Raw genomic sequence first — 57671 nt, 5'->3', positions numbered from 1 at the left:
CTTATTCTCCGTTTTGATGGAATTGATACACTGGCAGATATCTATCTCAATGATGAGCATTTGGGGTATACCAATAACATGCATCGTATATGGGAATTCTCCATTGGAGAATCTGTGCAGACAGGTTTGAATGTGCTTACGATAATTCTTCATTCTCCAACCAAATATATTAAAGAAGAAAATGAAAAAATATATACAGGTGGTGTTCAGGAGTCAATGGAAGGATTTCCTCATTTGAGGAAGGCACACTGCATGTTTGGATGGGACTGGGGACCAAGACTTCCTGATGCAGGAATCTGGAGAAATGTAAGTCTGCTTTCAATCAGAACTGCTAGATTTGATTCTGTTTATGTTTCACAAGAGCATTTTGAGAATAGAGTGGAATTAATTTTTGATGTTATTTGTGAGGTTTTTGGAGAAAGTCTGGAACAGGTAACAGAAATCACAGTTACATCACCTGATGGCAAAGTATTTGCACAAAATAATAATGATATCATTGTAATTGAACAACCTAAATTATGGTGGCCTAATGGATATGGAGAGCAGCCTTTATATACAGTGAAAGCAGTTTTGAAAGATATGGAAGGTGAAGTTCTCGATGTTTGGGAGAAAAAAATAGGTCTTAGAACACTTACGATTAATCAGGACAAGGATGAATGGGGTAATTGCTTTGCTCATGAGGTTAATGGTATTAAAGTGTTTGCCATGGGTGCAGACTACATCCCAGAGGACTCTGTTTTGGGACGCTGTACAGAGGAAAGAACTAGAAAATTATTGAAAGACTGCATCAGAGCCAATTACAATTCCATTCGGGTATGGGGTGGGGGCTATTACCCAGATGACTATTTTTATGAAATATGTGATGAAGAAGGATTGCTTGTGTGGCAGGATTTTATGTATGCGTGTGCATCCTATGAATTAGATGAGGAATTTGAGGAAAATATTCGGCAGGAAACAATAGAGAATGTAAGAAGAATCCGCCACCATGCTTCACTGGCATTATGGTGTGGGAATAATGAAATGGAGACGCAGACGCTAGATAAGGTATGGAAGCCATCTATCAAGCAGACTTGTGATTATATAAAAATATTTGAATATATTATTCCGCAGATTTTAAGGGAAGAGGATCCCAATACCTTTTACTGGCCATCGTCACCTTCATCAGGGGGAAATTATGATAATCCATGGGATGAAAATCGTGGAGATGCCCATTACTGGGATGTTTGGCATGGAAATAAGCCATTTTCAGAATTTAGGAAATTTTATTTTAGATATTTGTCAGAATTTGGCTTTCAGTCGTTTCCAGATTTCAAGACAGTTAAAGCATTTACGGAAGAAAGAGATCGAAATATTTTTTCCAGAGTGATGGAAATGCACCAAAGAAACCGGGCTGCCAATGGTAAAATACTAAGTTATCTTTCAGACACTTATTTGTACCCACAGAATTTTGAACTTTTATTATATGCGTCCCAGCTTTTGCAGGCAGATAGTATCCGCTATGGAATTGAACATAACCGGAGAAACAGAGGAAGATGTATGGGGACGGTAGTCTGGCAGTTAAATGATATCTGGCCTGTAGCATCTTGGTCCAGCATTGATTATTATGGCAGATGGAAAGCTTTACACTATGCAGAAAAAAGAGCCTTTGCACCTATTATGATTTCCTGTGAAGAGGTGGGGGAAATGACAGAACGTCCTCACTGCATCATGGAGCCTGGAAAAATTGAAAAATCAGCCCGTCTTAATGTTGCAAATGAAACGAGAGCAGAGGTACAGGGTATTGTAAAATGGGCATTAAGGACTCCAGATAGTACAGTAATCCTATCAGGGGAGATTGCAGTGCAGGTGCCGGCATTGTCTAGTGTATGGCTGGAAAAATTAGATTTTTCATTTATTAATGAATGGGAAACTTACCTAAGCTTTGAATTGATGGTGGAAAATACGGTTGTTTCCCAAGGAACCTGCTTATTTACTATGCCGAAGCATTTCAATTTTTTAGATCCGAAATTAACTTGTGAGAGAAAAGGAAAACAAATTATCGTTTGTGCAGAAAGCTTTGCAAAAGGTGTTGAAATTCAGGCAGTAGATGGAGATTTGATTTTGTCAGACAACTTTTTTGATATGAACAAGGGAGAACGGGTGATCCAAATTGAAGAAGGGGAAGCAAAGGAGATATTGGTAAGGTCAGTGTATCATATAAGATAGCAATGATAGAAATGCGTGTTCTGGTAGGGACACGTATTTCTATTATTAAGAAAATATGGAAAAAAGAATGTTACATAAAAAAATCTATAGCATAATAATTTCATTAGTGATATAATGTAAGAGTTAACGTGGTGGAGATGTACACCGAGACTTCTGAAGAATTCATTGCAGAGCAATGGCTTGTTCAGTTGTTTCGGCATCTCCTGCCAAATAGTATAAATAAGGAGATATAATATGTATAAAAGTTTTTCAATGGAGCTTGCGGGAAGAACTCTGACAGTAGATGTAAACAGAGTTGGTGCCCAGGCAAATGGTGCAGCATTCATGCATTATGGCGATACTGTAGTACTATCTACGGCTACAGCTTCGGATAAGCCAAGAGAAGGAATTGATTTCTTCCCACTTAGTGTGGAATATGAAGAAAAATTGTATGCAGTGGGTAAAATTCCTGGTGGATTTAATAAGAGAGAAGGAAAAGCATCTGAGAATGCAATTCTTACGTCTCGCGTAATTGATCGTCCTATGAGACCGTTGTTTCCAAAAGATTATAGAAATGATGTAACGTTAAACAATATGGTAATGTCTGTTGATCCAGATTGCAGCCCGGAATTGACTGCTATGTTAGGTTCTGCTATTGCAGTGGCAATTTCAGATATTCCATTTGATGGACCTTGTGCAACAACGCAGGTAGGCCTTGTAGATGGGGGATTTGTATTTAATCCAAATGCAGCGCAGAAAGCAGTATCCGATTTACAGCTTACGGTTGCTTCTACAAGAGAAAAAGTAATTATGATTGAAGCTGGTGCAAATGAAGTGCCAGAAGATAAGATGATTGAGGCAATTTTTGCTGCTCATGGTGTTAATCAAGAAGTAATTAAATTTATTGATACTATTGTGGCGGAATGTGGAAAAGAAAAGCATTCCTATGCAAGTTGTGCAGTGCCAGAAGAATTGTTTGCCGCAATAAAAGAAATCGTTCCTCCAGAGCAAATGGAGGAAGCTGTTTTTACAGATGTAAAGCAACAGCGAGAAGAAAATATGAAAAAAATGCGAGAACAGTTAGAAGAAGCATTTGCAGAAAAGGAAGAGTGGCTTGCTGTTCTGGGAGAAGCAATTTATCAGTATGAGAAGAAGACGGTACGTAAAATGATTTTAAAGGATCATAAGCGTCCAGATGGCAGAGCTATAACCGAAATCCGTAAGTTAGCGGCAGAGATTGATTTAATTCCAAGAGTGCATGGTTCTGGTATGTTTACAAGAGGACAGACTCAGATTTGTACGGTAACCACATTAGCACCTCTTTCTGATGCTCAGCGTATTGATGGATTAGATGAAGCAGAAACTTCTAAAAGATATATGCATCACTATAATTTTCCATCCTATTCGGTTGGAGAAACAAAACCATCCAGAGGTCCAGGACGTCGTGAAATTGGACATGGTGCTTTGGCGGAACGTGCTTTGGTACCTGTTCTTCCTTCAGAACAAGAGTTCCCATATGCAATTCGTACTGTTTCAGAAACATTTGAATCCAATGGTTCCACGTCACAGGCATCTGTATGTGCTTCTACTCTTTCGTTGATGGCAGCAGGTGTTCCTATTAAGAAGCCAGTGGCAGGTATTTCCTGTGGATTGGTAACAGGTGAAACAGATGATGATTATATTGTATTAACAGATATCCAGGGACTAGAAGATTTTTTTGGAGATATGGACTTTAAGGTTGCAGGTACTCCAGATGGTATTACAGCAATCCAGATGGATATTAAAATTCATGGGTTAACAAGAGCAATTATTGAAGAAGCAATTCGTAAAACAAGAGAAGCCAGAATGTATATTCTGAATGACATTATGCTGCCTTGTATCAGCGAACCTAGAAAAGAGGTTGGAAAGTTTGCACCAAAGATTGTGCAGGTGAAGATAGATCCAGCTAAAATAGGTGATGTTGTTGGACAAAGAGGTAAGACAATTAATGCAATTATTGAACAGACAGGCGTTAAGATAGATATTTCTGATGAAGGTGCAGTTTCAGTATGTGGTACTGATGCCGCTATGATTCAAGAAGCTGTCCGTATTATTAAAGTAATTACAACAGACTTTGAGGAAGGACAGATCTTTGAAGGAAAAGTCATTTCAATTAAAGATTTTGGTGCTTTTATTGAATTTGCTCCTGGAAAAGAAGGTATGGTTCATATTTCTAAAATATCAAAAGAAAGAGTGAATCACGTAGAGGACGTTCTCACACTTGGAGATAAAGTGAAAGTGGTTTGCCTTGGAAAAGATAAGATGGGAAGAATTAGTTTTAGTATGAAAGATGTAAAGTAAAAGGATTTACTTTGAAATATTAGTAAGCAGGAAAAGTGATGAGCTTTGTAAAATAAAAAGGAAGCCATCGCTTTTCTTATCTGTTTCGGGAAGGATAATTTTTTAGATGGTTCAAATTAAGAAGCTAAGCAATGGAATCCCTGTGTTATTAGAAAGAATGGATTCTTTGAGAAGTGTTTCCCTGGGCATTTATGTTAGGGCTGGATCGGTTTATGAAACAGGAGAGAATAATGGTATTTCTCACGTTATTGAGCATATGATATTTAAAAGTACTAAGAACCGAACTTCAAAGCAGCTTGCAGATGATATGGCAAAGACAGGCGGCAATTTAAATGCATTTACAGAAAAGGAATGTACTTCTTTTTATACAACAACATTAGAGGAACTGCTTCCACAGACAATTGAACTGCTGGGAGATATGTTGTTCAATGGACTCTTTTTGGAAGAAGAGATTGAAAAAGAAAAAGGAGTCATTCTGGAAGAAATCGATATGTATGATGATTCACCAGAAGATTTAGTTCATGAGATGCTGCAAAAGGTAGTATGGAAGGAGCATCCGCTGGGATTTATTATATCTGGCGAAAAGAAGACTGTTAGTAATTTTACGAGAAATGATTTGCTTCAATTTAAGGAAAATACTTATACAAGTGACCAAATGGTAATATCTATAGCTGGTAAATTCCAAATAGAACGAGTTATGGAGGAGTTGGAAAAGCATTTCTCTCATTTTGCAAAAAGCAGACAAAAAATAGAGATTCCAGCTGCTGCATTTTGTCCAGTTACTTTTCAACGTAAAAAGGACATTGAACAGGTATACTTAAATCTTGCGTTTGAAGGCGTATCTTACGAATCCGATGAAAAATATATATTATACCTGCTGAACGTAATATTAGGCGGTAGTGATAACTCCAGGTTATTTCAGCGGTTAAGAGAGGACAAAGGCCTTACGTATTCCATTTATTCATACGAGAGTCTTTATGAATGTGGGGGAATGTTTCATATTGATGCTGTTCTAAATCCAACTAAACTGCCAGTTGTGTTAAACGAGATGGAGATGGTACTTGACAACTTTTGCAAGGAAGGTGTCACGCAGGCAGAGCTTGATCAGGCAAAGCAGCTAATGAAAATTGATTTGATTATTGGAAATGAAAGTACAAAATCTAAGGTATACAATAATGGGAAAACCTATTTACTTAGAAATCAAATTAAAACGGTAGACGAGATATTACAATGTCTGAATCAAGTTACAGAAGAGGATATTCAAAAATTTGCTCAGACGCATTTTATGTGGGATAGGAAAGCAATATCATGCGTGGGAAATATTCCTAAAAAAGAGCAATTTTCTTTTGTATAATTTTACTTTTTTGGCAAAAAGAGCTGGGGAACTAGAAAAAATATAATAATTACAAAAAAGGATACTAGATCAAGAAGGCAGATTAAGGTGATAACCATTATTTGATATATACCGTATAAAATTGTTTCCATATTCTCACCAGTGTTCTTTTTATCAGTATATGCAAAAATCAGAATATTTTTCATGTCATTTGGTATACTAATTCAAGAAGTGCAAGATTATTTTGTAAATGAGAGGTAAGACAATGGCACAAAATGATACTGAAAAGGAAGAACTGGATAATAAAAAGATTAATGAGTATGGACAGATTACTTTAGATGAGAATGGGAAGGATCTAAAAATACACTTAATATCCGTTATTGGAGAAGTTGAAGGACATGAATGTCTTGACCAACAGCGGAAAACGACAAAGTATGAACATATTTTGCCTCAGCTTGCTGCGATTGAAGATAGTAAAGAGGTTCATGGTGTTATGATTCTATTAAATACAGTGGGAGGCGATGTTGAAGCAGGGCTTGCAATTGCTGAAATGATTGCTTCATTAAGTAAACCAACTGTATCTTTAGTACTGGGAGGCAGTCATTCAATTGGAGTTCCGATTGCTGTATCAACAGACTACTCATATATTGTTCCATCTGGTACAATGGTAATTCATCCTGTCCGTATGTCGGGAATGGTAATTGGCGCACCTCAGACCTATGATTACTTTAAACAGATGCAAGACCGGATCATTGGTTTTATATCAAGCCACTGTGAGGCAAAGAAGGAACGGCTGGAAGAGATGATGTTAAATACAGGTCAGCTGACAAAGGATTTGGGAACGATTTTAGTAGGAAAGCAGGCAGTTGAAGAAAACATTATTAATGAAGTCGGCGGAATTAAGGATGCACTAGCTAAATTATACGAACTAATGGAATTAGATGAAGAGAATAAGAAAGATACGTAAAACCTTAATTTAGAGGAAACACAAATAGATTCAAAACGCACAAAGAGAAGCGTTTTTTGAGTCTATTTTTGTTTATACATATGCTGTAAAATAAGAAAATACGAAAGAATGTTCGGATAAATTAAGGTTTCAGTTGCAAATAAAAAGAAATAAAGATATAATAAAATGAATATAGGAGAAACAAAAAGGAACGAAGTATAACTATGGCAAATAAAAAGGGAATGAAAACCAGTAAAAAGAAGAGTGCAGCACAGGGAGATGAGGGATTAAAGCCCTATACAGATGAAATGATATTAATAGGCACTCTGGTTTTTTGTATATTAGTAATTTTAAGCATGTTTAATCTTTGTGGAAAGGTTGGAAATGCAATTAACGGGCTGTTGTTTGGTCTATTTGGAATTATGGCATATATTCTGCCTTTTGCAGGATTTATCGGAACAGCTTTTTATATTTCTAATAAAGGCAGCCGGAAGGCAAGAAGGAAGCTTATTAGCTCTGTTATTCTTATGGTGGTTATTACAACGATTAGTCAACTGGCGTACCAGTCACAGGATATGTCGAGAAAATTGGCTGACTGCTTTCAATTATCCGCTGAGACAAAAAAGGGCGGAGGGGCGGTAGGAGCACTGTTTCGGAATATCTTATGTTACTTTTTTGATGAGGCAGGTGCTTATGTAATTTTACTTGGAATAAGTGCATTTCTTGTTATGCTGATTACAGAGAAATTAATTTTTGCTAATTTAAGTAAGTCCGGTTATAAAAAAATGAAGGAAATGAAAGAAAGGCAGACAATTCGAAAGGAGCAAGCAGAACAAGTTCACAGTGTTCCTGAAAATACTGCTGAAACTAAGAGAAAAGCCAAAACCTTTATTATTTCAAAGGAAGAAGATGAAGTCTGCGGACGTAAGAAAATATTTGAGAAGGAAAAAAAGGGCGGAAAACTTTTAAAAGAGAGAGAAGAACCTGTGGGAATGGAGGAAATTGTTCCAGAGGTTGTAAAGGAAATTAAAAATAAAAAGGGAAGAAAACAGGAAGAACCAGTTATGGAGATGGAACAGGAACCTTTTTATGAGAAGATATTAAATGAAAAGTTTAATCCTGCCAACGCAAGTTGTGAAATTAGTTCAACGGAGAATATTCCTGAATTTCCAATTCACCGGGAGAGAGTGGTTCCAGAGACTGGCGAAATCGAAATGACAGTAGAGGAGCCATCTGTAGAGGAAACTTCTGTGGAAGAAGAAAAACTTACCAAAAAGGAAGAGAACAACACAGTTTACGAAGAAAAAGCTGTGGTGGAACCAATATATAACACGGAAGAACGAAAGCCATATGTATTTCCGCCTATGAATTTATTATCTCTTCCCAAAGGAAATCGTAATAAAACCAGTGACCAGGAATTAAAAGAAACTGCCATGAAGCTCCATAAAACTTTGGAAAGCTTTGGGGTAAAGGTTACGATAAACAATGTGAGCTGTGGACCTACCGTGACACGGTATGAACTTCAGCCGGAGCAAGGGGTAAAGGTTAGTAAAATCACAGGACTGGCAGATGATATTAAACTAAATCTTGCAGCGGCAGATGTGCGGATTGAAGCACCAATCCCAGGAAAAGCGGCAATTGGAATTGAAGTTCCCAATAAGGAAAATTCAGCAGTGCTGCTTCGGGAGCTGATAGAAGCAGAAGAATTTAAAAATCATGGTTCCAACATCGCATTTGCAGTTGGAAAGGACATATCAGGAAAGACGATAGTAACGGATATCGGGAAAATGCCCCACCTTTTGATTGCAGGTGCAACGGGCTCAGGAAAATCCGTTTGCATTAATACATTGATTATGAGCATTCTTTACAAAGCTGATCCAGAGGATGTAAAATTGATTATGGTAGATCCTAAGGTTGTAGAATTAAGTGTATATAATGGAATACCTCATCTGCTGATTCCAGTTGTAACAGAACCGAAAAAAGCATCAGCAGCATTAAATTGGGGCGTAATGGAAATGACAGAACGATATAACAAGTTTGCTGAACTAGGTGTCAGGGATTTGAAAGGCTATAACGCCAAGGTTAAGCAGGTAGAGGATGGAAATGATGAGCGTTTTCGTAAAATGCCGGAAATTGTAATTATTGTGGACGAGCTTGCAGATTTGATGATGGTGGCACCAGGTGAAGTAGAGGAAGCTATATGCCGCCTTGCCCAGCTTGCCAGAGCAGCAGGAATTCATTTAGTGATTGCAACGCAGCGACCATCGGTTAACGTAATTACAGGTGTTATTAAGGCGAATATTCCTTCCAGAATAGCATTTTCTGTTTCTTCTGCGGTAGATTCCAGGACAATTATTGACGGTGCAGGTGCAGAAAAATTACTTGGAAAAGGAGATATGCTCTTTTATCCAGCAGGCTATGCCAAACCAATTCGTGTCCAAGGGGCTTTTGTGTCCGACCAGGAAGTCAGCGCAGTAGTTGAGTTTTTAAAGCAAGACATAGGGCAGCCAGTATATGACTCGGATGTTGCAGAGAAAATTGCAACCACCACCAAAATAGAGGCCGATGGAAAGGTGCAGGGAATAGAGAGAGATGATTATTTTATAGAAGCGGGTAAATTTATAATTGAAAAGGATAAGGCATCGATCGGAATGCTGCAAAGAGTTTATAAAATAGGATTTAACCGGGCTGCCAGGATTATGGATCAGTTATATGAGGCTGGTGTTGTCAGTGAAGAGGAAGGAACAAAGCCGAGAAAAGTAATCATGTCCATGGAAGAATTTGAACAGTATGTGGACGAATCCGTATAGAAGGCTGAAAATGTCAAGGGAGGACGGATAAGAGTGAAAGGTCTGCTTGTAACCAATGGTTTTTTACATTCGGGAAAATTTAGTGAAATCTATGAGTGGCTTTTGAATGCCGCAAAGAAGAAGGGAATTCAGCTGGTACATGTGACCAATAGCCAGCTGCTATTTTGCTTGGGTAATTTAGACAAGGAAGAGGTACTAAAAGACTGTGAGTTTGTATTGTTTTGGGATAAAGATGTAAAATTGGCATATGCTTTGGAAAACAGAGGATTAAAGCTGTTTAATAAACCACAGGCAATAGCTTGCTGTGATGATAAAGCCATGACCCATCTTGTTCTGGAAAAGTATAGGCTGCCAATGCCAAAAACAATAATTGGTCCAATGACCTATGAAAATATTGGATATTCCAACTTGGATTTTCTAGAACAAGTAGAAAACAAGTTGGGATTTCCCGTTGTGGTAAAAGAATGCTTTGGATCATTTGGACAACAGGTTTATTTAGCGGAGTCTCACCAGATGCTTATAGAACTGGTAAAAAAAATAGGTGTAAAGCCAATGCTTTTTCAGGAATTTATTAAGGAGAGTGCGGGAAGAGATGTACGGCTCCAGGTAGTAGGCGGAAACGTTATTACAGCCATGTATCGGTATTCTGTACAGGGAGATTTTCGTGCCAATGTATCTAATGGAGGAAAAATGAAGCCATATGAGCCATCGGAAACAGAAAAAAACCTTGCAATCAGAAGCTGTAAGGCGTTAGGAGTTGATTTTGCCGGCGTAGATTTGCTTTTTGGAAAAGATAATCTTCCTCTAATCTGCGAGATAAATTCCAACGCACACTTTAAGAATATATATGACTGCACTGGTGTCAATACAGCAGATGCTATCATGGATTATATTTATCAGGAGTGCAGATTATAGGAGGGAAAGGGAGAAGAACATGACAGGCTGGCTGCTTTACAAAAAAAGTGATTCGATTCGGAACAAAGGGTATATTGATATGCATGTTGCAGCAGGGAATAGGATAGGCATAAAAATACTCCTGATATTTGTGGAAGATATATCGTTTGGTATAGATAAAAATACATGGTTTCTTTCCTATCAGGGAAAGAAGATAAGAACACCTGATTTTGCTATTATGCGAATGAATTATCCATTGCTTACCAAACAGTTAGAGTTGATAGGTATTACTGTTTTCAATAATTCCATGGTAGCAGAAATCTGCAATGATAAGGCAAGAACCTATCAATATGTTGCACAAGCGGATATCCCAATGGTGCCTACCAGATTTGTAAGAAATGAATTTATGAGTGAGCAGGTAAAACAGATAGCCTTGCCTACTATAATAAAATCAGTATCTGGACATGGTGGGAGCCAGGTTTTTTTATTTCAGAGTGAAAATAGTGAAAAAGAAAAGCAGGAGTATGTGGAAAAGCTATTGTCCGATCATGTGGTTTTTCAACCTTTTGTAGAAGGAAAAAATCAGGACTTAAGAGTATACGTCATAGGAAAAGAAATTATTGCTGCTGTACTAAGGACAGCAAAAGAAGGATTTAAATCGAATTTTTCATTAGGGGGACAGGTCGATAGTTATTCTCTATCAAAAAGTGAAATAGAAACGGTTAAGAAAATAATTGCTCTATTTGAATTCCATTTTGTAGGTATAGACTTTATATTGGGAGAAGACGGAGAACTGATTTTTAATGAAATAGAAGATGTAGTCGGTTCACGAATGCTGTATCAATGTACAGACATCGATGTTGTATCGTTATACTTAGAGTATATTTGGAATTATTTGCACTAATTCTTGTAAATTCTTATTCAATATGTTATTATCTCTTTAGATTTATGAAACTGGAAGCTTTACGTTTCACGGAAAATGAAAATATTATCTTTTTTGGAGGATACGGATAATGAAAACGGACATTCAAATAGCACAAGAGGCGAAAATGAAACATATTAAAGAGGTTGCAGAATGCTTGGGCATTGTGGAAGATGATCTGGAGTTTTATGGAAAGTATAAAGCGAAATTTGCGGATTCCCTCTGGGAAAAGATTGAAAAAAGAGAAAATGGAAAGTTGATTTTAGTAACCGCTATTAATCCTACACCAGCAGGAGAAGGTAAAACAACAACAACGGTAGGTTTAGGGCAGGCATTTGGGAAGCTGGGAAAAAAGTCCGTGATAGCACTTCGGGAGCCTTCGCTAGGACCTTGTTTTGGTGTGAAAGGAGGAGCAGCAGGTGGAGGATATGCCCAGGTTGTACCAATGGAAGATTTGAATCTGCATTTTACAGGTGATTTTCATGCCATTACTTCCGCTAATAATCTGCTGGCTGCTTTGCTGGATAATCATATTCAGCAGGGAAATTTTCTGAATATTGACACAAGACAGATAGTTTGGAAACGTTGTCTGGATATGAATGATCGGGTGCTTCGTAATATTGTGGTAGGATTAGGTAAGAAAACAGACGGAGTGGTTCGGGAAGATCATTTTATTATTACGGTTGCATCTGAGATTATGGCTATATTATGTCTGGCAGAAAATATGCAGGATTTGAAGGAACGCCTTGGACGTATTATTGTTGCGTATGATTATGAGGGAATGCCTGTTACAGCAGAACAACTTAATGCAGTTGGTTCAATGGCAGCTTTACTAAAGGATGCTATCCGTCCGAATTTAATTCAGACATTGGATAATACACCAGCGATTGTGCATGGAGGACCATTTGCTAATATTGCTCACGGCTGTAATAGTGTCCGAGCTACAAAGACAGCTTTAAAGCTTGCTGATTATACAATAACTGAGGCAGGATTTGGTGCCGATTTAGGTGCAGAAAAGTTTTTTGACATTAAGTGCCGCATGGCAGGTCTAAAGCCAGATGCGGTAGTATTGGTTGCGACTGTCAGAGCGTTAAAGTATAATGGTGGTGTTTTAAAAGCAGATTTAGGTGAAGAAAATGTAATGGCACTGAAAAAGGGAATTGTTAACCTTGAAAAGCACATTGAAAATGTACAGAAATATGGGGTACCTTGTGTTGTAACATTAAACCGTTTTGTAACTGACTCAGATGCAGAACTGGAATTTGTGAAAGAATTCTGCGAGGAAAGAGGATGCGAGTTTGCACTTTCTGAAGTTTGGGAAAAGGGTGGCGAAGGTGGAATTGAACTTGCCCAGAAGGTAATTGCCACATTGGAATCAAAGGAAAGCTGTTTTCAGCCAATTTATGAGGATCAGCTATCTATTAAGGAAAAAATTGAGAAAATTTCCAAAGAGATTTATGGAGCAAAAGAAGTCAGCTTTGATACTATGGCAATTCAGGCAATTAGCAAAATTGAAAGTCTGGGATTTGGCAATATGCCTGTCTGTATGGCTAAAAACCAGTATTCGCTATCAGATGATCCAACACTTTTGGGAAGACCAACGGATTTTACCATTCATATCCGAGAAGTGTATGTTTCGGCAGGAGCAGGTTTTGTTGTAGTCATTACAGGTACAATTATGACTATGCCAGGACTTCCTAAGCAGCCAGCTGCGGAGCGGATTGACGTAAACGAAGAAGGTGTTATAACAGGATTATTTTAATTGTCTTTGTGCATATTTTTCAGGAAGCAGGTAACGATATCTGTTGAGAGCCATGTATTCTCAATTGCAAATGGAAGGAGTGAAAATATGCCAAATGATGATACAATAAAATTATTGAAAGAATGCAATGCAGGTGTAAAGATGGCGGTAGCTTCTTTTGACGAAGTGATGGATCATGTACAGAATGCTGATTTCAAAAAGCTTTTGCAGGAAAATTGTGAGGAGCATAAGAAAATTGGTGACCAGACCCACGAACTTTTGTTACGTTACGACGATGAAGATAAGGAGCCTAATCCTGTGGCAAAGGCAATGTCGTGGATGAAAATCAATATGAAGATGCTACAGAATCAATCGGATCAGGAAGTTGCTGAGATTATGATGGATGGCTGTAATATGGGAATTAAATCAATTTACAGATATCTAAACCAATATGCATCTGCTGAACAAGAAGTGAAAAAATTGGTTGATTCTATTGTTAAGGTAGAAGAATCATTAATGAAGGATTTAAGAGTATATCTTTAAAAGTAAAAAAGCAGTAACCATTTCAGAAAATAATGAAATCGTTACTGCTTTTTCAATGCTGTCAAATTAGAGCTTTTTCCTTCCATCTTCCGCTTCGATAGCGTAAATAGGCAATGATAAGACCAATGCTCCAGCCAATGGGAATAGACCACCAAACTGCCTTTTCTTCTATGAAACCAGATAAAATAAAAGCAAGAATGACCCTTGTACTAAAATTGCTAAGTGTACATATCATAAATACATTTACGTCACCAGAGCCTCTTAAAATGCCGTTGGAAACATTCATGAATCCCATTACAATATAGAAAAGAGAAACAACTTTTAAATATTCTGTTCCGGTGTAAAGAGCAAGAACATTCGCTTCTTTCTTATTTAAAAATGCATTAATAAACTGTTCTCCAAATAGAAAAATAATAAAGGTTATGGTCAGACTGATTCCAGCAATCATCCATAATCCGGCATGATAGCCCTTTTTGATTCGTTCCGGTTTTCTGGCACCAATATTCTGAGCCACAAAGGTTGATACAGCATTTCCAACACTGATCATTGGCATAATACAGATAGAATCAATTTTTGTTGCCGCAGTGTATCCAGTCATCACAGAAGAACCATAGCGGTTAATAATAGATTGCACAAGTAAGAATCCAAAGGATACAATAGATTGCTGGATAATGGAGGGAACAGCTACCTTATTCATACGGAATAAAGCTGCAAAGTCAAACAAAACAAATTTTTCTTCTGTAGGAATTCTTTTTAAGCGAAGCATTAAAAAGAAAAAACTAAAGCATGCAGAGATTCCCTGGGAAATCAATGTTGCAAATGCAACCCCTCCAACTCCCATTTTGAGATATATGACAAAGTACAAATCCAGTCCAATATTTAATAAAGAGGAAAGAAAGAGAAAAAACAATGGAAGCCGGGATTCACCCATCGCATTATATATGGAGTTTAGGATGTTATATAAAAAAAGAAAAAACAACCCCCAGAAGTATATATTCAAATATAATACTGCTTCTGTTAATACATTATCTGGCGTTCCCATTAGTTCTAATAGAGGCTGACTGATTACAAGACCAAATATCATTAGTACAAGACTTAAAGCAGAAATAGAAAGAATTGCTGTAAAGATAGCTGTTTTCATTCTTCCGAACTGTTTTGCACCAAAGTATTGTGAAATTACTACAGAACAACCGATTCCTGAACCAGTTGCAATGGCAATAAAAAGTAAGGTAATGGAGAAGGAGGCACCAACTGCTGCCAGTGCATCTCCGCCTACATAATTACCAACTACCATAGAATCAATTAAGTTATATAATTGTTGAAATAAGTTTCCAATAACCATGGGCAGTGCAAAAAGAAATAAGGATTTAGCAGCTCTTCCCTCGATCATATTCTGTTCCATAAAAATCACACTCTAATTCTCTCTAAATTTTTGCTCACAGTAAGCACAACGGTAAATTCCCTTTTCAGGATTTGTTAATTTAAACTTATGAGGCAGTTCCTGTTCAACCGATGTAATACATCTTGGGTTTTTACACTTAATAATATTAGTTACTGTTTGTGGAAGTTGAAGGTGGCGTTTTTTTGTGATTTTTCCATCTTCAATAATGTTGATTGTAATATTATGATCTAAAACGCCCAACATATCCAAATCCATTTCAATACTGCCTTCAATTTTAATAATATCTTTTTTGCCAGTTAGGTTACTTTTGGCGTTTTTTATAATGGCAACAGGGCAATCTAATCTTTCCAGATTCAGATAGTGATAGATTTCCATTGCACCACCAGCTTTAATGTGATCGATTACAATACCATGGCTTAGTCCGCTAATATTTAACATGTTGTATGCACCTCCAAAAGCATCATAATTAATGCCATTCTTACATAAACTCCAAATTCTGCCTGTTTAAAATAGACAGCGCGAGGATCATTATCTACTTCTGTAGAAATTTCATTGACTCTTGGTAAAGGATGCAAAACTAACATATCCTGTTTTGCATATGCCATTTTTTTCATGTCTAAAATATAACTGTCCTTTAAACGAATATAATCTTCCTCATTAAAAAAGCGTTCCTTTTGAACCCTTGTCATATACAACAGATCCAATTCTGGCAACACTTCCTCTAATTTTTGAACTTCTTTATATGGTATTTTATTTTCAATTAATACCTCTTCACGAAGGTATTCTGGTATTCTTAATTCTAAAGGGGATATGAGTACGAATTTCACATTTGGATAACGCACCATGGCATTAATTAGTGAATGTACAGTTCGACCAAATTTCAGATCTCCACAAAATCCAATGGTTAAATGTTCCAATCTGCCTTTTAAAGTTTTAATTGTAAGCAAATCAGTCAGTGTCTGGGTAGGATGATTGTGTCCGCCATCACCAGCATTAATTACAGGTATTGTAGAATACTCAGCGGCAACATAAGGTGCTCCTTCTTTTGGGTGACGCATTGCGCAAATGTCTGCATAGCTGGAGATAACTCGAATTGTATCAGCAACACTTTCTCCTTTTGCCGCAGAACTTGAATCGGCAGAAGAAAAACCAAGAACACTACCCCCAAGATTAAGCATTGCAGCTTCAAAACTTAATCGGGTTCTAGTACTTGGTTCATAAAATAAAGTTGCCAATTTTTTTCCATTACAAACATTACTATACTTTTTGGGTTCCTTAATGATTTCCTGTGCTAATTCTAGTACATCAGAAAGTTCTGCAACAGACAAATCAAGAGGGCTTATTATATGCTTCATAAATACCTCCGTACTCTTATGAAATAATTTCTAATTAGTAATCAGACTAATTATTGTGCATACTAATTGTAATACAAACAATTTTAAAAAACAAGATAATTTTCTACATTGCAAAAGAGGATTTTGAACATTGTGATACGAGTAATTTTTTAGTAAACTGGATGAAAAGAAATATTGAAAGAAGGGAAGGATTCTATGAGTTTTAAAAAAGATTTTATGTGGGGGGCAGCTACTGCTGCATATCAGATAGAAGGGGCGCATTTGGAAGATGGAAAGGGATTATCCGTTTGGGATGTCTGCTCCCATAAGCCAGGTTTTGTAAAGGGAGGTCATACAGGAGATATTGCTTGTGATCATTATCACCGTTATAAAGAAGACGTAGCTTTGATGAAGGAACTTTCTATGCAGGCATACCGTTTTTCTATTAGCTGGCCAAGAGTATTACCAAGTGGAACTGGCAAAATAAATGAGAAAGGACTGGATTTTTACGACCGCCTGGTGGATGAACTTCTTGCACAAGGGATTGAACCATTTGTTACATTGTTCCACTGGGATTACCCAAATGAATTATTTTTAAGGGGAGGATTTTTAAATCCAGACAGTTCAGATTGGTTTCAAGAGTATACGAGAGTTGTAGTGGAACGTTTGTCAGACAGAGTCACTAACTGGATGACTTTAAATGAACCACAATGTTTTTCGGGTTTAGGATATCAAATTGGTGCTCACGCTCCTGGTCTGCAAATGGATAACAGTTATGTTCTGAGAGTGATTCATAATATGCTGCTTTCTCATGGAAAAGCAGTCCAGACTATTCGCAGCTATTCAAAAAAGCAGACCAAGGTAGGATATGCCCCTGTTTTATACTATATTATGCCAGCTTCAAACAAGCCAGAAGATATTGAACTGGCAAAACAACAATTCTTTTCCTGCAAGGAGGACAGCCTCTTTTTTAGTGAGCCGTGGTGGAATGAACCGATTTTTTATGGCAAATATCCAGAGGATGGATTAAAAATTGCAGAAAAGTGGCTGCCTGGAATCGAAAATTTTGATATCAGTATTGCGAAACAGCCCCTTGATTTTTTTGGATTTAATTTCTACAGGAGCGAAACAGTTGCGGGTTATGATTCAGAAGGAAAGCCATTTGTTCATATCCCTCATGCAGTGGGACATCCTCATACAGCTTTCGATTGGGAAATCACTCCAGAAGGCATGTATTATATTCCAAAGGCTTTATACGAAAAGTATCAGCTTCCGTTATTGGTTACAGAAAATGGTTTATCCAATACAGACTGGGTGGATTTGAATGGCGAAGTAAAGGATCCCCAGAGAATTGACTTTTTACATCGGTATTTAAAAGAATTGAAACGTGCCGCTGCGGACGGTGTGGATATTATGGGATACATGCACTGGTCATTTATGGATAATTTTGAGTGGGCAGAAGGATATAACGAACGATTTGGATTAGTACATGTAGATTATGAAACGCAGAAGCGGACACCGAAAAGCTCTGCCTACTGGTATAAAAATATAATACTAACAAATGGAGAACAGCTTTAACAAAATGCCCCAATTAGAAACGAAATCTAGTTGGGGCAAAATTTTGCTTAAAGTGCTTTTTGAAAAAGAAGTTTGATATCTTCGAAAGTGCTTTGTCTTGGATTGACAAGGATATTACCACTTTTCATGGCATCCTTTGCCATATCAGGAATTTTGTCAGCTGTAACACCAACTGCTGATAAATTTTTGGGGATTCCTAAGTCTTCATTCAGCTGACGTATTTCTGAAACAAGTAGAGAAGGTCTGAAAACTTGAACAGGTTCTCTGCTGATTTTAATGCAGTTATAGATTTCTTTGTATTTGCCACTATCAGCTAATGCATTGTATTCTAAAACTACAGGAAGCAAAATGGCATTTGCCACGCCATGAGAAACATTAAAGTAACCACTAACAGGATGTGCCATGGCATGGACATTGCCTAATCGAGACCATGCAAAGGCAATTCCAGCCAGCATACTGCCAGTCAGCATTTCACTAGCGGCCGTTTCATTAGTCCTGTCAGCTACAAAGGCACGAATGTTTTGACCAATCATTTTTAATGCTTTTAGGGCAAGTGCTTCAGTAAAGGGAGAGGCAGCCTTTGATAAGTAAGATTCCAGCGCATGTACTAAAGCATCCATTCCAGTTGCTGCGGCAATCGAAGCAGGGAGAGTTACAATAAGGTCTGGATCTAATAAAGCATAGGCAGGAATTAATTCATAACTAAAAACAGTAAGTTTGTAATTTCTTTGATGATCGGTAATAACAGAAAAAGCAGTAACTTCACTTCCTGTTCCAGCAGTTGTAGGGATAGCAACAATAGTTGGTATTTTGCCAGGAACAAGATGAGCACCTTCATAGTCGTTTATTGTTCCTCCATATTGAGAAATAACACCAACTGCTTTAGCAACATCCATTGGACTTCCGCCACCAAATGCAATAATTGCGTCGGAACCAGATTCCTTATATAGCGTAGCAGCTTTTTCTACCGTTTCAACAGATGGATTAGCTTCAACGTCAATAAATTTTTCGGCAGCAATGGAATGTTCTTGTAATAAGGTCATTATGTTATCTACAGATCCAATTTTGTTTAAGTGTGGTCCAGAAATTACAAGAACTTTACTGACGTTTTCTTTTTGCAGCAGTTCGGGTAATTTTTGAATACATCCTTTTCCAAAAATAATATCTTGAGGTACTTTAAAATTAAAATCGTTCATAGTCAGACTCCTTTTTTGTCCCAGGTAAACACGATGTCAAACGAGAGTACTTCCGTCCCATTATTAGTATAGCTATGAGGCCGGTCTGTACGAAAGCGGATGCCATCGCCCTGTTTAAGTATGTGAAGTTCATCATCGGATACCTTCAGTGTTAGTTCTCCTTCATTTATTATCAGGTATTCAAAGGTCTGCTCACCGTGAGCTTCCGTTTCATATTGTCCGCTTGGATAAATTACAATTTTGTAGATTTCAAAATTTCTGTCATTTTCATAGGGAAAGTAGCTGTATACTTTGTACTGATTCTTCAGTTCACGGGAAGGAGAGAATCCGTCTCCTTTTATAATATACGTTTCATGAGGTGGTGGATTCAGTAAATCCATAAAATCAACACGTAGTCCACTGACGATTTTTCCAAGAACAGCTACGGTGGGATTGGACTGCTCTCTTTCAATCTGTCCCAGCATGCTTTTACTGATTCCAGTCTGCTCTGCAACATCATCCAGGCTCATGTTCTTTGCCTTTCGGATTCTTTTCAAATTAAGGGCAACATTTTGGTTTAATATATCCATAAGGATTCCTCCTTCTCTGCGGCATTCTGTCAGAGCTGATTTATTTAATGGATTCTTCAATGGCTTCTCTTAATATAGAAACAGCTTTGTCGCAATCCTCTTTTGTCAGTATTAGTGGTGGTACCATACGAATAATTTTCGTTCCAATTGCTGTAACAAGAAGCTTTTTATCAAAGCAGGCATGTTTAACATCCAATGCTATAGCATTATCCAGTTCTACACCTACTAGCAGACCCATTCCCCGCACATCTTTGACATTAGGCAGAGTGGTAAGCTGTTCTTTAAAATATTCCCCCATATTCTTAGCATTTTCTGCAAGCTTCCGTTGGAGAAGTTCAGTAATCTGAGCATAGGATGCAGCACAGCATACAGGGTTTCCTCCATAGGTTGTTCCATGAGAACCAGTAGAAAATGCCTTTGCCACCTGCTCTGTTGCACAAATGGCACCAATTGGCATTCCACCTCCCATTGCCTTTGCCATTGAAACAATATCAGGCTTAATATTATAATGCATAAATGCCATAATCTCACCTGTTCTGCACCAGCCAGTCTGTACTTCATCAAGTAAAAGCAAAATTCCTTTTTCGTCACAGAAGGCTCGTAAACCAGTCATAAATTCTATAGTTGCAGGATGAACGCCACCCTCACCCTGAACAGGCTCAATCATAATCCCAATGGTGTTTTCTGTGCAGGCTTCTTTAAAAGAAGAAAGGTCATTAAAATCTGCGTAAGAAAAGCCAGGGAGTATAGGGTTATAACCAATCTGACAGCCATTATCAGGTTGTCCTGTAGCACTCAAGGAACCATAAGTTCTGCCATGAAAACTTTTCTTTGCTGTAACAATATGATATTTGTCTGCACCATAGGTTTCCACACCATATTTACGTGCCATTTTAATCATAGCTTCGTTTGCCTCTGTTCCTGTATTCTGAAAAAAGATTTTATCCATCTGGATGGTTTCACAAATCAAACGGGCTAACAGTACCTGTGGGATGGTGTAGGGATAATTAAAAGTATGCATAATATCACTAACCTGGTCTTTTACGGCTGCAACAACTTTTTCATTACAATTTCCTGCACTATTAACGGCAATTCCAGCATAGAAATCTAAATAAGAATTTCCACTTTCATCAAAAAGCTCCATATCTTTTGCCGTTTCTGCAATAAAATCAAAACGTTCATAAGTATCAATAATATACTTTTCAGAAAGTTCTTTTAGTTCTTCTTTGTTTAATCCAGTATCTTTTAATTTCATTGGTAGAGTCCTCCTTTTTAGAAAAAAATAACAAAGTTGTCTGGCATCAGCCAAAACCTCTTTGTTTGTGATGGTATTGTGAATTGAATTGATCACACTGTAACACTTGTGCGTTATTTTGTCAACATAAAAAATAAAACACTGATTTTTTAACATTTTCACATAATTATAAATAGATAATGTGCGTTATAACATACGGCAAAAAATATTTTTTCTTATTTTCTGTTGACAAAGAATGAAATATGAATTACAATATGCGAAACAAAGACGTTATTGGCGAAGCTGCTGATAGCGTCTTTTTTCATTTATTTTTTATATTAAGCTTAAGCTAAGTAGTCGAACCGTTACAAAATGATTTTTTTACACACAAAAGGAGGAAGCTATTATGAAAAGAAAATTATATGGTATAGTATGTCTTATGGCACTATTGGTAAGTATTATGGTTACAGGATGTTCCGAAAAAAAATCTTCAGATAGCAGCAGTGAAAAAAAGGTATTACGAGTTGGAATGGAATGTGCTTATGCCCCTTTCAATTGGACACAGTCAACAAAGGATTTATCAAATGAAGAAACTGCTGTACCTATTTATGGAACAGGAGATTATGCCTATGGCTATGATGTTATGGTTGCCAAGATGATAGCAGATAAATTAGGATGGGAATTGGAAATTCATAAGGTTGACTGGTCAAGTATTATATTGGGCATGAACAGTGGAGATTATGATGCTATTATTGCAGGCATGGGATATACAGATGAAAGAGATTTGACAGTAGATTTTACTCGTCCTTATTATATCAGAAACAATGTACTATTAGTAAAGGCAGGGAGTGAACTGGCATCAGCAACAAGTCTCAGTGACTTTGATGGCTGCAAGGCAACGACACAAATTGGTACTACATGGGAAAAATACGTGCCACAAATTCCTAATGTGAAGCAGGAAACTTATTTTGAAACAACTTCTGAGATAGTTATGGCAGTTGCAAGTGGTGCAGTAGACTGTGGGATTGTGGATGAGCCAACTGCCATGTCAGCTATTATTGCAAACCCAGATGTAACTTATGTAAAGCTGGAAGAAGGATCTGGATTTACAGTACCAGAAGGACAGTCATTAGACGTATGTATTGCAGTAAAAGAAGGAAATGAAGAATTGCAAAAAGAATTGGATCAATGTTTAGAAGGCTGGACAGAAGATGTAATGAATGAAAAAATGGACTTGGCGATTACGCTTCAGCCATTAAGTAAATAAATGGATAGTAAATCAGGGCGCTGGTGCTTCAAATGAAGACTAGTGCCCTTTGTACTTAGGAGGTGCTTAATATATGGAAAAGAATTTTTTTGAATGGCTTTTATTTTTAGTGAAAGAGTATTATAGGTATTTTCTACAGGGAACTTGGGTTACATTGGTGCTTTCAGTAGTTGGCACTTTATTAGGGTTTTTAATGGGTTTTCTCATTGGAATCATTCAATCAGCTCCTGTGGAATCAGAGAGTTCAGTTACAAAGAAATGTTGTATGAAATGTTTAAAAGGATTAAGTGTTATTTATATCGAAATATTTCGGGGAACACCTATGATTGTTCAGGCGATGGTTATTTATTATGGTTCAAAGCAGGCATTTCAAGGACTAAATATAACCTCCTTTCAGGCAGCAATTATTGTTGTTACCTTAAATACAGGAGCATATATGGCTGAAACCGTCAGAGGCGGAATCCTTTCCATTGATAAGGGACAGGAGGAGGGTGCAAAAGCACTGGGTATGACACATTTTGCCACGATGTTTACCATCATTTTGCCACAGGCATTTCGCAATATTTTTCCTGAAATGGGAAACTTATTTATTACAAATTTAAAAATGACCTCTGTGCTCAATGTAATTGGAGTATCAGAACTTTATTTTATTACAAAAACCGCAGCAAATACTTACTATAAATATTTTGAGTCCTATATGATTACTGGTTTAATTTACTTTGTTCTGGTATTTATTTTTACAAGGCTGCTTCGTTTTGCTGAGAAAAAGATGGAGGGTAAAAATCATTATAAAATTGCAACAGAATTTATAAAGACTGAGTGACAGGGGGAATGAATATGGAAAATACAAGAGAGACTTATGTTCAATTAGAAGAAAATAAGAAAGCATTTTATATAGATTCAGAAAAACTAACACCTATTATTAAGGTAGAGCATTTAAAAAAATCATTTGGTTCTCATGAAGTATTAAAGGATGTTGATTTCAAAACCTATAAGGGTGACGTGGTTTGCATTATTGGTTCTTCGGGCTCAGGTAAGTCAACACTGCTTCGGTGTATTAATTTGCTGGAAACACCTACATCTGGAACCATTCGTTTTAACGGAGAAAAAATATCGGTTCAGCCGAAACAAGTGAACCAGTATCGGTCTAATGTAGGGATGGTATTTCAGTCCTTTAATTTATTTAATAATATGAATGTTTTGCAAAATTGCATGGTGGGTACTACAAAGGTGCTGAGAAAAAATAAGCTGGCAGCAAAACAGCTGGCAATGAAGTATCTTCAAAAGGTAGGAATGGCACCTTATATCTATGCAAAACCTGCACAGCTTTCGGGGGGGCAAAAACAACGAGTTGCTATTGCAAGAGCCTTAACAATGGAGCCAGAAGTTTTGTTGTTTGATGAACCTACAAGTGCACTAGATCCAGAAATGGTTGGAGAAGTGTTAAATGTAATGCAGGAACTGGCAAAAGAGGGGCTGACAATGATTATTGTTACCCATGAAATGGCATTCGCCCGAGATGTTTCCACTAGAACTATTTTTATGGATGGCGGTGTGATTGTAGAAGATAATGCACCAGATGTTTTATTTAATCATCCAGAAAACCAGAGAACAAAAGAATTTTTAAGCAGATTCCGAAATGGATGAGAAAAAATGGAATAATTACTGCTTGTTAGGGATACTTATAAGTTAAGTATTCCTTTTTTAGTTTCATTTCGTATAATTTGTGATATAATATGGAGATGACTTCAATAAATTGCAAGATAGCGAAGGGAGGAAGTAATGAAATATTTTGAAATAGGGTGGCTTTCTACAAGTGATGGGCCAGGCAGTAGAGTGGTGATATTTTTACAGGGGTGCAGCCAAAGGTGTCCATGGTGTCATTCTCCGCATTCATGGGCGGAGAGTTCACCGCTGCTATTTAACTCGTCCAGATGCCAGAACTGTGGAATGTGCGTAGATGCCTGTAATCAGAAAGTACATAGTATTCAAAACGGAAGTCATTTCTTAAATAGAGATAGGTGCATAAACTGCGGAATGTGTGTTGCAGCCTGTCCTAATTCCCAGAATGACTATCTAGGAAGTGCACTTTGCCTGCCCACCAGAACAAAAACAGCTTATGCATTATTTCAATATGTATTACCTCAGTTAGACATTATAAAACAAAGTGGTGGAATTACTCTAAGTGGGGGGGAAGCCCTGCTGCAAGCTGAGGAGGTTGCAGAATTCTTAAAACTATGCAAGGAGAAGAATATTAGTACCTGCATAGAATCCTCGTTTTCACTGCCTGCTTCTCGGTATGAGCTTGTAATGCCATACGTAGATTACTGGCTGGCCGGTCTTAGAGATATTTCATTAGGGAAGAATTCAGATGAAGAGGATAAGAATATTATCAATAAAATTAATTTGGTTTCCAAGTATGCCAAAAAGATTATTGCGAGGTATCCAGTGATTGATGGGTTTACCACTACAGCAAAGCATAAGGAACGTTATTTGAATGTAATGAAGGCATGTCATATAGAAGAAATAGAGTTTATGAAATGTAATGAAAATATGATGCACTATTATACGCTGTCAGGTATTCCTTGTGAAATGAATCTGGACAGGATTATTTTGGAAAACAATCAGATTGAGGAAATAGCAGCATTTTTTCAAAAAGAAGGAATTGTTGTTAGAATAATATAAGGAGGATTTTAAAATATGTATGAATTTACCAATAGTACAGAAAGAGTGACAAGATTAGCAGCAGCATTAAAAGAAAGGAGCATGGGAAACCGTAGTCAGGAATGGTTTAATAAGAAGGAATTGGATGATATAGGGAAAGAAATGCCTAAAGAAACAGTAATTATTAGAAAAGCCCATGCAATTAAAGAAATGCTTGGAAAAATGACAGACGAAACCATAAGCCTTCACACCCATACTTATGAAATTGCGCCAGATGAGTTGATTGTAGGGGTGCTTCCTATGGGATCTAATGGACTGGGGAAGGTTTTCCCAAATTATTTGACAGAAGAAGAAAGAAGAGTTGCATCTTATACGAATCGAACGGAATTATCAATTCTAGGACATAATACGGTTAATTATGAGAAGGTACTGGAAAAAGGATTAGATGGTATCATTCAATATGCAGATAAAAAATTGCAAAAACTATTAAAAGTAGATGATATGATACCAATTGAAAATCCAATTGAAAACCATATTGATTTTTATAGATCTGTAATAATCAGCTGTCAGGCAGTGATTGACTATGCAAACCGTTATGCAGAGCTTGCAGAAAAGATGGCAGAGAAGGAAACAAATACAGAAAGAAAAGAAGAATTAATGGAAATTGCTCGGATTAGCAGAAAGGTTCCAGCGCAAAAGCCTGATACATTTCATGAGGCATTACAGAGCATTTACTTTTTTCATGTTGCGCTTCATGCCAGCCTGAACTTTATTTCTTTTGGACGATTGGATCAGGTATTAAATAAGTACTTAGATGCTGAAATAATGAAAAAAGAAGGGACGGAAGAGTACAAACAGTATTTGAAACAGTGTACCGAGTTATTTGAATGTTTCATTATTAAAGCGGCTGGACGACTGAATATGACGACAGAATATCTTCTTGAGCAGGATCATATGGACAATAATGCAGCACTGGGAGTACATCCATACTACTTAGATCAACGCGCGGGTGTTAACAATTTTCTTCAGAATATTATTGTTGGAGGCCAGACTCCAGAAGGAGAGGATGCAACAAACCTAATGACTTACATGATTTTAAATGCATTTCAAAATGTTGGGTTATCCACTCCTGGAATCTATGTACGACTTGGTAAAAAATCACCTGCTGACTTATATCAGGCAGTGGCAGGTGTTCTCAATAAGACCAAGAATTTGCCAGGAATCTTAAATGATGATGTGTTAATTCCAGCACTTTACAATAGTTTAATTGAGAATGTTAGTCCAGGTGCGGATTTAGAAGAATATCAAAAACTTGCTAACGATTATTGTGTGGACGGCTGCTGGGAACCTATTTTAAATGGTGTTTCAGACTGGACCTTTGGTATGCTGAACTGTATGCCAATCATGCAGTGTGCTATTAACCAGGGAGCAACCATTGATACTAACCCTGGTATGCTTAGAGGAGGAAAGGTTAGTTTTATTTCGGAGAAGGTCACTAATTATGAAGAATTCCAGGAGAATTTTAAAAGATATATGGAATTTTTTATTGACCAGTCAACCTTCAGTTTGTATGAATGCTATATGATGGATGAATTTATTATTCCTTCTCCACTGTTTTCTGCTGTGTTAGGTACGTGCCTGGAACGTGGGCGAGATAAATCATGGGGAGGTGTGGATCACAATATAGGTGGAACGATTTTAATAGGTGTTCCAGATGTGATTAATACGGTAGCAGCAATTAAAAAATGGGTATTTAATAACCGAAAATATAGCTTAGATGAAGTAATTGATGCTATGAGAACGAATTTTACAGCTGAATTTTCATCAGCAATTCAGTTACAGAAACGATATACTCAGATGAAGGTGGATTTTGATACTAACACTGGAAAATTCGGTACAGATGACCCAGAAGTAATTGAAATAGGAAAATTTGTAATGGATACTTTTTGCAATGCCGTTTCCCGATCTAAGGAACTGGCAGATAAGATATTTTTAAAATCTGTTCGGAATTATCCAGCGGATGAGAAAAAGATGATTTATCGGTTAAGAAAAATTGCGGGATATAATGGACCATCACTTCAAACTAAATTTGGTAAACATTTTGATATGAAGTTTACAGCAGGCTGCGGTACATTTGAACAGTATCCATTACAGGGAATGGGAATAGTAGCATCTGCTAACAGAAGTTCCAATGATCCAATGATTGCTAATTTCTCACCTTCACCAGGAACCGTTACAGATGGAGCAGGACGCATATTAGAATCATATTCTCAGCTGCCTATGGAACGCTTGTCTGCTGGTGCTATTACAGATTTATGCATAAATGAAGCGTTATGCCAAGAAGATGTAATCAGTGGGCTCTTGCATAAATTTATAGACAGTAAGGGTAATATGCTTACTTTGACCTTTGGAAATGTTGATTTGTATCAAAATATTTATCGATTATCTTACAATGCGTTAAATTCAGATGATAAGGAAAGTGCCTATAAACAGCTGGAGCAGTACAAAGATGTTGTGGTAAGAGTAGGAGGATGGCAGGCACCATTTATTTCTATGAGTTTGGAACAGCAGAAAAATTATATTCTTAGAATTTTAAACAACTAACATGGTAAATAGGAGAGAGGGAAATGATTAAAAATAATAAATGGCTGCCAGCAGTCATACTTATCTGTCTGGGATCTCTGCTCATAGGATGTAACAATTCGCAAAAAAGTGATGTTTTGTCATCTTGGAGTGAAGATTCAGCAACGAAAAAAGAAATTGTTAATTTTGTTGAAGCGGTAACGGATAAAGATTCTAGTGATTTTGTACCGGTCCAGGATCGAATTGCTACATTTGATATGGATGGGACTATTTTATGTGAAAAGCAGTACTGGATTGAACTGGCAGTTGCTATTTATCATATTCAGAATGATTTACAGGACAATAAGGAATTGAACGAAAAACTGAATACGCTGCTTACTGATTTAAATACGGTGCCTGAACCCGCAGAGACAGGAATACTAATTGAACAGGTAACGGGTGAGGCTTTTGCTGGTGTGTCAGAGGAGGAATTTGTAAACTATGTTTCCAATTTCATGGAATTGCCAAAAGAAGATTTTGAAGATCTTACGTATGGAGATTCGTTTTATAAACCTATGCTGGAATTAATTCAATATCTCAGGGATAATGATTTTCATGTCTATCTAGTGTCTGGATCTGAACGAGGAGTTGTCTGGGGCAGTGCAGAGGGCGTTATTGATTTGGAGCGTGGAAATATGATTGGCTCAGATATGCAGTTAATCCCATCCAATTATGACAGCAGTAATTTAGAATACATATTCCAGCCAGATGATGAACTGGTTCGGGGAAGTACATTTTCTCATACAGATGTGAAGCTAGATAAGGTTTATAACATTTATCATCAAATAGGTAAAAAGCCGATTTTTGCTTGTGGTAACACAGACGGAGATTTTTCTATGCTTAATTTTGCACGTTCTAATTCTTATCGTAATCTCTCAGTTTTGATTTGCCATGATGACAATGAGAGAGAGTATGATTATCATGTAGAAGAAAGGCCAGTGTGGAATAAATATGCAGAGCAGTATGGGTGGAAAATTGTTTCTATGAAAAATGAATTTGAAGCAATCTTTTTAAAAGATGGAAAAAAGGTAAATATTACTCCATAATACAGGAGAAGTCTAGTGTAAGCTGTTTTCACCGCCTTGTATTTCTTAGAAAGAGTTTCCTGTCACATAAAAATATTGCATTATTATTCATTCATTATTATAATAGTAAGGAGTAATGGTGTTCTGGACATGGTAACGGTTCGGAACACAAATGACAGGAGGAAAAAAATGGTTAAATTATACAAGAATGGTGCTTATTTATTAAATGGCAGTGATTTGATTGAAGAGAATGAGGAAGCAGCGGGAAAACTAGAAGAACGTTTTGGCGGACAAATCATTGATAAAAAAGAAGCAAAAAAAGGTACAATGGCATATCGTATTTTAGAAGAACACAATACTTCTGGAAATATGGATAAATTGAAAATTAAGTTTGATAAATTAACTTCCCATGACATTACATTTGTTGGTATTATTCAGACTGCAAGAGCGTCAGGACTAGAAGAGTTTCCAGTTCCCTATGTATTAACGAATTGCCATAATAGTCTTTGTGCAGTTGGTGGTACAATTAATGAAGATGATCATATGTTTGGTCTGAGCTGTGCAAAAAAGTATGGGGGGGTTTATGTTCCACCTCACCAGGCAGTTATTCATCAATTTGCAAGAGAAATGCTTGCAGGCAGTGGCAAAATGATTCTGGGATCTGACAGCCATACACGTTATGGGGCATTGGGAACCATGGCAGTTGGTGAAGGCGGACCTGAAATCGTAAAGCAGTTATTGGATAAGACTTATGATATTAATATGCCAGATGTGGTTGGTGTTTATTTAACAGGTAAACCACAAAAGGGCGTAGGTCCACAGGACGTTGCGTTAGCTATTATTGGTGCTGTATTTGCCAATGGATATGTAAATAACAAGGTTATGGAGTTTATTGGTGACGGTATTGAAAATTTAAGTGTAGATTTTCGTATCGGTGTTGATGTAATGACAACAGAAACAACCTGTTTATCATCTATATGGGCAACGGATGAGAAGGTACAGGAATTTTATGACATTCATAGACGTTCCGATGAGTACAAAAAGCTGGAACCTTCTAGTGTTGCATATTATGATGGAATAATTTATGTCGATTTGGCAGCAGTAAAACCTATGATTGCCATGCCATTCCATCCAAGTAACGTATATACAATTGAAGAATTAAATGCTAATTTGATGGATATTTTAGAGGATGTTGAAAAGAAAGCTCTAATTAGTTTAGATAACAGCAATGTTAAATATTCTTTGAGGGATAAAGTGAAAAATGGTCGTTTCTATGTAGAACAAGGCGTAATTGCTGGTTGTGCAGGCGGTGGATTTGAAAATATATGTGATGCAGCAGATATTTTGCGAGGTAAGTATATTGGAAGTGATGAATTTTCACTTAGTGTATATCCAGCAAGTCAGCCAATTTTCATGGAATTAGTTAAAAATGGAAGGATTGCCGATCTGATGGCGACAGGTGCCACGGTACGTTCAGCATTTTGTGGACCATGCTTTGGTGCAGGCGATGTTCCGGCTAATAATGGATTTAGTATTCGTCATACTACAAGAAACTTTCCAAATAGAGAAGGTTCCAAAATTACAAGCGGACAGGTTGCTTCTGTTGCATTAATGGATGCTCGTTCCATTGCAGCAACAGCAGCTAATAAAGGCTATTTAACAGCAGCAACGGAATTGGATGTTGAATTTACTGGTCCAACCTATTTTTATGATAGTTCTATTTATGAGAACAGAGTATATAATGGTGTTGGGAAAGCAGATAAAAGCGTGGAAATTAAGTTTGGTCCAAATATTACGGACTGGCCACAAATGTCAGAATTAACGGAACACCTTGTGCTGAAGGTTGCGTCTGTAATTCATGATCCTGTTACGACAACAGATGAGTTAATCCCTTCTGGTGAAACATCTTCCTATCGTTCCAATCCACTTGGACTGGCAGAGTTTACATTATCCCGTAAGGATCCTCAATATGTAGGACGTGCCAAAGCAATTCAAGTGGCAGAGAAAGCAAGACTTGCAGGTGAGGACATTTATAAGGACAATAAAGAGTTAGAGGAAGTATTTGCTTCTATTAATAAGAAATTTGAGGTAAATCCAGAAAAAACAGAAATAGGAAGTCTGATTTATGCGGTAAAACCTGGTGATGGTTCTGCTAGAGAACAGGCAGCAAGCTGTCAGAAAGTATTGGGTGGATTGGCAAATATTGCAAAGGAATATGCTACTAAGAGATACCGCTCTAATCTAATTAACTGGGGTATGCTTCCATTCTTATTAAAAGATGAGATTACATTTGAATTGGGAGATTATATTTTCATTAAGGATGTAAGGAAAGCAGTTGCTGAGAAAGATTCCGTAATAAAGGCTTATGTTGTTGGAGCTGAATTAAAGGAATTTGAATTACAGCTTGGCGAGCTTACGGATGATGAGAGAAGTATTATATTAAGCGGTTGTTTAATAAACTATTACAGAGGATAAGACTTTTGAAAAAGATAAGAGTTTGAAAGGGGTAGATAGGATGCCACAGTTTACAAATAACAAGGGACCATTTGAACAAGTAAAGGATGGTTTTGAAAAGACAAGTGATCACACCAGTGAATATGACCCACAAGATATTGAGAAAAATAAAGTGGTTTGCGGTCTATGTTATTTAGGAGTTCTTTTTTTCCTGCCACTGATTGTTTGTCCAGATTCCAAGTTTGGAAGATTTCATGCTAATCAGGCGTTAATCCTGCTGATATTTAGTGTGATTATTTCATTAACAGAATTTGTCTGGATTGTGGGCGGTATTTTCCATGGAGTGCTGGGGCTTATATGCGCAGTGTTTGTCATTGTAGGACTGGTAAATGCGATACAGGGAAAAGCAAAGGATCTTCCAGTTATTGGTTCAATTAAGTTAATTAAATAATTTTATTTTGTATTTGGAAAAAGAGTTTCGCAAGCGAAACTCTTTTTCTTTACTCTTTAATATCGATTGCATCAACTGGACAGCCATCCCGGGCAGATTTTGCTTCTGCTTCTGAACCTGATGGGATGTCATCTTCAATTGCTTCTGCCTTTTCATCTTCGTTAAAATGATATACCTCAGGACAGCCAGAAACACATAAACCACATGAGATACAAGTGTCTTGATCTACAATTGCTTTCATATATTCACCCTACCTTTTCTAATTTTACAGTTGTAATATTTCCAATAATTTATTTTTTATACTAAGAAGGTTGCATATTTCTAAATATTTATTATAATGGAAGTTAGTTGAAATGAAAAAGAGAAAGAGAGGGTGTGCATATGGCATTTATTATTGATGGAAAGAAAATTGCAGCAGAGATGAAAGAAGAATTAAAAACAAAAGTAGAATGGATGAAAAAACAGGGTAAGGAAGTTACGTTAGCGGTGATACAGGTTGGGAAGGATCCAGCTTCCAGTGTCTATGTTGGGAATAAGAAAAAAGCTTGTGAGTATATCGGGATAAAGTCACTGGCTTATGAGCTAGAGGAAGCAACTACAGAGGAAGAGTTACTTAAACTGGTTGAAGAACTCAACGCAAAGGACGAGGTAAATGGGATATTAGTTCAATTGCCTTTACCAGGGCATATTAATGAAAATAAAGTAATTAATACAATTTCTTCAAAAAAGGATGTAGATGGATTTCATCCGGAAAGTGTTGGTGCATTAAGTATTGGACAACCTGGCTTTCTTTCTTGTACACCAGCAGGAATTATTGAATTATTAAAGCGCAGTAATATTGAAATAGAAGGAAAAGAGTGTGTGGTAGTTGGAAGAAGTAATATTGTAGGAAAACCAATGGCGCTTCTTTTATTAAGAGAGAATGGCACAGTTACAGTCTGCCATTCGAAAACAAAGGATTTAAAGGAGATTACAAAGAGAGCAGATATCTTAATTGCTGCAATTGGAAAACCAAAATTTATCACAAAGGAATTTGTAAAAGAAGGTGCTGTTGTGATTGATGTGGGAATTCATAGAGATGAGAACAATAAGCTTTGTGGGGATGTTGACTTTGACCAGGTAGAACCAATTGCAAGTGCTATTACGCCAGTTCCAGGTGGAGTAGGTCCTATGACAATTACAATGCTTATGAATAACTGTGTGGAATCTGTATTATTATAAAATGTAATTGTTGGTAACAAATTAAGAGCTTTAAGTATAGCGATAGCTTTAACGTGTATCTAGCCAAGACTTTATTTTATAAAGAAGATTTTACTGTAGTTGAACTTTTTGAACACAGTAAAATCTTTTTTGTGTTTAAAAAAATTAATTTAGAAATGATTAGAGATTACAAAATTTACAATTGAAATTATATATAATTTGGAGGTGGATGTATGATTGAATTATTAGAAAAATTAAATTTGCATACAGAGGGTATGACAAATATAAAATTATCTATGGGAATTATTGAAGGTAATAAAGTTGAAAAGTATTTTTTTGATGGAAAAAATCTTAAAAGAGAAATTCCTAATTATATATATGAGATTGGTTCTGTTACAAAAACTTTTACAACCGGACTATTATGCAAAGCTATTAATGAGAAAAAAGTTCAATTAAATGACTGTTTATCGAAGTATTTGGGCGATATAGTTGTAGGGAAAAAATATCCCAGTCTTTTGCAGTTAGCGACACATACCAGTGGTTATACAAATGATTTTAATGCGAGGACAGATGAAATATCAAAAAAAATCGAGGAAGAATTAATGTCTGTCTGGTCAGGGAATAATGAAAGGGACAACTTATACCAGTATATTGGTGAAAACTATCTACTTGAGCATATTGCTGCTACTAATTTAGAGGAAAAACCATACGAGTTTTTATATTCTAATATTGGAATGGCCGTTCTAGGATACGCTTTGGGAAGAGCATACGATAAAAGCTATGAAGAGTTGTTAATGGATTTTATTAAAAATGACCTTGGATTATACAGTACATATATAGATAGACCATTGAATGGCTATATAAGTGGTTATAATGCAAACAATGAGAGCTGTGGGAATTGGTTATGGGAAAATAGTGCTATGAAACCAGCGGGCTCCATGTATTCTAATTTGGATGACATGGTGAAATATATACAAATTTATTTGTCTAGCAGCATACCTTATTTAAGTGAAACGCATAATAAAAGTTATGCAATATCCGTGGACAATTGTTTTGAAGTAGGACTTGGTTGGATAAAGAATGGAGAAGTTACTTGGCATAATGGTGGAACGGGATGTTTTCGAAGTTTTGTTGGGTTTAGAGAAGACAAGGAATTTGGAGTAGTGTTATTAGAAAACTATCATGAAAAAAACAAGATTACCATTGACACAATTGGTATGGACATATTAAATATGGTTCTTGAATAGAAAAATGGTGCATTACGTATGTGAGAATACATAAAGCAATTAAGGAAAGAGAATAAATTTAAGGATGTTAATAAGTAGTTGAAAGGCAGGTTTCTAATACAACCTGCCTTTCAGTTCGCCCAGCTTCTGGGCGCATTTACTCTATGATTTCTTCCACAATATTTATATCAGAACCCGCCTGATAAGAAAGTTTTATGGTATCACCAACATTGTAACGGATAATGGATAATTGTTCGGCGACTGTTACGTCAAAAATAGCATTATTACCTGTCAGCATAATATAATAGTGTGAATTACCATCAACTACTCCCTGGGCTATCTTTTCAATGGTACCATAAGCCTGTAGGAAAGAAGAGGCATCTACCGAAGTTATGTTTTTATCTTTTAGCTGAGAAACATAATTTTTCTCACAGGAGGTTATGGTGTCGCCGATAGCCACTATTGTATATTGTTCAATATTTACCATGGCATAACTCTTTACTAATCCAGCGCTATCCTTTAAGGTTAAAACATAAGTTGGCTCGTTTGCAATATTTAATAAAAGAGGAAAGGTTGCGTTGTAACCAAGGTGCTGGACCTTACCTTCTGCTGAACCCATTGCAGAATATTCCTTTGCCCCTGAAATAGCATAGTACTTAGTCTCAGAAGTACGTTGATTCATAAGAACAAAGCCAACCAACGATTCATCACCACCAACACTGGTAACGCCTGTATAAACCCATACGTCATCTTCCAGTGCAATGTAATTGTATCCCTCCGTTGTCTGTAAACAATCCTTTTGGCTGAATAATGTATTCAGATAGCCATGCTGCAAAGAACCATAGAAATTATAATAAGAAGTCAGCAGGCTGGCATCATATACTTGATCTACCCAAGTTGGCACTTCATTTATTTTATAATTAGTATGTTCTCCAGTAACGGCATTTACCAGTACTACATTTTTAATTTTTTCACCGCCAAACAGACCAATAGTAAAATCCTTGGCAGGACAAATCCAGTATGGTGTTCCATTGTCATCAATTTCAAATTTCAAATCATCAAAAATGTAGGTAGGGTAACGGAACCGCAAATAACGGTATATATTTCGTCCAAAATGTTCGGAATCGGTATATTTTATTCCCTCTGATAATTTTACACATTCTACCTCTTGTGTAGCCATGTCAATCATAATATAAGCAGGAATTCCCTGTGAACGGTTTGACAGCCACTTAAACAGACTTCCGTATTCCAGCGGGGTTACACGTACGGGCTGATTTTTGTAATTAATTTGTGTGTAATGACCTGCGACTTCAAATTGAGAAACATATTCAACCATGCTTCCCATTTTACGTGAGCCTAGTAAGGTAGCAGAAGCCCTGTCTAACAATGGAATTTCACTGTAAGATATCTGCTGGATATCTTCCTGAAAATCACCGTTTTCAATCGTAATAAGCTGTCGGTACTTTTTAGCATTCACAATAGGTGAAGATAAAATGGCTCCCACAATAAAAACTATTAGGAAAGCACCTATAATAGTTGCAGAAATAGTAATAAATTTACTTTGTTTAATAAAAGCAGCTGGATTATACTTTAAAAGCTGCTTCTCCTGTTCTTTTAATTTCTTAATCCGCAAAAGACCGATTGCAATGGATATAAAAATTAAACCACCAATCATAAAAAACCAGAAGTTTTTGGAGTGAATGTTAATTGCAGGTAATGTTATATAGTAGTAAATAAAACCTAAAAGGCATAAAACAACGGCAGCAGTTATTATTTTTACTGTTTTTTTCATAAGAACCTCCTTATATTTAACGTATAATTCACATGTTAATCAACTCCCTTCAAAATGTCAATGAATTATAAGAAAAATGTGTATTTTTTCGTAAGTGCAATTTTACTGTTTTCTTTTTGCAAAAAAACTGTTAAAATAAAAAGTAAAGACAAAATTTATGACAAATAGAGAAAGAGGTACAGTGTGAAAATATTATTCATTTCATTGGGTTGTGATAAAAATTTAGTGGATAGTGAAGTGATGCTTGGACTATTAAGGGAAAAAGAATATGAATTGACAGATGACGAGCAGAAAGCGGATATAATTATCATAAATACATGTTGCTTTATACATGATGCAAAGGAAGAAAGTATCAATACGATTCTGGAGGCTGCACAATTAAAACAGACTGGAAATCTAAAGGCGTTATTAGTGACAGGATGTCTGGCACAGCGCTATCATGATGAAATTCAAACAGAAATACCAGAGGTAGATGCTATTATAGGAACAACTGGATACGAAAAAATTGTTTATGCCATTGAAGAAGTGTTGGAAGGGAAGAAAGAACAATATTTTGAGGAACTAACCTACTTGCCCAAAAAAAGCAGTAAAAGAGTGGTTACAACAGGAGGACATTTTTCTTATTTAAAAATTGCAGAGGGTTGCGATAAACATTGTACGTACTGTATTATTCCGAAGATACGTGGAAACTATAGAAGTGTACCGATGGAGGAGTTATTGCAGGAAGCAGAAGAACTGGCAGAAATGGGAGTAGTGGAGCTGATACTGGTTGCCCAGGAAACTACTTTATATGGAGTTGATTTGTATGGGAAAAAAATGCTTCCAGAGTTGTTGAGGCGGCTGTGTGCAATCGATGGGCTGCAGTGGATTCGTATTTTATACTGCTATCCTGAAGAAATAACAGAGGAACTAATCGAGACGATTCGTACGCAGGAGAAAATATGCCATTATCTTGATATTCCGGTGCAGCATGGAAATGACAAGATATTAAAACGGATGGGACGCCGGACCAATAAGCAGGAACTGATAGATATTGTTCAAAAATTGCGAAGTGCAATACCAGATATCACACTTAGGACTACATTGATTACAGGGTTTCCAGGTGAAACACAGGAAGAACATATGGAATTATTAGATTTTGTGGAAAAAATGAAATTTGACCGGCTTGGTGTCTTTACTTATTCTCCAGAAGAAGATACACCTGCTGCCAGTATGGAGGAACAGGTTGCGGATGAGATAAAAGAAATTCGCCGGGACGAGATTATGGAAATACAGCAGGAAATTGCATTTGAAGCAGCGCAAAATGCAATTGCAACGAGACAGAAGGTGCTGATTGAAGGAAAGCTTCCGGAGGAAGGTGTTTTTATAGGAAGAACTTATAAAGATGCACCCAACGTAGATGGTTATATTTTTGTATCTTCCAGCGAAGAACTGATTTCAGGCCAGTTCGTGGAGGTGTTTGTAACAGATGCCAAAGAATATGATTTAATAGGTGAAGTGGTGTGGGAATAAAAGATCGTATGTAAATACGAGGATTGGAGTTAGGAATGAATTTACCAAATAGATTAACAATGTTGAGAGTGATAATGATTCCATTTTTTATTTTCTTTTTGCTATCAGATGCAATTCCAAATGGAAAATATATAGCAGCAGTTATCTTTATACTGGCAAGCCTTACAGATGCCCTGGATGGATATATAGCAAGAAAATATAACTTAGTCACCAATTTCGGGAAATTTATGGATCCACTTGCGGATAAGCTGCTGGTATGCAGCGGTCTTATTTGCTTTACAGCCATGGAGACTGTAAAATTGCCAGCGTGGATCGTAATTGTAATCATTAGCAGAGAATTCATCATAAGCGGGTTCCGTTTAGTAGCTTCGGATAATGGAGTTGTGATTGCAGCAAGCTATTGGGGGAAATTCAAGACAGTTTCCCAGATGATAATGTCAATACTTCTTATCTTAAAGATTGAAAATAAATTATTTTTCTTATTAGAACAGGGATTTATCTACATATCTGTGGTATTAACTGTAGTATCCCTGACAGACTATATCTGGAAGAATAGAGGAGTATTGTTAGAAGGGAGCAGATAAAGATGAACGCTGAGATAATAAGTGTAGGAACTGAGATTTTAATGGGTAATATCGTGAATACAAATGCAACGTATTTAGCCCAAGAGTGCGCGAAATTAGGTTTATTCGTGTACCATCAGGTTGTGGTTGGTGATAACGAAGAAAGACTGACCCAGGTGATGGAGCAGGCATTGTCACGCTCTGATGTAATTCTTCTGACAGGCGGCTTAGGACCAACAGAGGATGATTTGACAAAAGAAGTAGCGGCAAAGGTTGCTGGTAAGCTGCTAAAAAGAGATGAACGTACAAAAGAGAGAATCAAAAGTTACTTTAAAGCAAGAGGCGTAAAGGAAATTACACAGAATAACTGGAAGCAGGCAGAAATTATAGAGGATGCCATCGTACTGGACAATGACAATGGTACAGCACCTGGCTTTATTGTGGAGACAAGCGATAATAAAAGAATTGTATTGTTGCCAGGACCTCCAATGGAAATGAACCCAATGTTCCAGGAAAAAGTTATCCCTTATTTAAAAAAACTACAGCCAGATGTTTTAGTTACTAGAATGGTGAAGATTTGTGGAATGGGTGAAAGTGCTGTAGAAACTAAAATAAAGGATTTAATCCAACAGCAGACTAATCCAACAATTGCAACTTATGCCAAACTAGGTGAGGTACATTTACGTGTGACAGCCAGTGCGAAAAATGAGGACGCAGCAAAAAAACTTTTGAAGCCTGTTGTAAAAGAATTAAAAAATCGGTTTGATAATAAGATTTATACAACAGAAGAAGAAGTATCCCTTGAGTCTTGTGTTTTGAAATTGCTTGTAAAAAATGAATTAAGCTTAGTAACTGCCGAATCGTGTACGGGCGGACTGCTGGCTGGATCAATTGTAAATGTGCCAGGTGCTTCCGAGGCATTTAAGGAAGGATTTATTACGTATTCTAATAAGGCAAAAAGAAAATTTCTTGATGTAAATAAGAGTACTTTGAAAAAATATGGTGCAGTCAGTGAAAAGACAGCAAAGGAAATGGCAAGAGGTGCTGCGATTGGAAGTGATGCAGATATTTCTATCGCCATTACAGGAGTTGCTGGTCCAGATGGGGGAACAGAAGAAAAACCAATTGGTCTGGTGTACATTGGATGCTATATTAAAGAAAAGACAATTGTAAAAGAATATCGTTTCAATGGAAGCCGGGAAAAAATCAGACAACAGGCAGTCATTGCAGCTTTGGATTTACTAAGACGAAGTATTTTGGATGAATATGGAGAAAAATAATACTGTACATGATGAAACTAGTCTTTTTTTTGTTTTACCATAAATTTGACATATCTTTTCATTATGGTATCATTATAAAGAAAGACAGGAGTGATGATATGTTAAAGAATAGATGGAAAAAGATAGTTTTTTCTTGTTTAATCATAGTTACAGTTGTTTTAGTAACAGGATGTAATACGAATAAATCGAAAACCTCTGAGAAACCTCCTGTAATTACAAGTGAGGAAACACCAGATGTTTCAGATGAGCCAGAGGTTTCTGGTGAACCAGAAGTTTCTTCAATAGAAGGTGCTGGAGAAGAAACTAGTGAGGAAGCTATTACAAAAGATAAGGATGATGCCGTATCAGAACTAGTCAGAAATGATCTGATTGAAATCCAGATTTATTCAATTAACAAAGAAACGTTAGAATGTGAGGCGGCTACGGCTTTACTGCCAAGTGATACAGAAATTACACCGGAATTAATTGTTCAGGAGGTTGTTTCTTCTTATGTGGACAGTGGCATAGATATTGGTATTTATTACGTGAAGGAAGAAAAAGATAATGTAGTTGTCAGCTTTGAAAAGGATAAGGCACCTTTGGTTAATGTAGGATCTGGAGTAGAAGCCACAATTTTGAATAGTATTTCCCAAAGTTTGCTTGACAATATTGAGTCCTGCAAAGGTGTTATTTTCCGAATGGAGGATGATGCTTATGAAAGCGGGCATTTTACGTATAAGTATGATGAGTTGTATTTATATTAAGCAATAAAGTATTTTGTCGGAAGGGTTATGTGGGTATAATAGGGTGCAGAGTGATATTATTAGTAAAATTAATAAAGGATATCGGGAATTTAGCAAAGGTCAGAAATTAATTGCAGATTATATTTTAGATAATTATGAGAAAGCAGTTTTTTTTACAGCAGCAAAACTGGGTGAAGTAGTAGGCGTAAGTGAGTCTACTGTTTCCAGATTTGCTGTTTTGCTAGGTTATGAAGGATTTCCTCAATTTCACAGAGCTCTTGAGGAAGTTGTGAAAAATAAGCTAAACACGGTTCAGCGCATGGAAGTTACCAACGACAGAATCAAGCAGGGGGATTTGTTAAAAACGGTTTTACAGTCAGATGCAGATAATATTCGTAAAACAATAGATGGAATTGATCAAGAGGCATTTGATAAAGCAGTTGAAATAATATTGAATGCGAGAACAATTTACATCATTGGAGTTCGGAGCAGTGCACCGTTAGCAAGTTTTCTGGCATTCTATTTAAGTGTTGTGTTTCAACAGGTTAAGCTGGTGGAATCATATAGTATGGGCGAATTGTTTGAGAAAATTATTCATATTGATGAAAAGGATGTTATGATTGGAATCAGCTTTCCCCGCTACTCATTAAGTACGATTCGGGCAGTTGAATTTGCCGAAAAAAGAAAGGCAGATATTATAACGATAACAGACAGTTATGAGTCTCCTTTGACGACTTATTCAAAATGCAATTTAATTGCAGACAATGGACTGGCTTCTGTTGTAGATTCCTTGGTTGCGCCTATGAGTGTAATCAATGCGCTGATTGTAGCTGTATTTTTGAAAAAGCAGGATACAGTTACAGAAACTTTAGCAGCAATGGAAGATATTTGGAGACAATATCAAATATACGGGAGCAGTGATGATTTTGAAAGAATGACGAAATATGAAATGTAATGAAAATGGATAGTAATTGACTATTGGAGGCTGAATGAGTAAAATAATAGTAGTTGGTGGTGGAGCTGCTGGTATGTTCGCGGCTATAACTGCTGCAAAAATGGGACATAATGTTGTATTGATTGAGAAAAATGAAAAATTAGGAAAGAAATTGTTTATTACTGGAAAGGGCAGATGCAATATTACGAATGCAGCTGATATGGACACTGTATTTGACAGTATTGTTACCAATAGAAAGTTTTTATATAGTGCATTTTATGGTTTTACTAATTACGACACAATTGATTTTTTTGAAAAAAGCGGATTAAAAACTAAGATAGAACGAGGTGACAGAGTCTTTCCTTTATCAGATAAGTCATCTGACGTGATTCGGGTATTACAGGTTCAGCTAGAACAATTAGGTGTTGAAATTATATTGAATTCAACGGTTTGTGATGTTGTGGAAGAGAATGGACAGTTTAAGGCAATTCAATTAAAAGGTTCCAGGAAGCTGATTTTTGGAGATTCCTTAATCATTGCAACAGGAGGATATTCTTATCAGTCAACAGGTTCAACTGGAGATGGTTATGTGTTTGCTAAAAAGCTTGGGCATACTGTTACAAAAATTATGCCGGCGCTGGTTCCACTAACGGTTCAGGAAGCTTTTGCAAAAGAAATGCAAGGCTTATCATTAAAAAATGTTTCCGTTACGATATTAAGTGGTAAGAAACAGCTGTTTTATGATTTTGGGGAGATGCTGTTTACTCATTTTGGCGTGAGTGGACCTTTAATATTAAGTGCAAGCAGCAGGATTACCAAGTTTGTGGAAGAGCACAAGGAGCTGGTTCTTGTGATAGATATAAAACCTGCTTTGTCAGAAGAACAGCTGGATAACCGTATCATAAGAGATTTTGAATTGAATCAGAATAAGCAGTTTAAGAATTCATTGGATCAACTATTGCCAAGAAAAATGATTCCAGTTATAATTGCAATGTCAAAGATTGATCCGGACAAAAAAGTGAATTTAATTACAAGAGAAGAGAGAAGACAGATTGTGTCAGCGATAAAGAACATGACCATGCATATTACAGGTTTTCGTGATTTTAATGAAGCGATTATTACAAGAGGCGGGGTTAATGTGAAAGAAATTAATCCGGCAACCATGGAATCAAAATTAGTTAAGGGTGTGTTTTTTGCAGGTGAAGTGATGGATCTGGATGCACTGACAGGTGGTTTTAACTTACAGATTGCCTGGTCTACTGCATACTCTGCTGGAATAGGAGTGCAGTAAAAAATAGTAGAATGGCAGGAGGAACTTATGGGCTTTAGTATTGCTATCGATGGACCAGCGGGAGCTGGTAAAAGTACAATTGCAAAAAGAATTGCAAAAGAACTGGGCTTTATATATGTGGATACAGGAGCCATGTATAGAGCTATGGGATTGTATTTTCAAAGAAAAAATATAGAGGATACAGTTGTGATAAAAAGAGATTGTAAGGAAGCAGATATTACCATTCTTTATGAAAATGGTGAGCAGCAGGTTATTTTGAATGGAGAAAATGTAAACGGTTTCATTCGGACAGAAGAAGCTGGCAAGATGGCTTCGCACGTAGCTAAAATTAAAGAAGTGCGTTTTCAGTTGGTAGAATTGCAAAGAAAGCTGTCAAAGACCTCTGATGTGGTAATGGATGGAAGAGATATTGGAACCCATGTACTTCCCAATGCTGATCTGAAAATTTATTTGACAGCAAGTGCATATACCAGAGCAGAGAGGCGGTATAAAGAGCTTTTAGAAAAGGGAGAAACCTGTGAACTGGAGAAAATAGAAGAAGATATTGTTGCAAGAGACGAGCAGGATATGAATCGTGAGTTTGCACCATTGAGACAAGCTCAGGATGCAGTTTTGATAGATAGCTCAGATTTAACCATAGATGAAGTTGTTAAAAAAATCATTTATCTATATGCGAATAAGCAATAGGGAAGGAGAATCAGGTGAACGTAAAGGTTGCGGAAAATGCAGGCTTTTGCTTTGGGGTTGAAAGAGCTGTAGATATGGTTTATAAGGAGGCGATGAGAGGAGATAATGTGTATACCTTCGGTTCAATTATACACAATGAACAAGTGGTCAGGGAGCTTGAACAACAAAATGTAAAGGTTGTAAATAATTTGGAAGAATTAAGACGCATGCCAAAGGGTACAATAATTATACGATCTCATGGGGTGTCCAAAGCTGTGCAGGATGCGATGGAAAATATGGGTTTTCGTGTTGTAAATGCTACATGTCCATTTGTTATTAAAATTCATAAGATTGTATTTGAAAAGAGCAATGAGGGCAGACAGATTATCATTATTGGGAATGAGGATCATCCAGAAGTAATGGGAATTAATGGCTGGTGTCACGATAAGGCTATCATAGTGAAGGATGAAAAAGATGTAGAGAAGATTTCTTTGGAAGAAGGTTCCAAAGTATGCATTGTGGCGCAGACGACATTTAATTACAAGAAATTTGAAGTATTAGTTGAAATTATTTCAAAAAAGAGGTATGATATAATTGCATTTAATACTATCTGCAATGCTACAGAAGTCAGACAGAGAGAAGCAAGAGAATTAGCCAGTGTTTCGGATGCAATGCTTGTAGTTGGCGGAAAGCATAGTTCGAATACTCAGAAGTTATATGAGATATGTAAAAAAGAATGTATAAATACTTATTATATACAGACAGTTTCAGATTTGAACTTAGATATAATTAAGTCTTTTCATAATGTAGGCATTACAGCGGGGGCTTCAACCCCAAATAAAATAATCAAGGAGGTTCAAATAGCATGTCAGAAGTGAGCTTTGAACAATTATTAGAAGAATCGTTAAAAACAATTCATGCAGGAGAGATAGTAGAAGGTACTGTTATCGGTGTGAAGGATGATGAAATCATCTTAAATATAGGTTACAAGTCAGATGGTATCATAACAAAAAGTGAATATACAAATTCACCAAATGTAGATTTTCATGAGCTGGTTAAAGTTGGTGACACAATGGAAGCCATGATTTTAAAGGTTAATGATGGGGAAGGCCAGGTATTACTTACTTATAAGAGATTAGCAGCGCAAAAGGGTAATAAAGTATTAGAAGAGGCCTTTGAAAAACAAACCGTATTAAAAGCTAAAGTTTCTTCTGTATTAGATGGTGGTTTAAGTGTTGTTATTGAGGAGGCTAGGGTTTTTATCCCTGCAAGCCTGGTATCCGATTCTTTTGAGAAGGATTTATCAAAATATAAAGATCAGGAAATTGAATTTGTAATTACAGAATTCAATCCAAAGAGAAGAAGAATTATTGGTGACCGTAAGAGATTGTTAGTTGCTAAGAAGAAGGAAATGCAAGAAGTCCTATTTGCAAAAATTAAAGTAGGCATGACAGTTGAAGGAACAGTTAAAAATGTTACAGACTTTGGCGCTTTTATTGATCTTGGCGGTGCAGATGGCTTATTACACATTTCTGAAATGTCATGGGGCAGAGTAGATAATCCAAAGAAAGTATTAAAGGTTGGAGAAAAGATTCAGGTACTGATTAAAGATATTCAAGGTGAGAAAATTGCTTTAAGCTTAAAATTTGACAACCAAAATCCTTGGCTAAATGCTTCTGAAAAATTCGCAGTAGGTACAGTTGTAACTGGTACTGTTGCAAGAATGACTGATTTTGGTGCGTTTGTTGAACTAGAACCTGGTGTTGATGCGCTTCTTCATGTTTCACAGATTTCAAAAGAGCATGTTGACAAGCCTGCTGATGCATTAAAAGTTGGAGAAGAAATTACAGCTAAAATAGTTGATTTAAATGAAGCAGAAAAGAAAATCAGCTTAAGTATAAAAGCAATGTTAGCAGATGCTGAGCAGACTGAAGAGACTGCAGATAATTCTGAAGAAGAATAATTGAGGAGTAATATGATGGTATATGATTACGAAACTTTTAAGAAACATATATTTGACTTAACGAGAATTGACTTGAACGCTTACAAGGAAAGACAAATGAAACGGCGTATTGATGCATTGATTGCAAAGCATAAAATAGCGACTTATGAGGAATATGTAGCAGCTATAAAAAAGGATAAGCTTTTGTTTGATGAATTTGTAAACTATTTAACAATTAATGTTTCGGAATTTTATCGTAATCCAGATCAGTGGGCATTGCTTGAGAAAGAGATTTTTCCGTACCTGTTTGACCGTTTTGGGAATAATTTGAAAATCTGGAGCGCTGCCTGTTCCACTGGTGACGAACCATATTCTTTAGTTATGTTATTGTCAAAGATGTTGCCATTACATAATATTAAGATAATTGCAACAGACATTGATAAGCAAGTGTTGGAAAAGGCGCAATCTGGTTTATACCATGAAAAAAGCCTGAAGGCATTACCAGAAGAATTTAAAAAGAAGCATTTCAATATGATTAATGATAAGACCTTTGCTATTTCTGATGCAGTTAAGTCAAGGGTTGAGTTCAGACAACATAATTTGTTAAAAGATGACTATCCAAAAGATTGTGATATGATTGTCTGCCGTAATGTTTTGATTTACTTTACAGAAGAAGCTAAGGTTGACATTTATCAAAAGTTTCACATGGCTTTAAAAAAAGAAGGTATTCTTTTTGTAGGAAGTACAGAACAAATCTTACAGCCTAATAAGTTAGGTTATGAATCATATCGTTCTTTCTTTTATAAAAAGATGAAATAGTTTTCCAGGCAATAGTGTACAGATAATGTATGCTATTGCTTTTTTATGTGATAGGAAATTGTTCTGCGTTCTGTAATAATCATTCTAAAAAAATATTTAAAATATAGGTTGATTTATAAATTAATATTTAGTATATTATAGGTTAGGTAAGGCAGTATGGAGGCAAAAGAGAGAATGAATGATACAATACGTGTTGCGGTAGATGCAATGGGTGGTGACAATGCACCAGAGGAAATAGTGAAGGGTGCAGTGGAAGCCGTCAATGAAAAGGATAATATTACAGTCATTTTAGTAGGCAAGAAGAATAAGATTGAAAATGAACTAAACAAATATAGGTATCGTGCTGAGCAGATAGAGATTGTATCTGCGGAGGAAGTAATTGATTGCGATGAAGCGCCAGTTATGGCAATACGGAAGAAAAAAGATTCTTCTATTGTAGTAGGAATGAATCTGGTGAAAAAGGGAGAAGCAGATGCGATAGTATCAGCTGGAAGTACTGGAGCGATTTTAGTTGGTGGACAGATGATAGTTGGTAGAATTAAAGGTATTGAAAGACCTCCATTAGCACCTTTGATTCCAACTTCCAAAGGGGCATCATTGCTAATTGATTGTGGAGCGAATGTAGATGCCCGATCTTCTCATTTGGTACAGTTTTCAAAAATGGGGTCTGTATATGTAAAGCATGTAATGGGCATCGAAAATCCCAAGGTGGCAATTGTAAATATTGGAGCTGAAGAAGAAAAAGGGAATATGCTGGTAAAGGAAACATATCCTATATTAAAAAACTGTAATGATATTAATTTCATTGGCAGCATTGAAGCGAGAGATATCCCAACTGGTGCAGCGGACGTTATTGTTTGTGAGGCTTTTGTCGGAAATGTCATTCTTAAGCTTTATGAAGGCGTTGGAAGTATGATGCTTCACAAAATTAAAGAAGGAATGATGACTTCAATACGCAGTAAAATAGGTGCATTACTTGTGAAACCTGCATTAAAGGAAACACTTAAGGATTTTGATACATCAAATTATGGAGGGGCTCCATTACTTGGTCTAAATGGTCTTGTGGTCAAGACACATGGCAATGCAAAAAGTAATGAAGTGAAACATTCAATCATTCAGTGTGTTACCTTTAGTGAACAGCGAATAAATGAAATGATAAAAGAAATGCTTATGAATAATGAAAAAATTAATTAATATGGAATTAGGAAAGGTGATTGTTATGGAATTAGAAAAGTTAAAAAAAATTATCAGTGAAGTTTTAAATGTTGAGGAAGACGAAATTACTATGGACAGCACATTTGTAGATGATTTAGGAGCAGATTCATTAGATGTATTTCAAATAATTATGGGTATCGAAGAAGAATTTGATATTGAAATTGCAAATGAGGATGCAGAGAAGATTGTTACAGTAGGAGACGCGATTGAGCAAATTAAGAGTGCAATCAATTAATTGATAAGTCCTGCCTGGAAGTTAAATTTTTATGCGAATTTTTATCGGGCTGTCCAGAATTCATTTCACGGACAGCCTGAATTTTTAATAATTGAGAGGAACGTTATGACATATAAGCAAAATGTTAATGAATTAGAGGAAATGATAAAATATCATTTCAGAAATAGAAATTATCTTCGCCAATCGATTACTCATAGTTCTTATTCAAATGAGAAGAGAATGCATTTACTTGCAAATAATGAAAGGCTGGAATTTCTGGGAGATGCAGTTTTAGAAGTAATAGCAAGTGAATTTATTTATGTTCATTATACAGAAATGGACGAGGGGGAAATGACAAAACTGCGTGCAGGACTGGTTTGTGAGCAGTCGTTAGCAACATGTGCCAGAGAAATACAATTGGGGACATATTTATTATTGGGAAAGGGAGAGAATGCGACTGGTGGCAGAGAAAGAGATTCGATTTTGTCAGATGCGTTAGAAGCATTAATAGGTGCTATATACTTAGATGGTGGTTTTACTAGTGCAAAAGAGTTTGTTAATCAATATGTGCTAAATGACATTGAACATAAGAAACTCTTTTACGATAGTAAGACTATCTTGCAGGAAGTCGTCCAAAGCAAGTTTAGAGAAACACTGAAGTATCAACTTATCCAGGAGGAAGGACCTGACCATAATAAAAAATTTACAGTGGCAGTTTCCATTGGAGAAAGGAATCTTGGTATAGGTAGTGGGAGAACTAAAAAAGCAGCTGAACAAGAAGCAGCATATCAGGCAATATTAATTTTAAAACAGAAAGAGGATTAGAATGTATTTAAAAAGTATTGAAATTCAAGGTTTTAAATCATTTGCAAATAAGCTGCTGTTTGAATTTCATCATGGAATTACAGCAATTGTTGGTCCAAATGGAAGTGGTAAAAGCAACGTTGCGGATGCAGTAAGATGGGTGCTAGGAGAACAAAGTGCAAAACAGCTGCGGGGAGCCAAAATGGAGGATGTTATTTTCTCTGGAACGGAAGCTAGAAAACCTTTGGGATTTGCTTATGTTGCGATTACATTAAATAATTCTGATCATCAGCTGGCCACTTCCTTTGAAGAGGTAACCATTGCCAGAAGAGTATACCGTTCAGGTGAAAGTGAGTATCTTATGAATGGGACTCCATGTAGACTGAAGGATATCCAGGAACTGTTTATGGACACAGGAATTGGAAAAGAAGGGTACTCTATTATTGGACAAGGTCAGATTGATAAAATATTAAGTGGTAAACCAGAGGATAGAAGAGAATTATTTGATGAGGCTGCTGGTATTGTAAAATTTAAACGTCGTAAAATAATTGCTGAGAAGAACTTGGAATCGGAACGTCAAAATTTATGTAGAATACGTGATATTATTTCAGAAATTCAGCACCAGCTGACACCTTTAGAAAAGCAGTCTGAGACTGCAAAAGAGTATTTAAATATGAGGGATCGTTTGAAACGACTAGAAGTTAATTTATTCTTAATGGAATATGATCGGATTAAAAATGAACTAGCAGAACTGGAAGGTAAGGAAAGGATTGTAGAAGGAGACCTTGAAGACACAAAGGTTCAATATGAAAGTACACGAACAGAATATGAGGAGCTGGAGAAAAAAATAGAAGAGCTTGGAAGACAACTAGAATATGAGAAAAATAATTTAAATGAGACCAAGATTTCTAAGGAACAATATGAAGGAAGTATTAAGGTACTAAAAGAACAAATCATTGCGGCAAAACAAAATGAGGCACATTATATTGAAAGAAAAGGACAGATTCAAAAGGAAATTGAAAAGAGGAATAAGGAATTAGAAGAGTTTCAGAAAAAGAAAGAAAACTTGCAGAAACAATTAGAAGAAAAAAAGTTGTCTGTTTTAGAAGAAGAAGAGTTGTGGAAACAATACGAAAGGGAAATTCAAGAAATTACAAAACAGATAGAGCATTCTAATAAAGAAGTATTTTCTTTTTTTCAAGATAAATCTTTGTTGCAGGGAAAAATTCAGCATTTTTTAGCTATGCTGGAGCAAAGTAAAGTTAAGAAGGCAGAATTAAATCAAAGGATTTTAAAAGTAAAGAGCAATGAGGCAATATTTGATGAAACAATTGAATCAGAAGCAAAAAACCTTTCTGGATTAGAGGAACAGATGCTGGGATTTCAAAATATCAATGCTGATATAGAGGAAAAGCTGTCATTGCTTCAAATAGAGGAAGAAGATTTAAAAATTCAGCATCATAAAGCAGTACAGGCAAATAATATGGAAAAGGCCAAGCTGAATTCATTAAGAAACATTACAGAACGGTATGAGGGATATGGACAGAGTATTAAGAGGGTAATGGAACAAAAGGATAAAATGAATGGAATCATTGGAGTGGTTGCAGACATTATTAAGGTAGAAAAGCAGTATGAGACTGCTATCGAAATTGCTTTAGGTGGAAGTATTCAAAATATTGTAACTGAGGATGAAATTACAGCAAAGAAATTGATTGAGTACCTAAAAAAAAATAAGTATGGACGTGCTACATTTTTGCCGTTGACGGTGATGTCAGGACAGCGCCACTTTAGCCAGATGGAAGTGTTAGAAGAGCAGGGAGTAATAGGCTTAGCCAGCTCGTTAATTGCAGCAGATAAACGGTATCAAGGTCTTGTGCAGCACTTATTGGGAAGAATTGTAGTAGTAGAACATATTGACAATGCTATTTTATTAAGTAGAAAATATAAGAATTCTTTGAGAATTGTAACTTTGGAAGGTGAATTAATTAATCCAGGCGGGTCTATGTCAGGTGGTGCATTTAAGAATTCTAGTAATCTTTTGAGCCGGCGAAGGGAAATGGAAGAGATTGAGAGGGGCATAAAGCTGCTTCAATCTGAAATCCAAGAATACGAGAAAAAACTAACTGATATTTTTCAGATGCGTAAACAAAAACAAGAAAAATACCAGGAAAACCAGAAAAATTTACATGAATTATCTATTCGTCAAAACACAGCAAAGCTAAAATGGGAGCAGGCCAATGCTGATAAGCAAAGTCTGACTATAGAATACCAAAGTATTCACAAAGAGGCTGGTGAACTTGATAATCAGTCTTTAGAGTGGAAAAATGCGATTCTTCAACTGGAAGATAAACAAAGAATCCTAGAGGAACAAAGGAATTTAAAGGAAATTGAATTGAAAAATTTAACAAAGCAGCTAGAGGAAACCAATGGATTAGAACGAAAGCAGCGGGAAAAGGTTTCTTCTTATCAATTGGAATATAAAACGGCAGAACAGACAAAAGTGTTTCAACAAGAAAATGAACTACGTACTCTTAGGGATGTAGAAAAATTAGAGGCTGAGCTTGCTGCTCTGTCTGAAAGCAGAGAAGATTCCAGAGGACAGGTGGAAAGTAAGCAAAATGAAATTGATGAGATTCAAACCGGTATTTTAAATTTTGAGAATAGATTAAAGGAAATTCAGAGAAAAATTGAGGGGCTTTCTGTTCAGAAGGAAACAATTTCAAATACGCATAAAGGCTTTTTTGCAAGAAGAGAAGAACTTTCTGGAAGAATCATTGAGTTAGAAAGAGAAACAGCCCGATTAGGCAGTCAGGGCGAGAAGCTTCGAGACCAGTTGAATCAGGAAAAAAATTATATGTGGGAGGAATATGAATTAACATTTCATCTGGCATATCAATTAAAACAGGAAATAGAATACTCTCTCCCACAGATTAAGAAAAATATTTCAGAGATAAAATCTTCTATTAGAAGTTTGGGAGAGGTTAATGTAAATGCGATTGAGGATTTTAAAAATTTAGAAGAAAGATATGTTCTTTTAAAAAGCCAGCATGATGATTTGGTAGAATCTGAAGAAGTTCTTCTAAATATTATTGAAGAACTAGATGAAGAAATGCGTAAGCAATTTAAGGAAAAGTTTAATGAAATCCGGTTGGAATTCGACAAAACTTTTAAAGAACTTTTTGGCGGTGGAAAGGGTACACTTGATTTGATGGAGGATGAGGATGTCTTGGAAGCTGGAATCCGCATTATAGCACAGCCACCAGGGAAAAAATTACAGAATATGATGCAGCTGTCAGGTGGCGAAAAAGCACTGACGGCCATTGCCTTATTATTTGCCATTCAGAACTTGAAACCATCTCCATTTTGCCTTTTAGATGAAATAGAGGCGGCATTGGATGATTCTAATGTAGGCAGGTATGCCAATTATCTTCATAAGCTTACCAGGAACACACAGTTTATCGTAATTACTCATCGGCGGGGTACGATGGCAGCTGCGGACATTCTATATGGAATTACTATGCAGGAGAAAGGTGTATCCACACTGGTTTCAGTAAATTTAATAGAAGATGAATTGGAAAAGTAATATTGAAATTGCATAATAGGAGGAGTAACATGGGTGAAAAAAAAGGATTTTTTAGTAAATTAGTATCAGGGCTTTCTAAGACTAGAAATAATATTGTAGCTGGAATAGATTCCATTTTCAGTGGATTTTCAAGTATTGATGAAGAGTTTTATGAAGAATTAGAAGAAATTCTTATTATGGCTGATCTAGGAATTCATACTACCACCAAGGTAATTGAAGATTTGCGTAAAAAAGTAAAAGAGAGCAAGGTCAAAGAGCCAAATGAATGTAAACAGCTGTTGATTGATAGTTTAAAGGAGCAAATGGAACTTCAGGAGAATGCCTATGAGTTTGAAAATCATAAATCGGTGGTATTATTAATTGGTGTGAACGGAGTGGGAAAGACAACTTCAGTTGGCAAACTGGCGGGGCAGCTAAAAGAAAAAGGAAAGAAAGTTATGGTAGCAGCAGCTGACACATTTCGAGCAGCTGCTATTGAACAGCTTACGGAATGGGCTAATAGGGCCAAAGTAGATATTATTGCCCAACAAGAAGGGTCTGATCCAGCAGCAGTTATTTTTGATGCTGTAACGGCTGCAAAAGCCAGGAATACAGATATTTTGTTATGTGACACAGCTGGAAGACTTCACAATAAAAAGAATCTTATGGAGGAGTTAAGAAAAATTAATCGTGTGATTGATAGGGAATTCCCAGAGGCTTTTAAAGAAATTCTTGTTGTGTTGGATGGAACAACTGGGCAAAATGCAATGGTGCAGGCGAAACAATTTAGTGAAGTAGCAGATATTACAGGAATTGTTTTGACGAAATTGGATGGAACTGCCAAGGGTGGAATTGCAATTGCAATTCAGGCAGAACTGGGGATTCCAGTAAAATACATTGGAATTGGTGAGCAGATAGATGATTTGCAGAAATTTAATGCTTATGATTTTGTAAATGCTTTATTTAGTGATGAGAAATAAATATTTGTAAATAGTATACCAAAAGGTGAGAACATCTTATGAGAAAGAAGGAATTAAAGTGTTAACATTAGAAAAGTTTGAAGAAGCAAGTGAAGTTGTTAAAAAAGTAATCTTACGTACAAAACTTGTTTACAGTGAACATTTTTCAAGCGTATCTGGAAATAAGGTTTATTTGAAGCCTGAAAATATGCAATATACAGGTGCATATAAAGTAAGAGGTGCTTTTTATAAAATCAGTACGTTGAAAGAGGAAGAACGTAAAAGGGGGTTGATAGCAGCCTCCGCAGGAAATCATGCACAAGGTGTAGCCTATGCTGCCAAAGTATTTGGTGCTAAGGCAGTTATTGTAATGCCAACTACGACACCATTAATTAAGGTAAACAGGACAAAAGCATATGGTGCTGAGGTAATTTTATATGGAGATGTTTATGATGATGCCTGCTCATATGCTTTGAAGCTTGCAGAAGAAAATGGTTATACATTTATTCATCCATTTGATGATGAAGCTGTTGCAACTGGTCAGGGAACAATTGCCATGGAAATTTTTAAAGATTTGCCTACAGTGGATATAATTCTTGTTCCAATTGGCGGGGGTGGACTGGCAACTGGTGTTTCAGCACTTGCAAAATTGCTGAATCCTAATATTAAGATTATTGGGGTTGAGCCAGCAGGTGCAAACTGCATGCAGGAATCTATAAAGGCAGGAAAAGTAGTTTCTCTTTCTCATGTGAATACGATTGCAGATGGTACGGCTGTTAAAACGCCTGGTTCTGCTGTTTTTCCTTATATCCAGGCAAATATTGATGAAATTATTACTGTAGAAGATGAAGAGTTAATTGTAAGCTTTTTAGATATGATGGAAAATCATAAGATGGTTGTGGAAAATGCCGGGTTACTTACTGTGGCAGCGTTAAAGCACCTGAAGTGCAGGAATAAAAAGGTTGTATCGATTCTTAGCGGAGGAAATATGGATGTCATTACAATTGCCTCTGTTGTGCAAAATGGGTTGATTGAACGGGGAAGGGTGTTTACTGTATCCGTACTTCTTCCAGATCGTCCTGGTGAGCTGGTGAAGGTAGCAAATGTTATTGCAGAAGAAAAAGGAAACATTATTCGTCTTGATCACAATCAATTTGTAAGTATTAATCGAAATGCACAGGTTGAACTGACAATTACAATGGAAGCCTTTGGACACAGTCATAAAGAGCAGATTGTTAATGCACTTAAAAAAAATGGCTTTGATGCTAAAGTAGTGATGCCAAAAGGTATGTACCAGTAATGATAAAAGCTTCCGTTAATAGTAACGGGAGCTTTTATAAAAATTTTATTATAAAAATTATTTTTTAAGAATAAGTTGATTTACTTTTTTTTCAAAATGTGCTACTATTTTTATATGAAAAAATTTCTAACTATCTCAAGGTTTTCTTTATAGTATCAGCAGCTTTCTGATAATCTACTTAGTCAGCAGATCAATATTAGGTAAAAGGAGGACAATAAAAAAGAGTTGACAATGACAGCAGAATATATTAGTATAATACATAGAAAAGAACATTAGTTCGATATAAAGGAGAAAGAACATGGGCAAGGACGAAAATAAAATAAAAGCATTAGAATCAGCATTATCACAAATAGAGAAGCAGTATGGTAAAGGTTCTATTATGAAGCTTGGAGATACTGGAGCACATATGAATATTGAAACTGTACCAACAGGTTCCATCAGCTTGGACATTGCATTAGGGCTAGGCGGGGTTCCTAAGGGAAGAATTGTTGAGATATACGGACCAGAGTCAAGTGGTAAAACAACCGTGGCATTACATATTGTGGCTGAGGTTCAGAAAAATGGAGGAATTGCCGGGTTTATTGATGCGGAACATGCATTAGATCCTGTTTATGCCAAGAATATAGGGGTGGATATTGATAATTTATATATCTCACAACCTGATAATGGAGAGCAAGCTTTAGAAATTACAGAAATGATGGTTCGTTCGGGTGCAGTTGATATTATTATTGTAGACTCTGTGGCTGCACTTGTTCCGAAAGCAGAAATAGATGGAGACATGGGAGACAGTCATGTAGGTTTACAGGCTCGTTTGATGTCCCAGGCACTTAGAAAACTTACTGGTATCGTAAGTAAGTCAAATTGTACGGTTATTTTTATTAACCAGTTAAGAGAAAAGGTGGGGGTAATGTTTGGCAATCCAGAGACTACAACTGGAGGAAGAGCATTAAAGTTTTATTCATCCATTCGTATGGACGTCCGCAGAATTGAATCTCTGAAGCAAGGAGGAGAAGTTATTGGTAACCGAACAAGAATTAAGGTTGTTAAGAATAAAATAGCACCACCATTTAAAGAAGCAGAATTTGATATTATGTTTGGACAGGGGATTTCAAGAGAAGGTGATATTCTTGATTTGGCTGCAAATGAAGGGATTATTGTAAAAAGTGGCGCATGGTATGCCTACAAGGAAGGAAAGATTGGGCAGGGTAGAGAAAATGCTAAGATGTATTTAAAGGAAAACCCAGATGTGTTTCTGGAAGTAGAACGTAAAGTCCGTGCAAAATTCAATCTGGGTTCTCAGGCAGAAGCAGAATTAGAAAATAAAAAATCAGATGGTAAAAAAACAGAAGGAAAGAAAGTAGAAGAGACAAAACTGGATGAATAATAATCAGAAAGTAAGAAAGGATTTGCTATGGTAATTACCAATATTGTACCCTTAACGAAAAAAAAGTCTCTGGTAGAATTCGACGAAGAAGTTACATGCTGCTTTTATGAGAATGAGTTAAAGTCTTTTGGTTTTTTTGCAGGAGGCGAAATTAGAGAAGAGCAATTTCATACTGTTATGAATGAGATTATTCTAAAACGGGCCAAAAAGAAAGCGATGGATATGCTGGTGCGTACAAACCGGACTGAAAAGGAAATTCGAGACAAGCTAGTAACAAGTTATTTTCCAGAATTTATTATTGAGGAAACAATTTTGTTTTTAAATCATCATAAATATTTAAATGAGGACATGTATACAGAAAATTATGTGATGTTTCATAGCAAAGGAAAGAGCAGGATACAACTGCGTATGGAGTTAGTTAAAAAAGGGATAGATGATGAAACGATTTCGAATTATCTGGAATTATACTATAATGAAATAGAAGAATTAAAGTATGTTATACAGAAGAAAAAAGGAAATACTGAAGAATTTGCAAAAAAAGATAAAGATAAACTGATTCGATATTTAATACAAAAAGGATTCAGACAAAAAGATATATTGAGAGAAATAGAAACATAATATAAACATGTAATACAAAAATAAAGAAATACTATCCATAATTTAGTAAAAATATTGACGTTTTGCATAAATAAGCAGTAAGCACACTTGACAATAAGAACAAAAAAGTATAAAATTTAAGTGTTGTATTTATGTACAATGAAAACTAAATAAGGAGGTGCTCCTGTGAAAGAACCATGGCTCATATTAATTGCGATTGTTATCTCAGGTATTTCCGCTTTCATTGCTTGGAAAGCTGCCATTGCACATAGAATTAAATTTGTTGAAACAAAACTTGGCAGTGCAGAAGAAAGAGCAAGAGAAATTATAGATGAAGCTTTGAAGACAGCAGAGACAAAAAAGAGAGAAGCTTTGCTTGAAGCAAAAGAAGAATCTCTTCGCACAAAAAATGAAATTGAGAAGGAAACAAAGGAAAGAAGAGCAGAATTGCAACGCTATGAAAAACGTGTACTTACCAAGGAAGAGACTTTGGAAAGAAAAATGGAAGCTTTGGAAAAAAAGGAATTTAAATTATCTGCTAAAGAAGCTGAAGTGGAAAGAACAAAGACTGAAGTGGATGAGTTACACGGAAAACGTCTACAGGAGTTAGAAAAAATATCTGGACTTACCTCCGAACAAGCAAAAGATTATCTTTTAAAAACTGTTGAAGATGAAGTTAAGCATGAGACAGCAATGTTAGTTAAGGATTTAGAAAATCGAGCAAAAGAAGAAGCGGATAAGAGAGCAAGAGATTTAGTTGTTACGGCAATTCAGAAGTGTGCTGCAGATCATGTGGCAGAGACGACTATTTCTGTAGTTCAACTTCCAAATGATGAAATGAAAGGTCGCATTATTGGTAGGGAGGGACGTAATATTAGAACCCTTGAGACCCTTACTGGTGTAGATTTAATTATTGATGATACTCCAGAGGCTGTCATTTTGTCTGGCTTTGATCCAATAAGAAGAGAAGTTGCACGAATTGCACTGGAAAAGCTTATTGTAGACGGCAGAATTCATCCAGCTCGAATTGAAGAAATGGTTGAAAAAGCTCAAAAAGAAGTGGAAGTAATGATACGTGAAGAAGGTGAAGCAGCTACTTTAGAAGTAGGTGTTCATGGTATACATCCTGAAATAGTTCGACTGCTTGGTCGAATGAAGTTTAGAACAAGCTATGGACAAAATGCATTAAAACATTCGATTGAGGTAGCTCATTTATCTGGACTTCTTGCAGGTGAAATAGGTGTTGATGTTAGAATGGCAAAAAGAGCTGGTCTTTTACATGATATCGGTAAGTCAGTTGATCATGATATGGAAGGATCTCATATACAGATTGGAGTTAGTATTTGTAGAAAATATAAAGAATCTCCAATTATTATTAATGCTGTGGAAGCACATCACGGAGATGTGGAACCTGAAACATTAATTGCATGTATTGTACAAGCTGCAGATACTATATCAGTAGCACGACCTGGTGCAAGAAGAGAAACATTAGAAACTTATACTAACAGACTAAAACAGTTAGAAGATATTACAAATGGCTTTAAAGGGGTGGATAAATCTTTTGCAATTCAAGCTGGTAGAGAAGTCCGTGTTATGGTTGTACCTGAACAAGTAAATGATGAAGATATGATTTTACTTGCACGTGATGTATCTAAGCAGATTGAAGCAGAATTAGAATATCCTGGACAAATTAAGGTTAATGTTATTCGGGAGTCTAGAGTAATTGATTACGCGAAATAGTGACGAAAAATAGCGATGAATAGAAACTCAGTTGTATACATTTGAAAGTAGTTTTGAATGTGCAACTGAGTTTTTTTGTATGATAAGATTGCGCAAGCAAAGCTGAGACACAGCAATCTGTGTAAGTTCAACTATGGTAATTACCAGTGCACAATGTAACTTTAAAGAAGCGTCTATGATAATTGCTGAAATAGGGAAAATAGTATGCATGAAAAGGGTGATTGCATCTAGAGAACTCTCTACATAGAAAATTAAAAGATAAATATAAATAAAAAGTTGTTGACAGGTATATTAGACTCTGCTATACTTATCCAAGTCAGCAACAAATTGTCTAAAAAGGTCAAACAAATTAAACAATTTAAAAAATATAAAAAACATGTTGACACACGTCGAAAGATGTGGTAAGATAATCAAGTCGCTTCTGAGAGAAACAAAGACAG

47 protein-coding genes (1 of these 47 running past the window's edge) are annotated in these 57671 nt (G+C 36.3%); 39 read left to right on the top strand and 8 right to left on the bottom strand.

What is annotated here, in order from left to right:
* The 9 genes from BM305_RS19940 to BM305_RS11970 all read left to right on the top strand — a co-directional run.
* Window positions 1-2205, top strand: the 3' portion of a protein-coding gene (locus tag BM305_RS19940) for a beta-mannosidase (protein WP_092561137.1). It extends 243 nt beyond the left edge of the window; 2205 of the gene's 2448 nt are visible here — the last part of the coding sequence; its start codon lies off the left edge, out of view; it ends in the stop codon at window positions 2203-2205.
* 234 nt (window positions 2206-2439) lie between these two features.
* Window positions 2440-4524, top strand: coding sequence for a polyribonucleotide nucleotidyltransferase (locus BM305_RS12005; RefSeq protein ID WP_092561135.1), 2085 nt, complete (start codon window positions 2440-2442; stop codon window positions 4522-4524).
* 106 nt (window positions 4525-4630) lie between these two features.
* Window positions 4631-5878, top strand: a complete 1248-nt coding sequence (locus tag BM305_RS12000) for a M16 family metallopeptidase (RefSeq protein ID WP_092561133.1) — start codon at window positions 4631-4633, stop codon at window positions 5876-5878.
* A gap of 244 nt (window positions 5879-6122) precedes the next feature.
* Window positions 6123-6824, top strand: coding sequence for a ClpP family protease (locus tag BM305_RS11995; RefSeq protein ID WP_092561131.1), 702 nt, complete (start codon window positions 6123-6125; stop codon window positions 6822-6824).
* Between the two features lie 203 nt (window positions 6825-7027).
* The gene (locus BM305_RS11990; RefSeq protein ID WP_092561129.1) at window positions 7028-9613 is read left to right on the top strand and encodes an FtsK/SpoIIIE family DNA translocase; all 2586 of its coding nucleotides are present in this window, start codon (window positions 7028-7030) and stop codon (window positions 9611-9613) included.
* 33 nt (window positions 9614-9646) lie between these two features.
* On the top strand, window positions 9647-10528 hold the full coding sequence (locus BM305_RS11985) for an ATP-grasp domain-containing protein (protein WP_092561127.1): 882 nt from the start codon (window positions 9647-9649) through the stop codon (window positions 10526-10528).
* Between the two features lie 19 nt (window positions 10529-10547).
* A complete protein-coding gene (locus BM305_RS11980) occupies window positions 10548-11411 on the top strand; it encodes an ATP-grasp domain-containing protein (RefSeq protein WP_177214707.1) in 864 nt (287 codons plus the stop codon).
* Between the two features lie 109 nt (window positions 11412-11520).
* Window positions 11521-13191 carry a formate--tetrahydrofolate ligase gene (locus tag BM305_RS11975; protein WP_092561123.1) on the top strand — a complete coding sequence of 557 codons (1671 nt, stop codon included), beginning with the start codon at window positions 11521-11523 and terminating at the stop codon, window positions 13189-13191.
* An 87-nt stretch (window positions 13192-13278) separates the two neighbouring features.
* Window positions 13279-13713 carry a DUF2383 domain-containing protein gene (locus BM305_RS11970; protein WP_092561121.1) on the top strand — a complete coding sequence of 145 codons (435 nt, stop codon included), beginning with the start codon at window positions 13279-13281 and terminating at the stop codon, window positions 13711-13713.
* Between the two features lie 61 nt (window positions 13714-13774).
* Here the strand turns inward: BM305_RS11970 and BM305_RS11965 are convergent, their stop codons facing one another.
* Genes BM305_RS11965 through pyrB form a run of 3 tightly spaced genes read right to left on the bottom strand, consistent with a single transcriptional unit; the run spans window position 13775 to window position 16470 of the window.
* Window positions 13775-15115 carry an MATE family efflux transporter gene (locus tag BM305_RS11965; protein ID WP_092561380.1) on the bottom strand — a complete coding sequence of 447 codons (1341 nt, stop codon included), beginning with the start codon at window positions 15113-15115 and terminating at the stop codon, window positions 13775-13777.
* 12 nt (window positions 15116-15127) lie between these two features.
* On the bottom strand, window positions 15128-15553 hold the full coding sequence (locus tag BM305_RS11960) for an aspartate carbamoyltransferase regulatory subunit (protein ID WP_092561119.1): 426 nt from the start codon (window positions 15551-15553) through the stop codon (window positions 15128-15130).
* Window positions 15547-16470: an aspartate carbamoyltransferase gene (pyrB, locus tag BM305_RS11955; RefSeq protein ID WP_092561117.1), complete on the bottom strand. Its 924-nt coding sequence runs from the start codon at window positions 16468-16470 to the stop codon at window positions 15547-15549. The genes BM305_RS11960 and pyrB overlap by 7 nt, the downstream gene beginning before the upstream one ends.
* Before the next feature lie 195 nt (window positions 16471-16665).
* Between pyrB and BM305_RS11950 the strand changes: the two genes are divergently transcribed.
* A complete protein-coding gene (locus BM305_RS11950) occupies window positions 16666-18027 on the top strand; it encodes a GH1 family beta-glucosidase (RefSeq protein ID WP_092561115.1) in 1362 nt (453 codons plus the stop codon).
* Window positions 18028-18074: 47 nt separating this feature from the next.
* Here BM305_RS11950 and BM305_RS11945 read toward each other — a convergent pair whose 3' ends face one another.
* The 3 genes from BM305_RS11945 to BM305_RS11935 are packed head-to-tail and all read right to left on the bottom strand — an operon-like array spanning window position 18075 to window position 21047.
* The gene (locus BM305_RS11945) at window positions 18075-19223 is read right to left on the bottom strand and encodes an iron-containing alcohol dehydrogenase family protein (protein WP_092561113.1); all 1149 of its coding nucleotides are present in this window, start codon (window positions 19221-19223) and stop codon (window positions 18075-18077) included.
* 2 nt (window positions 19224-19225) lie between these two features.
* The gene (locus BM305_RS11940) at window positions 19226-19792 is read right to left on the bottom strand and encodes a helix-turn-helix domain-containing protein (protein WP_092561378.1); all 567 of its coding nucleotides are present in this window, start codon (window positions 19790-19792) and stop codon (window positions 19226-19228) included.
* A 40-nt stretch (window positions 19793-19832) separates the two neighbouring features.
* Entirely contained in the window at window positions 19833-21047 is a 1215-nt protein-coding gene (locus tag BM305_RS11935) for an aspartate aminotransferase family protein (RefSeq protein WP_092561111.1), read from the bottom strand.
* Between the two features lie 385 nt (window positions 21048-21432).
* Between BM305_RS11935 and BM305_RS11930 the strand changes: the two genes are divergently transcribed.
* The 8 genes from BM305_RS11930 to BM305_RS11895 all read left to right on the top strand — a co-directional run bounded on the left by BM305_RS11930 (window position 21433) and on the right by BM305_RS11895 (window position 31509).
* Window positions 21433-22293, top strand: a complete 861-nt coding sequence (locus BM305_RS11930) for a transporter substrate-binding domain-containing protein (protein WP_092561109.1) — start codon at window positions 21433-21435, stop codon at window positions 22291-22293.
* A 73-nt stretch (window positions 22294-22366) separates the two neighbouring features.
* Window positions 22367-23116, top strand: coding sequence for an amino acid ABC transporter permease (locus tag BM305_RS11925; protein ID WP_092561107.1), 750 nt, complete (start codon window positions 22367-22369; stop codon window positions 23114-23116).
* 14 nt (window positions 23117-23130) lie between these two features.
* The gene (locus BM305_RS11920) at window positions 23131-23940 is read left to right on the top strand and encodes an amino acid ABC transporter ATP-binding protein (protein ID WP_092561105.1); all 810 of its coding nucleotides are present in this window, start codon (window positions 23131-23133) and stop codon (window positions 23938-23940) included.
* 135 nt (window positions 23941-24075) lie between these two features.
* Window positions 24076-24978 carry a glycyl-radical enzyme activating protein gene (locus BM305_RS11915; RefSeq protein ID WP_092561103.1) on the top strand — a complete coding sequence of 301 codons (903 nt, stop codon included), beginning with the start codon at window positions 24076-24078 and terminating at the stop codon, window positions 24976-24978.
* A 15-nt stretch (window positions 24979-24993) separates the two neighbouring features.
* Window positions 24994-27561 carry a pyruvate formate lyase family protein gene (locus tag BM305_RS11910; protein ID WP_092561101.1) on the top strand — a complete coding sequence of 856 codons (2568 nt, stop codon included), beginning with the start codon at window positions 24994-24996 and terminating at the stop codon, window positions 27559-27561.
* A 23-nt stretch (window positions 27562-27584) separates the two neighbouring features.
* A complete protein-coding gene (locus tag BM305_RS11905) occupies window positions 27585-28625 on the top strand; it encodes a haloacid dehalogenase-like hydrolase (RefSeq protein ID WP_092561099.1) in 1041 nt (346 codons plus the stop codon).
* Window positions 28626-28793: 168 nt separating this feature from the next.
* Window positions 28794-31079: a hydratase gene (locus BM305_RS11900; RefSeq protein WP_092561097.1), complete on the top strand. Its 2286-nt coding sequence runs from the start codon at window positions 28794-28796 to the stop codon at window positions 31077-31079.
* 40 nt (window positions 31080-31119) lie between these two features.
* On the top strand, window positions 31120-31509 hold the full coding sequence (locus tag BM305_RS11895) for a hypothetical protein (protein ID WP_242940531.1): 390 nt from the start codon (window positions 31120-31122) through the stop codon (window positions 31507-31509).
* Window positions 31510-31558: 49 nt separating this feature from the next.
* Here the strand turns inward: BM305_RS11895 and BM305_RS11890 are convergent, their stop codons facing one another.
* Window positions 31559-31750: a ferredoxin gene (locus tag BM305_RS11890; RefSeq protein WP_092561095.1), complete on the bottom strand. Its 192-nt coding sequence runs from the start codon at window positions 31748-31750 to the stop codon at window positions 31559-31561.
* Window positions 31751-31890: 140 nt separating this feature from the next.
* Here BM305_RS11890 and folD point away from each other — a divergent pair, with 140 nt between their 5' ends.
* Both folD and BM305_RS11880 read left to right on the top strand, forming a co-directional pair.
* Complete coding sequence (folD, locus tag BM305_RS11885; protein WP_092561093.1) at window positions 31891-32730, top strand: bifunctional methylenetetrahydrofolate dehydrogenase/methenyltetrahydrofolate cyclohydrolase FolD; 840 nt, start codon at window positions 31891-31893, stop codon at window positions 32728-32730.
* A gap of 212 nt (window positions 32731-32942) precedes the next feature.
* Entirely contained in the window at window positions 32943-33956 is a 1014-nt protein-coding gene (locus BM305_RS11880; protein ID WP_092561091.1) for a serine hydrolase domain-containing protein, read from the top strand.
* A gap of 136 nt (window positions 33957-34092) precedes the next feature.
* On the opposite strand, the gene BM305_RS11875 is transcribed toward BM305_RS11880, so the two are convergent.
* On the bottom strand, window positions 34093-35727 hold the full coding sequence (locus BM305_RS11875) for a hypothetical protein (protein ID WP_092561089.1): 1635 nt from the start codon (window positions 35725-35727) through the stop codon (window positions 34093-34095).
* Between the two features lie 183 nt (window positions 35728-35910).
* Between BM305_RS11875 and rimO the strand changes: the two genes are divergently transcribed.
* The 19 genes from rimO to rny all read left to right on the top strand — a co-directional run bounded on the left by rimO (window position 35911) and on the right by rny (window position 57231).
* Window positions 35911-37239 carry a 30S ribosomal protein S12 methylthiotransferase RimO gene (gene rimO / locus BM305_RS11870; RefSeq protein ID WP_092561087.1) on the top strand — a complete coding sequence of 443 codons (1329 nt, stop codon included), beginning with the start codon at window positions 35911-35913 and terminating at the stop codon, window positions 37237-37239.
* A 35-nt stretch (window positions 37240-37274) separates the two neighbouring features.
* Window positions 37275-37823, top strand: a complete 549-nt coding sequence (gene pgsA / locus BM305_RS11865) for a CDP-diacylglycerol--glycerol-3-phosphate 3-phosphatidyltransferase (protein WP_092561085.1) — start codon at window positions 37275-37277, stop codon at window positions 37821-37823.
* 2 nt (window positions 37824-37825) lie between these two features.
* On the top strand, window positions 37826-39082 hold the full coding sequence (locus BM305_RS11860) for a competence/damage-inducible protein A (protein ID WP_092561083.1): 1257 nt from the start codon (window positions 37826-37828) through the stop codon (window positions 39080-39082).
* Between the two features lie 98 nt (window positions 39083-39180).
* Complete coding sequence (locus BM305_RS11855; RefSeq protein ID WP_092561081.1) at window positions 39181-39825, top strand: hypothetical protein; 645 nt, start codon at window positions 39181-39183, stop codon at window positions 39823-39825.
* A gap of 13 nt (window positions 39826-39838) precedes the next feature.
* Window positions 39839-40759, top strand: coding sequence for a MurR/RpiR family transcriptional regulator (locus BM305_RS11850; RefSeq protein WP_242940530.1), 921 nt, complete (start codon window positions 39839-39841; stop codon window positions 40757-40759).
* Window positions 40760-40793: 34 nt separating this feature from the next.
* A complete protein-coding gene (locus tag BM305_RS11845; protein WP_092561077.1) occupies window positions 40794-42029 on the top strand; it encodes a BaiN/RdsA family NAD(P)/FAD-dependent oxidoreductase in 1236 nt (411 codons plus the stop codon).
* A gap of 27 nt (window positions 42030-42056) precedes the next feature.
* The gene (gene cmk / locus BM305_RS11840) at window positions 42057-42716 is read left to right on the top strand and encodes a (d)CMP kinase (RefSeq protein ID WP_092561075.1); all 660 of its coding nucleotides are present in this window, start codon (window positions 42057-42059) and stop codon (window positions 42714-42716) included.
* A 14-nt stretch (window positions 42717-42730) separates the two neighbouring features.
* Window positions 42731-43573, top strand: a complete 843-nt coding sequence (gene ispH, locus BM305_RS11835) for a 4-hydroxy-3-methylbut-2-enyl diphosphate reductase (RefSeq protein ID WP_092561073.1) — start codon at window positions 42731-42733, stop codon at window positions 43571-43573.
* Window positions 43561-44658 carry a 30S ribosomal protein S1 gene (gene rpsA / locus BM305_RS11830; protein ID WP_092561071.1) on the top strand — a complete coding sequence of 366 codons (1098 nt, stop codon included), beginning with the start codon at window positions 43561-43563 and terminating at the stop codon, window positions 44656-44658. Before ispH ends, rpsA begins: the two co-directional genes overlap by 13 nt.
* A 15-nt stretch (window positions 44659-44673) precedes the next feature.
* Window positions 44674-45456: a CheR family methyltransferase gene (locus BM305_RS11825; RefSeq protein ID WP_177214706.1), complete on the top strand. Its 783-nt coding sequence runs from the start codon at window positions 44674-44676 to the stop codon at window positions 45454-45456.
* Window positions 45457-45630: 174 nt separating this feature from the next.
* Window positions 45631-46650 (top strand): phosphate acyltransferase PlsX, encoded by a 1020-nt coding sequence (gene plsX, locus BM305_RS11820; RefSeq protein ID WP_092561067.1) that lies wholly within the window; start codon window positions 45631-45633, stop codon window positions 46648-46650.
* 25 nt (window positions 46651-46675) lie between these two features.
* Complete coding sequence (gene acpP / locus BM305_RS11815) at window positions 46676-46906, top strand: acyl carrier protein (RefSeq protein WP_092561374.1); 231 nt, start codon at window positions 46676-46678, stop codon at window positions 46904-46906.
* A 105-nt stretch (window positions 46907-47011) separates the two neighbouring features.
* Window positions 47012-47710: a ribonuclease III gene (rnc, locus tag BM305_RS11810; protein WP_092561372.1), complete on the top strand. Its 699-nt coding sequence runs from the start codon at window positions 47012-47014 to the stop codon at window positions 47708-47710.
* A gap of 1 nt (window position 47711) precedes the next feature.
* Window positions 47712-51272, top strand: coding sequence for a chromosome segregation protein SMC (smc, locus tag BM305_RS11805; RefSeq protein WP_092561065.1), 3561 nt, complete (start codon window positions 47712-47714; stop codon window positions 51270-51272).
* 29 nt (window positions 51273-51301) lie between these two features.
* Window positions 51302-52231 carry a signal recognition particle-docking protein FtsY gene (gene ftsY / locus BM305_RS11800; protein WP_092561063.1) on the top strand — a complete coding sequence of 310 codons (930 nt, stop codon included), beginning with the start codon at window positions 51302-51304 and terminating at the stop codon, window positions 52229-52231.
* 58 nt (window positions 52232-52289) lie between these two features.
* The gene (ilvA, locus tag BM305_RS11795) at window positions 52290-53510 is read left to right on the top strand and encodes a threonine ammonia-lyase (RefSeq protein WP_092561061.1); all 1221 of its coding nucleotides are present in this window, start codon (window positions 52290-52292) and stop codon (window positions 53508-53510) included.
* A 298-nt stretch (window positions 53511-53808) separates the two neighbouring features.
* Window positions 53809-54894, top strand: coding sequence for a recombinase RecA (gene recA / locus BM305_RS11790; protein ID WP_092561059.1), 1086 nt, complete (start codon window positions 53809-53811; stop codon window positions 54892-54894).
* A 27-nt stretch (window positions 54895-54921) separates the two neighbouring features.
* On the top strand, window positions 54922-55512 hold the full coding sequence (locus BM305_RS11785; RefSeq protein WP_092561057.1) for a regulatory protein RecX: 591 nt from the start codon (window positions 54922-54924) through the stop codon (window positions 55510-55512).
* 165 nt (window positions 55513-55677) lie between these two features.
* Window positions 55678-57231, top strand: coding sequence for a ribonuclease Y (gene rny / locus BM305_RS11780; RefSeq protein ID WP_330393466.1), 1554 nt, complete (start codon window positions 55678-55680; stop codon window positions 57229-57231).
* The last annotated feature ends 440 nt before the right edge of the window (window positions 57232-57671 follow it).

The organism is Anaeromicropila populeti, assembly GCF_900112775.1.
GTDB classification, from domain to species: Bacteria; Bacillota; Clostridia; order Lachnospirales; family Lachnospiraceae; genus Anaeromicropila_A; species Anaeromicropila_A populeti.
Note: the sequence above shows the minus strand (reverse complement) of the source record. Positions and strands in the feature narration are given on the sequence as shown.

Excerpts from the sequence above, each read along its gene's own strand:
- BM305_RS12005 (WP_092561135.1), top strand. The coding sequence starts at position 2,440 with ATGTATAAAAGTTTTTCAATGGAGCTTGCGGGAAGAACTCTGACAGTA.
- BM305_RS12000 (WP_092561133.1), top strand. The coding sequence starts at position 4,631 with ATGGTTCAAATTAAGAAGCTAAGCAATGGAATCCCTGTGTTATTAGAA.
- BM305_RS11995 (WP_092561131.1), top strand. The coding sequence starts at position 6,123 with ATGGCACAAAATGATACTGAAAAGGAAGAACTGGATAATAAAAAGATT.
- BM305_RS11990 (WP_092561129.1), top strand. The coding sequence starts at position 7,028 with ATGGCAAATAAAAAGGGAATGAAAACCAGTAAAAAGAAGAGTGCAGCA.
- BM305_RS11980 (WP_177214707.1), top strand. The coding sequence starts at position 10,548 with ATGACAGGCTGGCTGCTTTACAAAAAAAGTGATTCGATTCGGAACAAA.
- BM305_RS11975 (WP_092561123.1), top strand. The coding sequence starts at position 11,521 with ATGAAAACGGACATTCAAATAGCACAAGAGGCGAAAATGAAACATATT.
- BM305_RS11970 (WP_092561121.1), top strand. The coding sequence starts at position 13,279 with ATGCCAAATGATGATACAATAAAATTATTGAAAGAATGCAATGCAGGT.
- BM305_RS11965 (WP_092561380.1), bottom strand. The coding sequence starts at position 15,115 with ATGGAACAGAATATGATCGAGGGAAGAGCTGCTAAATCCTTATTTCTT.
- BM305_RS11960 (WP_092561119.1), bottom strand. The coding sequence starts at position 15,553 with ATGTTAAATATTAGCGGACTAAGCCATGGTATTGTAATCGATCACATT.
- pyrB (WP_092561117.1), bottom strand. The coding sequence starts at position 16,470 with ATGAAGCATATAATAAGCCCTCTTGATTTGTCTGTTGCAGAACTTTCT.
- BM305_RS11950 (WP_092561115.1), top strand. The coding sequence starts at position 16,666 with ATGAGTTTTAAAAAAGATTTTATGTGGGGGGCAGCTACTGCTGCATAT.
- BM305_RS11945 (WP_092561113.1), bottom strand. The coding sequence starts at position 19,223 with ATGAACGATTTTAATTTTAAAGTACCTCAAGATATTATTTTTGGAAAA.
- BM305_RS11940 (WP_092561378.1), bottom strand. The coding sequence starts at position 19,792 with ATGGATATATTAAACCAAAATGTTGCCCTTAATTTGAAAAGAATCCGA.
- BM305_RS11935 (WP_092561111.1), bottom strand. The coding sequence starts at position 21,047 with ATGAAATTAAAAGATACTGGATTAAACAAAGAAGAACTAAAAGAACTT.
- BM305_RS11930 (WP_092561109.1), top strand. The coding sequence starts at position 21,433 with ATGAAAAGAAAATTATATGGTATAGTATGTCTTATGGCACTATTGGTA.
- BM305_RS11925 (WP_092561107.1), top strand. The coding sequence starts at position 22,367 with ATGGAAAAGAATTTTTTTGAATGGCTTTTATTTTTAGTGAAAGAGTAT.
- BM305_RS11920 (WP_092561105.1), top strand. The coding sequence starts at position 23,131 with ATGGAAAATACAAGAGAGACTTATGTTCAATTAGAAGAAAATAAGAAA.
- BM305_RS11915 (WP_092561103.1), top strand. The coding sequence starts at position 24,076 with ATGAAATATTTTGAAATAGGGTGGCTTTCTACAAGTGATGGGCCAGGC.
- BM305_RS11910 (WP_092561101.1), top strand. The coding sequence starts at position 24,994 with ATGTATGAATTTACCAATAGTACAGAAAGAGTGACAAGATTAGCAGCA.
- BM305_RS11905 (WP_092561099.1), top strand. The coding sequence starts at position 27,585 with ATGATTAAAAATAATAAATGGCTGCCAGCAGTCATACTTATCTGTCTG.
- BM305_RS11900 (WP_092561097.1), top strand. The coding sequence starts at position 28,794 with ATGGTTAAATTATACAAGAATGGTGCTTATTTATTAAATGGCAGTGAT.
- BM305_RS11895 (WP_242940531.1), top strand. The coding sequence starts at position 31,120 with ATGCCACAGTTTACAAATAACAAGGGACCATTTGAACAAGTAAAGGAT.
- BM305_RS11890 (WP_092561095.1), bottom strand. The coding sequence starts at position 31,750 with ATGAAAGCAATTGTAGATCAAGACACTTGTATCTCATGTGGTTTATGT.
- folD (WP_092561093.1), top strand. The coding sequence starts at position 31,891 with ATGGCATTTATTATTGATGGAAAGAAAATTGCAGCAGAGATGAAAGAA.
- BM305_RS11880 (WP_092561091.1), top strand. The coding sequence starts at position 32,943 with ATGATTGAATTATTAGAAAAATTAAATTTGCATACAGAGGGTATGACA.
- BM305_RS11875 (WP_092561089.1), bottom strand. The coding sequence starts at position 35,727 with ATGAAAAAAACAGTAAAAATAATAACTGCTGCCGTTGTTTTATGCCTT.
- pgsA (WP_092561085.1), top strand. The coding sequence starts at position 37,275 with ATGAATTTACCAAATAGATTAACAATGTTGAGAGTGATAATGATTCCA.
- BM305_RS11860 (WP_092561083.1), top strand. The coding sequence starts at position 37,826 with ATGAACGCTGAGATAATAAGTGTAGGAACTGAGATTTTAATGGGTAAT.
- BM305_RS11855 (WP_092561081.1), top strand. The coding sequence starts at position 39,181 with ATGTTAAAGAATAGATGGAAAAAGATAGTTTTTTCTTGTTTAATCATA.
- BM305_RS11845 (WP_092561077.1), top strand. The coding sequence starts at position 40,794 with ATGAGTAAAATAATAGTAGTTGGTGGTGGAGCTGCTGGTATGTTCGCG.
- cmk (WP_092561075.1), top strand. The coding sequence starts at position 42,057 with ATGGGCTTTAGTATTGCTATCGATGGACCAGCGGGAGCTGGTAAAAGT.
- rpsA (WP_092561071.1), top strand. The coding sequence starts at position 43,561 with ATGTCAGAAGTGAGCTTTGAACAATTATTAGAAGAATCGTTAAAAACA.
- BM305_RS11825 (WP_177214706.1), top strand. The coding sequence starts at position 44,674 with ATGGTATATGATTACGAAACTTTTAAGAAACATATATTTGACTTAACG.
- plsX (WP_092561067.1), top strand. The coding sequence starts at position 45,631 with ATGAATGATACAATACGTGTTGCGGTAGATGCAATGGGTGGTGACAAT.
- acpP (WP_092561374.1), top strand. The coding sequence starts at position 46,676 with ATGGAATTAGAAAAGTTAAAAAAAATTATCAGTGAAGTTTTAAATGTT.
- rnc (WP_092561372.1), top strand. The coding sequence starts at position 47,012 with ATGACATATAAGCAAAATGTTAATGAATTAGAGGAAATGATAAAATAT.
- smc (WP_092561065.1), top strand. The coding sequence starts at position 47,712 with ATGTATTTAAAAAGTATTGAAATTCAAGGTTTTAAATCATTTGCAAAT.
- ftsY (WP_092561063.1), top strand. The coding sequence starts at position 51,302 with ATGGGTGAAAAAAAAGGATTTTTTAGTAAATTAGTATCAGGGCTTTCT.
- recA (WP_092561059.1), top strand. The coding sequence starts at position 53,809 with ATGGGCAAGGACGAAAATAAAATAAAAGCATTAGAATCAGCATTATCA.
- BM305_RS11785 (WP_092561057.1), top strand. The coding sequence starts at position 54,922 with ATGGTAATTACCAATATTGTACCCTTAACGAAAAAAAAGTCTCTGGTA.